The 53,975-nt window shown below is 72.7% G+C and carries 57 protein-coding genes (2 of these 57 running past the window's edge); 29 read left to right on the forward strand and 28 right to left on the reverse strand.

Annotated elements, in window-relative coordinates; translation table 11 throughout:
* Positions 1 to 257 carry the 3' portion of a HutD/Ves family protein gene (locus FHS87_RS13290; RefSeq protein ID WP_184519031.1) on the forward strand. The gene continues 283 nt to the left of window position 1, outside the view, so the window shows 257 of its 540 coding nt (coding positions 284–540); the start codon falls outside the window, past its left edge; it ends in the stop codon at positions 255 to 257.
* Positions 258 to 266: 9 nt separating this feature from the next.
* Here the strand turns inward: FHS87_RS13290 and FHS87_RS13295 are convergent, their stop codons facing one another.
* Positions 267 to 929: a tyrosine-protein phosphatase gene (locus FHS87_RS13295; RefSeq protein WP_184519034.1), complete on the reverse strand. Its 663-nt coding sequence runs from the start codon at positions 927 to 929 to the stop codon at positions 267 to 269.
* Between the two features lie 93 nt (positions 930 to 1,022).
* Here FHS87_RS13295 and FHS87_RS13300 point away from each other — a divergent pair, with 93 nt between their 5' ends.
* Positions 1,023 to 1,223 carry a hypothetical protein gene (locus FHS87_RS13300; RefSeq protein WP_184519036.1) on the forward strand — a complete coding sequence of 67 codons (201 nt, stop codon included), beginning with the start codon at positions 1,023 to 1,025 and terminating at the stop codon, positions 1,221 to 1,223.
* Between the two features lie 3 nt (positions 1,224 to 1,226).
* On the forward strand, positions 1,227 to 1,442 hold the full coding sequence (locus FHS87_RS13305; protein ID WP_184519040.1) for a hypothetical protein: 216 nt from the start codon (positions 1,227 to 1,229) through the stop codon (positions 1,440 to 1,442).
* A gap of 56 nt (positions 1,443 to 1,498) precedes the next feature.
* Here FHS87_RS13305 and FHS87_RS13310 read toward each other — a convergent pair whose 3' ends face one another.
* The 3 genes from FHS87_RS13310 to hemF all read right to left on the reverse strand — a co-directional run bounded on the left by FHS87_RS13310 (position 1,499) and on the right by hemF (position 4,396).
* Entirely contained in the window at positions 1,499 to 2,512 is a 1,014-nt protein-coding gene (locus FHS87_RS13310; protein WP_184519043.1) for a Bug family tripartite tricarboxylate transporter substrate binding protein, read from the reverse strand.
* 32 nt (positions 2,513 to 2,544) lie between these two features.
* On the reverse strand, positions 2,545 to 3,294 hold the full coding sequence (locus tag FHS87_RS13315) for a hypothetical protein (protein ID WP_184519046.1): 750 nt from the start codon (positions 3,292 to 3,294) through the stop codon (positions 2,545 to 2,547).
* Between the two features lie 187 nt (positions 3,295 to 3,481).
* Positions 3,482 to 4,396 carry an oxygen-dependent coproporphyrinogen oxidase gene (hemF, locus tag FHS87_RS13320; RefSeq protein WP_184519048.1) on the reverse strand — a complete coding sequence of 305 codons (915 nt, stop codon included), beginning with the start codon at positions 4,394 to 4,396 and terminating at the stop codon, positions 3,482 to 3,484.
* A 221-nt stretch (positions 4,397 to 4,617) separates the two neighbouring features.
* On the opposite strand from hemF, the gene petA reads away from it, so the two are divergent.
* From petA to FHS87_RS13335, 3 genes are read left to right on the forward strand one after another with little or no spacing between them, the layout of a single operon-like run.
* The gene (gene petA / locus FHS87_RS13325) at positions 4,618 to 5,226 is read left to right on the forward strand and encodes a ubiquinol-cytochrome c reductase iron-sulfur subunit (protein ID WP_184519051.1); all 609 of its coding nucleotides are present in this window, start codon (positions 4,618 to 4,620) and stop codon (positions 5,224 to 5,226) included.
* A 13-nt stretch (positions 5,227 to 5,239) separates the two neighbouring features.
* Complete coding sequence (locus tag FHS87_RS13330; protein WP_184519054.1) at positions 5,240 to 6,517, forward strand: cytochrome b; 1,278 nt, start codon at positions 5,240 to 5,242, stop codon at positions 6,515 to 6,517.
* Positions 6,517 to 7,311, forward strand: a complete 795-nt coding sequence (locus FHS87_RS13335) for a cytochrome c1 (protein ID WP_184519057.1) — start codon at positions 6,517 to 6,519, stop codon at positions 7,309 to 7,311. Before FHS87_RS13330 ends, FHS87_RS13335 begins: the two co-directional genes overlap by 1 nt.
* A gap of 82 nt (positions 7,312 to 7,393) precedes the next feature.
* On the opposite strand, the gene FHS87_RS13340 is transcribed toward FHS87_RS13335, so the two are convergent.
* Positions 7,394 to 9,208 (reverse strand): putative bifunctional diguanylate cyclase/phosphodiesterase, encoded by a 1,815-nt coding sequence (locus tag FHS87_RS13340; protein WP_184519059.1) that lies wholly within the window; start codon positions 9,206 to 9,208, stop codon positions 7,394 to 7,396.
* A 151-nt stretch (positions 9,209 to 9,359) separates the two neighbouring features.
* Here FHS87_RS13340 and FHS87_RS13345 point away from each other — a divergent pair, with 151 nt between their 5' ends.
* Positions 9,360 to 10,247, forward strand: a complete 888-nt coding sequence (locus tag FHS87_RS13345) for an S-methyl-5'-thioadenosine phosphorylase (protein WP_184519061.1) — start codon at positions 9,360 to 9,362, stop codon at positions 10,245 to 10,247.
* A gap of 32 nt (positions 10,248 to 10,279) precedes the next feature.
* On the opposite strand, the gene FHS87_RS13350 is transcribed toward FHS87_RS13345, so the two are convergent.
* Positions 10,280 to 10,468, reverse strand: a complete 189-nt coding sequence (locus tag FHS87_RS13350) for a hypothetical protein (RefSeq protein WP_184519064.1) — start codon at positions 10,466 to 10,468, stop codon at positions 10,280 to 10,282.
* Between the two features lie 33 nt (positions 10,469 to 10,501).
* Positions 10,502 to 11,164 (reverse strand): dienelactone hydrolase family protein, encoded by a 663-nt coding sequence (locus FHS87_RS13355; RefSeq protein ID WP_184519066.1) that lies wholly within the window; start codon positions 11,162 to 11,164, stop codon positions 10,502 to 10,504.
* A gap of 38 nt (positions 11,165 to 11,202) precedes the next feature.
* Here FHS87_RS13355 and FHS87_RS13360 point away from each other — a divergent pair, with 38 nt between their 5' ends.
* Together FHS87_RS13360 and FHS87_RS13365 are read left to right on the forward strand one after the other, a co-directional pair.
* Positions 11,203 to 11,409, forward strand: a complete 207-nt coding sequence (locus FHS87_RS13360) for a DUF4169 family protein (protein WP_184519068.1) — start codon at positions 11,203 to 11,205, stop codon at positions 11,407 to 11,409.
* 91 nt (positions 11,410 to 11,500) lie between these two features.
* Positions 11,501 to 13,171, forward strand: coding sequence for a methyl-accepting chemotaxis protein (locus FHS87_RS13365; protein ID WP_184519070.1), 1,671 nt, complete (start codon positions 11,501 to 11,503; stop codon positions 13,169 to 13,171).
* A 46-nt stretch (positions 13,172 to 13,217) separates the two neighbouring features.
* On the opposite strand, the gene FHS87_RS13370 is transcribed toward FHS87_RS13365, so the two are convergent.
* The 6 genes from FHS87_RS13370 to FHS87_RS13395 form a co-directional block, all read right to left on the reverse strand.
* Positions 13,218 to 13,649, reverse strand: coding sequence for a phasin family protein (locus tag FHS87_RS13370; RefSeq protein ID WP_184519073.1), 432 nt, complete (start codon positions 13,647 to 13,649; stop codon positions 13,218 to 13,220).
* 83 nt (positions 13,650 to 13,732) lie between these two features.
* Positions 13,733 to 14,539 carry a TetR family transcriptional regulator gene (locus FHS87_RS13375; protein ID WP_184519075.1) on the reverse strand — a complete coding sequence of 269 codons (807 nt, stop codon included), beginning with the start codon at positions 14,537 to 14,539 and terminating at the stop codon, positions 13,733 to 13,735.
* 65 nt (positions 14,540 to 14,604) lie between these two features.
* Positions 14,605 to 15,423, reverse strand: a complete 819-nt coding sequence (gene proC / locus FHS87_RS13380) for a pyrroline-5-carboxylate reductase (RefSeq protein ID WP_184519078.1) — start codon at positions 15,421 to 15,423, stop codon at positions 14,605 to 14,607.
* 55 nt (positions 15,424 to 15,478) lie between these two features.
* The gene (locus tag FHS87_RS13385; RefSeq protein WP_184519081.1) at positions 15,479 to 15,982 is read right to left on the reverse strand and encodes a type III secretion system chaperone family protein; all 504 of its coding nucleotides are present in this window, start codon (positions 15,980 to 15,982) and stop codon (positions 15,479 to 15,481) included.
* 159 nt (positions 15,983 to 16,141) lie between these two features.
* Positions 16,142 to 16,573: an accessory factor UbiK family protein gene (locus tag FHS87_RS23780; protein WP_246418386.1), complete on the reverse strand. Its 432-nt coding sequence runs from the start codon at positions 16,571 to 16,573 to the stop codon at positions 16,142 to 16,144.
* Positions 16,574 to 16,707: 134 nt separating this feature from the next.
* On the reverse strand, positions 16,708 to 17,709 hold the full coding sequence (locus tag FHS87_RS13395; protein ID WP_184519084.1) for a TerC family protein: 1,002 nt from the start codon (positions 17,707 to 17,709) through the stop codon (positions 16,708 to 16,710).
* A 271-nt stretch (positions 17,710 to 17,980) separates the two neighbouring features.
* Between FHS87_RS13395 and rfaD the strand changes: the two genes are divergently transcribed.
* The 6 genes from rfaD (at position 17,981) to FHS87_RS13425 (ending at position 23,860) form a co-directional block, all read left to right on the forward strand.
* A complete protein-coding gene (rfaD, locus tag FHS87_RS13400; protein WP_184519087.1) occupies positions 17,981 to 18,958 on the forward strand; it encodes an ADP-glyceromanno-heptose 6-epimerase in 978 nt (325 codons plus the stop codon).
* Positions 18,955 to 19,764, forward strand: a complete 810-nt coding sequence (gene lgt, locus FHS87_RS13405; RefSeq protein WP_184519090.1) for a prolipoprotein diacylglyceryl transferase — start codon at positions 18,955 to 18,957, stop codon at positions 19,762 to 19,764. The genes rfaD and lgt overlap by 4 nt, the downstream gene beginning before the upstream one ends.
* A 75-nt stretch (positions 19,765 to 19,839) precedes the next feature.
* Positions 19,840 to 20,835: a class I SAM-dependent methyltransferase gene (locus FHS87_RS13410; protein WP_312861993.1), complete on the forward strand. Its 996-nt coding sequence runs from the start codon at positions 19,840 to 19,842 to the stop codon at positions 20,833 to 20,835.
* Positions 20,832 to 21,599: a peptidoglycan editing factor PgeF gene (pgeF, locus tag FHS87_RS13415; protein WP_184519093.1), complete on the forward strand. Its 768-nt coding sequence runs from the start codon at positions 20,832 to 20,834 to the stop codon at positions 21,597 to 21,599. Before FHS87_RS13410 ends, pgeF begins: the two co-directional genes overlap by 4 nt.
* A 184-nt stretch (positions 21,600 to 21,783) precedes the next feature.
* Positions 21,784 to 22,743, forward strand: a complete 960-nt coding sequence (locus FHS87_RS13420) for a hypothetical protein (RefSeq protein ID WP_184519096.1) — start codon at positions 21,784 to 21,786, stop codon at positions 22,741 to 22,743.
* 184 nt (positions 22,744 to 22,927) lie between these two features.
* Positions 22,928 to 23,860 (forward strand): ribose-phosphate pyrophosphokinase, encoded by a 933-nt coding sequence (locus FHS87_RS13425; RefSeq protein WP_184519099.1) that lies wholly within the window; start codon positions 22,928 to 22,930, stop codon positions 23,858 to 23,860.
* Between the two features lie 73 nt (positions 23,861 to 23,933).
* Here the strand turns inward: FHS87_RS13425 and FHS87_RS13430 are convergent, their stop codons facing one another.
* The 4 genes from FHS87_RS13430 to ispH all read right to left on the reverse strand — a co-directional run bounded on the left by FHS87_RS13430 (position 23,934) and on the right by ispH (position 26,879).
* A complete protein-coding gene (locus FHS87_RS13430; protein WP_184519102.1) occupies positions 23,934 to 24,122 on the reverse strand; it encodes a hypothetical protein in 189 nt (62 codons plus the stop codon).
* Between the two features lie 174 nt (positions 24,123 to 24,296).
* Positions 24,297 to 24,752 carry a ribonuclease HI gene (gene rnhA / locus FHS87_RS13435; RefSeq protein WP_184519105.1) on the reverse strand — a complete coding sequence of 152 codons (456 nt, stop codon included), beginning with the start codon at positions 24,750 to 24,752 and terminating at the stop codon, positions 24,297 to 24,299.
* Complete coding sequence (locus tag FHS87_RS13440; protein ID WP_184519108.1) at positions 24,742 to 25,716, reverse strand: homoserine kinase; 975 nt, start codon at positions 25,714 to 25,716, stop codon at positions 24,742 to 24,744. Before FHS87_RS13440 ends, rnhA begins: the two co-directional genes overlap by 11 nt.
* Before the next feature lie 143 nt (positions 25,717 to 25,859).
* Positions 25,860 to 26,879, reverse strand: a complete 1,020-nt coding sequence (gene ispH, locus FHS87_RS13445; RefSeq protein ID WP_184519110.1) for a 4-hydroxy-3-methylbut-2-enyl diphosphate reductase — start codon at positions 26,877 to 26,879, stop codon at positions 25,860 to 25,862.
* 164 nt (positions 26,880 to 27,043) lie between these two features.
* Between ispH and FHS87_RS13450 the strand changes: the two genes are divergently transcribed.
* Positions 27,044 to 27,598: a hypothetical protein gene (locus tag FHS87_RS13450; RefSeq protein WP_184519113.1), complete on the forward strand. Its 555-nt coding sequence runs from the start codon at positions 27,044 to 27,046 to the stop codon at positions 27,596 to 27,598.
* A 68-nt stretch (positions 27,599 to 27,666) separates the two neighbouring features.
* Here FHS87_RS13450 and FHS87_RS13455 read toward each other — a convergent pair whose 3' ends face one another.
* The 4 genes from FHS87_RS13455 to FHS87_RS13470 form a co-directional block, all read right to left on the reverse strand.
* Positions 27,667 to 29,988 carry a type IA DNA topoisomerase gene (locus tag FHS87_RS13455; protein ID WP_184519116.1) on the reverse strand — a complete coding sequence of 774 codons (2,322 nt, stop codon included), beginning with the start codon at positions 29,986 to 29,988 and terminating at the stop codon, positions 27,667 to 27,669.
* 69 nt (positions 29,989 to 30,057) lie between these two features.
* Positions 30,058 to 31,668: a hypothetical protein gene (locus tag FHS87_RS13460; protein WP_184519118.1), complete on the reverse strand. Its 1,611-nt coding sequence runs from the start codon at positions 31,666 to 31,668 to the stop codon at positions 30,058 to 30,060.
* 62 nt (positions 31,669 to 31,730) lie between these two features.
* Complete coding sequence (locus FHS87_RS13465; RefSeq protein ID WP_184519121.1) at positions 31,731 to 32,042, reverse strand: hypothetical protein; 312 nt, start codon at positions 32,040 to 32,042, stop codon at positions 31,731 to 31,733.
* 173 nt (positions 32,043 to 32,215) lie between these two features.
* Entirely contained in the window at positions 32,216 to 32,749 is a 534-nt protein-coding gene (locus FHS87_RS13470) for a hypothetical protein (protein ID WP_184519123.1), read from the reverse strand.
* 209 nt (positions 32,750 to 32,958) lie between these two features.
* On the opposite strand from FHS87_RS13470, the gene htpG reads away from it, so the two are divergent.
* On the forward strand, positions 32,959 to 34,794 hold the full coding sequence (htpG, locus tag FHS87_RS13475) for a molecular chaperone HtpG (RefSeq protein WP_184519126.1): 1,836 nt from the start codon (positions 32,959 to 32,961) through the stop codon (positions 34,792 to 34,794).
* 39 nt (positions 34,795 to 34,833) lie between these two features.
* Here htpG and FHS87_RS13480 read toward each other — a convergent pair whose 3' ends face one another.
* From FHS87_RS13480 to FHS87_RS13495, 4 genes are read right to left on the reverse strand one after another with little or no spacing between them, the layout of a single operon-like run.
* The gene (locus FHS87_RS13480) at positions 34,834 to 35,502 is read right to left on the reverse strand and encodes an SDR family NAD(P)-dependent oxidoreductase (RefSeq protein ID WP_184519128.1); all 669 of its coding nucleotides are present in this window, start codon (positions 35,500 to 35,502) and stop codon (positions 34,834 to 34,836) included.
* Positions 35,503 to 35,521: 19 nt separating this feature from the next.
* The gene (locus tag FHS87_RS13485) at positions 35,522 to 36,499 is read right to left on the reverse strand and encodes a D-2-hydroxyacid dehydrogenase family protein (protein ID WP_184519131.1); all 978 of its coding nucleotides are present in this window, start codon (positions 36,497 to 36,499) and stop codon (positions 35,522 to 35,524) included.
* Positions 36,500 to 36,532: 33 nt separating this feature from the next.
* Positions 36,533 to 37,210, reverse strand: coding sequence for an RraA family protein (locus tag FHS87_RS13490; protein WP_184519133.1), 678 nt, complete (start codon positions 37,208 to 37,210; stop codon positions 36,533 to 36,535).
* Between the two features lie 4 nt (positions 37,211 to 37,214).
* Entirely contained in the window at positions 37,215 to 38,225 is a 1,011-nt protein-coding gene (locus FHS87_RS13495) for a tripartite tricarboxylate transporter substrate-binding protein (protein WP_184519135.1), read from the reverse strand.
* A gap of 188 nt (positions 38,226 to 38,413) precedes the next feature.
* On the opposite strand from FHS87_RS13495, the gene FHS87_RS13500 reads away from it, so the two are divergent.
* The 11 genes from FHS87_RS13500 to FHS87_RS13550 all read left to right on the forward strand — a co-directional run bounded on the left by FHS87_RS13500 (position 38,414) and on the right by FHS87_RS13550 (position 49,212).
* Positions 38,414 to 39,433, forward strand: a complete 1,020-nt coding sequence (locus FHS87_RS13500) for a catechol 2,3-dioxygenase (protein ID WP_184519137.1) — start codon at positions 38,414 to 38,416, stop codon at positions 39,431 to 39,433.
* Positions 39,430 to 40,917 (forward strand): tannase/feruloyl esterase family alpha/beta hydrolase, encoded by a 1,488-nt coding sequence (locus FHS87_RS13505; protein ID WP_184519139.1) that lies wholly within the window; start codon positions 39,430 to 39,432, stop codon positions 40,915 to 40,917. The genes FHS87_RS13500 and FHS87_RS13505 overlap by 4 nt, the downstream gene beginning before the upstream one ends.
* A 63-nt stretch (positions 40,918 to 40,980) precedes the next feature.
* Positions 40,981 to 41,949, forward strand: a complete 969-nt coding sequence (locus FHS87_RS13510; RefSeq protein ID WP_184519141.1) for a Bug family tripartite tricarboxylate transporter substrate binding protein — start codon at positions 40,981 to 40,983, stop codon at positions 41,947 to 41,949.
* Positions 41,949 to 42,917: a Bug family tripartite tricarboxylate transporter substrate binding protein gene (locus tag FHS87_RS13515; protein ID WP_184519143.1), complete on the forward strand. Its 969-nt coding sequence runs from the start codon at positions 41,949 to 41,951 to the stop codon at positions 42,915 to 42,917. Before FHS87_RS13510 ends, FHS87_RS13515 begins: the two co-directional genes overlap by 1 nt.
* Before the next feature lie 120 nt (positions 42,918 to 43,037).
* Positions 43,038 to 44,045, forward strand: a complete 1,008-nt coding sequence (locus FHS87_RS13520; protein WP_184519145.1) for a LysR family transcriptional regulator — start codon at positions 43,038 to 43,040, stop codon at positions 44,043 to 44,045.
* A 55-nt stretch (positions 44,046 to 44,100) separates the two neighbouring features.
* Positions 44,101 to 45,003, forward strand: coding sequence for an ABC transporter substrate-binding protein (locus FHS87_RS13525; RefSeq protein ID WP_184519148.1), 903 nt, complete (start codon positions 44,101 to 44,103; stop codon positions 45,001 to 45,003).
* Positions 45,004 to 45,015: 12 nt separating this feature from the next.
* Positions 45,016 to 45,897: an NAD(P)-dependent oxidoreductase gene (locus tag FHS87_RS24485; protein WP_184519151.1), complete on the forward strand. Its 882-nt coding sequence runs from the start codon at positions 45,016 to 45,018 to the stop codon at positions 45,895 to 45,897.
* A gap of 22 nt (positions 45,898 to 45,919) precedes the next feature.
* Positions 45,920 to 46,903 (forward strand): Bug family tripartite tricarboxylate transporter substrate binding protein, encoded by a 984-nt coding sequence (locus tag FHS87_RS13535; RefSeq protein ID WP_246418387.1) that lies wholly within the window; start codon positions 45,920 to 45,922, stop codon positions 46,901 to 46,903.
* A gap of 2 nt (positions 46,904 to 46,905) precedes the next feature.
* Entirely contained in the window at positions 46,906 to 47,772 is an 867-nt protein-coding gene (locus FHS87_RS13540; RefSeq protein ID WP_184519154.1) for an amidohydrolase family protein, read from the forward strand.
* A gap of 10 nt (positions 47,773 to 47,782) precedes the next feature.
* Positions 47,783 to 48,511, forward strand: coding sequence for a PIG-L deacetylase family protein (locus FHS87_RS13545; RefSeq protein ID WP_184519157.1), 729 nt, complete (start codon positions 47,783 to 47,785; stop codon positions 48,509 to 48,511).
* The gene (locus tag FHS87_RS13550) at positions 48,508 to 49,212 is read left to right on the forward strand and encodes a 4-carboxy-4-hydroxy-2-oxoadipate aldolase/oxaloacetate decarboxylase (RefSeq protein WP_184519160.1); all 705 of its coding nucleotides are present in this window, start codon (positions 48,508 to 48,510) and stop codon (positions 49,210 to 49,212) included. The genes FHS87_RS13545 and FHS87_RS13550 overlap by 4 nt, the downstream gene beginning before the upstream one ends.
* 18 nt (positions 49,213 to 49,230) lie before the next feature.
* Here FHS87_RS13550 and FHS87_RS13555 read toward each other — a convergent pair whose 3' ends face one another.
* The 3 genes from FHS87_RS13555 to FHS87_RS13565 are packed head-to-tail and all read right to left on the reverse strand — an operon-like array spanning position 49,231 to position 53,350.
* The gene (locus FHS87_RS13555) at positions 49,231 to 51,576 is read right to left on the reverse strand and encodes a putative bifunctional diguanylate cyclase/phosphodiesterase (RefSeq protein WP_184519163.1); all 2,346 of its coding nucleotides are present in this window, start codon (positions 51,574 to 51,576) and stop codon (positions 49,231 to 49,233) included.
* A gap of 47 nt (positions 51,577 to 51,623) precedes the next feature.
* A complete protein-coding gene (locus FHS87_RS13560) occupies positions 51,624 to 52,751 on the reverse strand; it encodes an ABC transporter substrate-binding protein (RefSeq protein WP_184519166.1) in 1,128 nt (375 codons plus the stop codon).
* Between the two features lie 53 nt (positions 52,752 to 52,804).
* The gene (locus FHS87_RS13565) at positions 52,805 to 53,350 is read right to left on the reverse strand and encodes a tannase/feruloyl esterase family alpha/beta hydrolase (RefSeq protein ID WP_184519169.1); all 546 of its coding nucleotides are present in this window, start codon (positions 53,348 to 53,350) and stop codon (positions 52,805 to 52,807) included.
* Here FHS87_RS13565 and FHS87_RS13570 point away from each other — a divergent pair.
* Positions 53,349 to 53,975, forward strand: partial view of a GntR family transcriptional regulator gene (locus FHS87_RS13570; RefSeq protein ID WP_184519173.1) — the 5' portion only. 33 nt of this gene lie beyond the right edge of the window; 627 of the gene's 660 nt are visible here — the first part of the coding sequence; its start codon is at positions 53,349 to 53,351; the stop codon falls past the right edge of the window. The genes FHS87_RS13565 and FHS87_RS13570 overlap by 2 nt on opposite strands.

Consider the following 53,975-nt stretch of genomic DNA (forward strand, 5'->3'; position numbering starts at 1 on the left):
GCCCGGGGCGCGCCTTCAATCTATTTATCCGCCGCGGCGCCGGAGAGGGGCGGGTGCAGGCCTGCCGGATCGCCGCCTCCCATGGCGCGCGCCTGCCCGGCACCGTCCTGGCCCTGTTCTGCGCGGAGGGCGTGCTGGACGTGGGCGGCGGGCGGCTGGAGGCGGGGGACACGCTGCTGCATCCCGGCGCCACGGCGCTCCGGGCGCCGGGCGGCCCCGCCGCGGCGATCATCGTGGAGTGGCTGCCGGTCGGCTGAGAGGCGGGCCTATTCCCGCCGCAGCACCCCGTCCACCAGCCGGTCCGCCCAGGGGCGGCTGCGGAAATCCTCGCGCAGCGCCCCCTCGTCGTACTCGTCCCGCACCCAGTCGAGGAAGGGCAGCCGCCCCTCGGCCCGGCGGGCATAGAGGCGGAAGAAGGCGTCCAGGATCCCTGTGCGGGAGGCGCTGACATGGCCGTGGCGCCAGTGGAGCTGGCCCAGCGCCTCGGCGCTCGTGCCGCCTTCCAGCAGCAGGAAGATGCCCGCGGCCAGCCCCGTGCGATCCGCGCCGGACTTGCAGTGGAGGAGGGCGGGCTCCTCCATCTCCGCGAAGATCCCGGCCAGGCGCAGGATGCGGTCCTGGTGCGGGGCGCCGCGGCTCTCGAAGGGCGCGTCGATGTGAACCAGGCCGAGCCGCCGCGCCTCTGCGCGGGACAGGGCGTCCGAGCCGCACTCCACCCTCTCCCCCCGAAGGTTGATGACGGTGCGCAGCCCGAGGCGCCGGGCGGCGTCCCGGAGCTGCCAGGGCGAGGGGTGGTTGGAGCGGTAGAGCCGCCCGGGCGCCACCACGCCCCAGTTGCGCCAGCCCTGGCGGAGGATGGCGTGGTCCACGAACAGGCTGTTCACCAGGGCGGCCCGGCGTCCGGCCGATGTGGTCAGGTCTTGCGGCATGGAAGGGAGATAGGGCGGGGAGGGGAAAGGGGGCAACGGCGACGGCGCGGGGGCGTTAACCACCCTCCACGGAAGAGTTCAGGAGGCCCGCCAATGTCCAAGGCCCATATGCCGCCCGTCCCGCCCGCCAATCAGGCGCCGCACGGCGGCAACAACCCCGGCGAGGGCGACGTCAACCCGAAGGACGCGCGCAACACCGCCGAGAATCGCGGCAAGTTCGATCCGGGCCAGCAGGGACAGCAGGACAACACCGGCATCAACACCCACCACCAGGGTTATCAGCAGGACCGTTGAACCATGCCCGACAAGGATCCTGACACCAATCGCGCCACTGGCGGCCCTGGCAGCAGCCACCAGGGCGGCAGCCATGGCGAGGCTCACCGGGAGAAGGGCAAGACGGTGCCCGGCCCCGCGACCAACAGCAGCAAGAGCCAGGTCTCCGGCGGCGGGGGTGAGCGCGACAGCCACCACACCCACGACCCCGAACTGAAGGGCGACCGCACGGGCTACTGAGCCCTGGCGATGCAGACCTGGAATTGCCGGGGCGGCAGGCCCGCCCCGGCCGTTTCTCAATCCGCCCGCGCGCCCGTCAGGCGCACCGCTTCCTGCCACATCGGCCTCTCCGCCTTCCCGCGCTCCGCGGCCCCTTCCGGCGTGGACCAGAGCAGCTTCGTCCCGGCCCCCAGTGACCGGCGCTGAACCGCCGCATCCTCCGCGACCGATTTCAGGGCGGCGTTCATGCGGTCCACCACCGCCCGCGGCGTGCCCGCCGGCGCGACGAGGGCGGCCCAGGAGGTGACGACGAAGTCCGGCATTCCCGCCTCGGCCATGGTGGGAAGCTCCGGCAGGTTCGGCCAGCGCTCGGCGGAGGTGACGGCGAAGGCTCGCATCCGCCCCTCCTGGATGATGGGGATGTAAGAGGCGAGGTTGTCGATCGCGCAGGTCAGGTCGCCCGAGAGCATGGCCGGGGTGATCTGCGCCGCGCCGCGGAAGGGCACGTGCTCGGCGTTAAGCTTCAGCCGCTGGGTGAACAGGGCGCCCGAGAGATGCGCGGTGGTCCCCACGCCGGGGCTGCCGTAGGAGATCCCCTGCGGCCGCTCCCGCGCCCAGGCGATGAACTCTGCCAGCGTGCGCGCCGGGCAGTGCTGGCTGCTGACGATCACCACGTTCGGCAGCTCGTAGGTCAGGGCCACCGGCACGAAGTCCCGGTCGATGTCCCAGGGCATGCGGGAATAGAGGAACTGGTTGATCGAGAACTGGCCGATCGTGGCCATGCCGAAGGTGTAGCCGTCGGGTGGCGCCTTCGCGACGGCGTCCATCCCGATATTGCCCCCGGCGCCCGGCCGGTTCTCCACCACGAAGTTCCCGCCCAGCCGCTGCTGGAGCGCCTCCCCGTAGATGCGCGTCATCACGTCGGTGGAGCCGGCGGGCGGGAAGGGGACGATCAGCCGCACCGGCCGGTTCGGCCAGTCGCCTGATTGGGCCCCGGACTGGGCCCCAGACTGGGCCCCAGACTGGGCCATGGAGGGGCGGATGACGAACGGGGCCAGCCCTGCCCCGAGGAGGGGACGGCGCGCGATCATGACGATTCCTCGGTACCTGTTTTGCCGCCAGCCTATGGCCTGTCGGCCCTCACGCCAATCGGGGACGGTCCCAGCCCCTTCGTTCCGTAGGGCCGCTCCGGTGCCCTGAAGTGCAGGAACGCCGCGCAGGACATCGCGCAGGCCAGGGAGAGAACGACGAGCTCGCCTCCGTCCTCGATGAAGCCGAAGACCCGGTCCACCTTCAGGTTGATCCGGCCGGCGATGGAGTGCAGCAGGTCGATCGCGATCCCGAAGCCGCCGAGCACGATCAGGACGGCCACGAAGCTGGCCCCGATGATCCGGTGCCGCTGCGTCGACTTCGCGAAGCCCAGGCCGAGCCCGCCTGCCACGAGGAGCCCCAACACGAGCAGGAACGCCATCTCCGAGAGCGCTTCGGGGGCGGATTCGAACAGCTGCCTGAGGCTCTGCAGGGAGGGAGCAGCGAGCTCACCCACCTGTTCATGAAGCCGGAGCGCGTTGTCCAGCAGGGCGAGGGCGAAGGTTGCGGCAAGGGCGAGATAGACGGGCTGCCCGGTCCGGCGGTGGCAGCCGAGGAGGAAGAGCGAGCAGGCGATCGTCTTGGCGTACTCGTACTGCTCCGCGAACCCGCCATCCTGCTCGATGCTGAAGCGCCGGTCGCTGAATGCGCCGGACTGGCCAAGATACTCCTGCAGCACGTTCATCCCGTGCAGCAGCATGAACATGCCGTCGAGGGCGAGCAGGGAGCCGAGCAGGAGGGCGATGCCCGGGATTCCGAAGAACTGCCGCGGGACGGTGGTCAAACTGCCCCTCGGGAATGGTGCCCCCGCTGTCCCGTCTCTCGGTCGCATGAGCAACGTTCCCTGCCGATTTCCGGAAACATAGATCGGCAGGCCGTCGGATCGTCATCAGAGCTTCATGATTTCGTAACTTTGATGAGGATCTCCCTCCTTGCCTGGGCGGAAAGGGGCGCTGGGGTGACGGCCCACCCTATGGCCAGCGCACCTCGGGCGGCATGGACATGAGGATCGCCTCCACATTGCCCCCGGTCCGCAGGCCGAAGAGCGTGCCGCGGTCGTGCAGGAGGTTGAACTCGACGTAGCGGCCGCGGCGGATGAGCTGCGCCTCCCGCTCCGCCTCCGTCCAGGGCTCGTGCATGCGGCGGCGGACGATGGCGGGATAGGACTCCAGGAAGGCCTCGCCCACGTCGCGGGTGAAGGCGAAGTGGTCCGCCAGCCGCGCCCCGTCCGGCTCGTCCCGGCCGAGCCAGTCGTAGAAGATGCCGCCCAGCCCCCGCGGCTCCCCCCGGTGGGGGAGGAAGAAGTACTCGTCGCACCATTTCTTGAAGCGGGGGTAGTAGCCGGGGTCGTGCCGGTCGCAGGCCGCGCGGAAGGCAGCGTGGAAGCCGGCCGCGTCCTCCTGCGCCTCCGGGCTGTCCGGGAACATGGGCGTCAGGTCGCCGCCCCCGCCGAACCAGCTCCGCCGCGTGGTGATGAAGCGGGTGTTCATATGGGCCGCCGGCACAAGGGGCGAGCGCATATGGGCGACGAGCGAGACGCCGGTGGCGAGGAATCGGGGGTCCTCCTCCGCCCCGGGGATCTGGCGGCGGAACTCCGGGCTGAACTCGCCCCAGACGGTGGAGACGTTGACCCCCACCTTCTCGAAGACCCGCCCCTTCATCACCGACATCACGCCGCCCCCGCCCTCCGGGCGCTCCCAGGGCGTGCGGAGGAAGCGGCCGGGCGGGAGGGCGGCGTGCGGGCCGGCCGTGCCCTCGTCCTCGATCGCCTCGAAGGCGGCGCAGAGCCGGTCCCGCAGCCCCTCGAACCAGGCGCGGGCGGGGACGGCCCAGGGGCTGTCGGAGGGGGCGGCCGGAGGGTGGTCCGGGGTCGGGCTCTGTGTCATTCGCGCCTATCGAGGGGTTGCGGCCGGGGGCGCCGTTGCCACCCCGCGTTCCGCACCTTTATATGGCCCCATCACCGGTCTGGCACCGCGCGTTCCCGCGCGTCCGGCCCGCGCCCCGCCCACCCGGCCGCAAGCCGGTCCCGCGGGGGAGGATGCAACGGCCCCTTCGGGCGCCCCGCACGGCGCATGGGATGGGGACGGAGAACAGGACGAGCGATCGAATGGCCGATGTGCTGGCTAACCCGCCGAAGACGAGCCCCGCGGAATCCGGGCCCCGCCACGCCGACCCTGTCGGCACGGAGCACGGGGAAGGCCCGGTCCGGCGCGACTTCCTGAAACTTGCCGCCGGCTCCTTCGCGGCGGTCGGAGTCGGCGTGGTCGCCTGGCCCTTCATCAACTCGATGAACCCGAGCCAGGACGTGCTGGCGCTCGCCAGCACCGATGTGGAGCTGGGCCCGATCGCCGAGGGGCAGGCCGTGACGGTGATGTGGCGCGGCAAGCCCGTCTTCGTCCGCCGCCGCACCGCGCAGGAGATCCAGGAGGCCCGCGCCGTCCCGGTCGGAGAGCTGCGCGACCCCGCGACCGACCAGTCCCGCGTGAAGCAGGGCAAGGACCAGTGGCTCGTGGTGCTCGGCGTCTGCACCCATCTCGGCTGCGTGCCGCTCGGCCAGAAGCCGACGGACGACCGCGGCGCCTATGGCGGCTGGTTCTGCCCCTGCCACGGCAGCCACTACGACACGGCCGGCCGCGTCCGCCGCGGCCCGGCGCCGACCAATCTCGCCATCCCCGATTACACCTTCACCTCTGACACCCGCATCCGGGTCGGCTGAGGAGCCGAAAGCAATGGCCGAAGGCCTCCACAACTCAGACGTCAAGAACCCCGTCCTGCGCTGGGTCGACCAGCGCCTGCCCATCATCTCGATGGTCCAACGGGAATACGGCACCTTCCCGACGCCCCGGAACTTCAACTACTTCTGGAACTTCGGCGCGCTCGCGATGATCACCCTGGCGATCATGATCGCCACGGGCATCACCCTTTCCATGCAGTACGCGGCCAATACCGGCCTCGCCTTCGACTCCGTCGAGCGCATCATGCGCGACGTGAACTACGGCTGGCTGCTGCGCTACGCCCACGCCAACGGGGCGTCGATGTTCTTCATCGTCGTCTACATCCACATCTGGCGGAACCTGTTCTACGGTTCCTACAAGACGCCGCGCGAGCTGCTCTTCATGATCGGCGTGGTGATCTTCATCCTCATGATGGCGACCGCCTTCATGGGCTACGTGCTTCCCTGGGGGCAGATGTCCTTCTGGGGCGCGACGGTGATCACCAACCTGTTCTCCGCCTTCCCCGTGGTCGGCCAGCACATCGTGACCTGGCTCTGGGGCGGCTTCTCCGTGGACAACCCCACGCTGAACCGCTTCTTCTCCCTCCACTACCTCCTGCCCTTCGTCATCGCCGGCGTGGTGTTCCTCCATATCGCGGCGCTGCACATCGTGGGCTCCAACAACCCGCTGGGCATCGAGCCGAAGGGCCCGAAGGACACCGTTCCCTTTCATCCCTACTACACGCTGAAGGACAGCGTCGGGATCGTCGTCTACTTCCTCGTTTTCGCGCTGCTGGTCTTCTTTGCGCCGAACATGCTCGGCCACCCCGACAACTACATCCCGGCCAACCCGCTGGTGACGCCGGCCCATATCGTGCCGGAGTGGTACTTCCTGCCCTTCTACGCGGTGCTCCGCGCGGTGCCGAACAAGCTCGGCGGCGTGGTGCTGATGGGCGGCGCGCTGGTGATCCTCTTCGCCCTGCCCTGGCTGGACAGCTCGCCGGTGCGCTCCATGCGCTTCCGCCCGATCGCGAAGTGGGTCTTCCTGCTCTGGACGGTGAACTTCTTCATCCTGGGCTGGGTGGGCGGCAAGCCGGCCGAGCAGCCCTACATCCTGATCGCCCAGATCTGCACCGCCTACTACTTCGCCTACTTCCTCGTGCTTCTGCCGCTGCTGGCGAAGTTCGAGCGCCCGTTGCCCCTGCCCGAAAGCATCGCCCAGGCGGTGCTTGGGCGCCGGGGCGGCGGTCCCCTGCCTGCCGGCGCTACCGCCAAGCCGATGGAGAAGGCGTGATGCGCCTCGGACTGACCTCGTTCCTGAAGGGGGCGGCCATCGCGGCCGCCCTCGCCCTCGCCCCGGCCGCCGTGGATGGCGGTGCGCGGGCGCAGGGTCACGACGTGATCCACTTGCCCGACACGAAGTTCACCTTCGACGGCGTTTTTGGCACCTTCGACCGCGCCTCCGCCCAGCGGGGCTTCCAGGTCTACAAGGAGGTCTGCTCGGCCTGCCATTCCATGCGCCAGCTCTCCTACCGGCACCTGACCGGAATCGGGCTGAACGCGACGCAGGTCCAGGCGCTGGCCTCCCAGTTCCAGGTGCAGGACGGGCCGAACGACAACGGCGAGATGTTCGAGCGGCCCGCGCGCCCCTCGGACCGCTTCCGCCGGCCCTTCGCCAACGATGCCGCTGCCCGCGCCGCGAACAACGGCGCGCTGCCTCCCGATCTTTCCGTGATGGTCAAGGCGCGTGAGGGCGGGGCGGACTACCTCCACGCCCTCCTCGTCGGCTACGAGGAGCCGCCGCCCGGCGTCACGGTCGCCAACGGGATGCACTACAACAAGTACTTCCCGGGCCATCAGATCGCCATGGCCGCGCCGCTGAACACCGATGGCCAGGTCACCTATGCCGACGGCACCAAGTCCACGGTGGACCAGATGGCGACGGACGTGACCACCTTCCTCGCCTGGGCGGCCGAGCCGGAGCTGGAGCAGCGCCGCGCCCTGGGCGTCCGCATGGTCATCTTCCTGACCATCCTCGGCGGCCTTGCCTATGCGGTGAAGCGGAAGGTCTGGGCCAACCTGCACTGAGAGTACGGCGCCGGGCCCCGTGCCCGGCGCAGCGAAGACGCGGGAAGGCCCCGCCCCGGTGACGGGGCGGGGTCTTTTCCATTCAGGGGAGGACGGAGCTGGCCTGCTCCGCCAGCATCGCGCGCAGTCTGGCCGGCATCGCGGTGGCTGCGGCCTCCAACTCCTCCCAGGGGAGGGGACGCGAGAGCAGGAAGCCCTGGGCCCGCTCCACCCCGAGCCGCGAGAGGACGGCGAGCTGCGCCGCGTCCTCCACCCCCTCCGCCACGGCCGGGATGGAGAAGGCCTGCGCCATGTCGGCGACCGCCTCCATCAGGGCGAGCCCCTGGGCCCCGTCCGCGCAGCCCGTGACGAGCGATCGGTCGATCTTGATGGCGTGGAAGGGGTAATCGCGCAGCCGCGCCAGCGTGCCGTGCCCGCCGCCGAAGTCATCGAGCACCACGCGCACGCCGAGCCTAGCCAGGCCGTGCATGTTGGCGAGCGCGGCTTCTGCATCCCCCACCAGCGAGCTCTCCGTCATCTCGATGACGAGGCACTCCCCGGTCAGGCCGTGCTCCCGCAGGGCGGCGGCGACCTCGGCATCGAAGCCCGGCACGCCGAAGGTGCTGGCCGAGGCGTTCACCGCGACGGGGCAGGGGGCGTCGCCGCGCGCGAGCAGGCGGCAGGTCTCGCCCAGCACCCAGCGGTCGAGCGCGCCGGAATAGCCGAGGCCCTCGATCACCGGCAGCAGCTCGGAGGGGCGGAGGCAGAAGCCGTTCTCGGTGCGCCAGCGCAGCAGCGCCTCCGCCGAGGTCACCTCGCCCGTGGAAAGGCTCGCGATCGGCTGGAAGGCGAGGTGGAAGGGCGCGATGCCGCCGGGGGCGAAGGCCTCGCGCAGGCGCGCCTCCAGCGCCGCGCGCCCGAGCGCCTCGCCTTCGGCCGCGGTGCCGGCGGCGTGGGTGATGCCCCGCCCCGCCCGCTTCGCCGCATAGAGCGCGGCATCCGCCCGCTCCATCAGCGCGGGCAGGTCGGCCGCGTGCCAGGGCATGGCCGCGAAGCCGATGGAGGCGCGGAGCGTGAGGCTGGAGCCGTTCAGCACGAAGCTCTCGGCAAGGGCGGCGTGGATGCGCGCGGCGAGCCCGATCCCCGCCGCGGGCCGCTCGATGCCGCGCGTCACCACCAGGAACTCGTCCCCGCCGAGCCGCACGACGGCATCCCCGGGGCGCACCGTCCGCCGGAGCCGGGAGGCGACCTCCACCAGCACCCGGTCGCCGCCGGCATGGCCGTAGGTGTCGTTGATCGGCTTGAAGCCGTCGAGGTCGATCATCAGCAGGCCGAGGTTGCGCGGGTCGTCCGCAGCCAGCATCTCCTCCAGCGCCATGCGGTTGAGGGCGCCGGTCAGGGAATCGGTCCGCGCCGCGCGATGCACCTCGCGCGTCGCGTGGCGGAGCGACAGGGCGGCCGAGATCCCGCGCGCGAGGTCCTGCAGCCGCGCCGCCTGCGCGGGCGCGAGGCTGCGCGGCACCCTGTCCAGCACGCCGAGCGTCCCGATGACGCCGCCCCGCGGGCCGCGCAGCGGAGCGCCGGCATAGAAGCGCAGGCCGGGATCGCCGGCGACGAGCGGGTTGGACCGGAAGCGCGGGTCGGCGGCGAGGTCGGGCACCACCATCACCTCATCGGGCCGCTGGATGGCGTAGGTGCAGGGCGCCAGCCCGCGCGGCACCGGGCTCGCCTTCAGCCCCTGCGCCGCCCGGAAGAACTGCTCGCGCTCGCCGACGAGCGACACGCCGGAGACGGGAACGCCGAGCAGGTCGCTCGCGACGCGCAGGAGGGCGCCGAGCAGCTCGTCCGCGGCCCCGTCGGGAAGGCTCGCTTCCGTCACGTCGGCCAGCCGCTCCGCCTCCTCGGCGGGATTTGACACGGTGTTCAGGCGTCATCTCCCTGCCCGGGACGGTTTGACAAGATTACAACCAAGGGTTGCTCCGCGGCAATCTCGTGCCGGGCGGTGCCCTGGTGCGGCCCCGCGTTCCCAGCTAGAGCGAATGCCTCCTCGCCACATATGGGAGCGCGCGATGTCCGACCAGATCACCCCCGTCATCGGCCTGATCGGCGGCTCGGGACTCTATGACATCGAGGGGCTGGAGGACCGGCGCTGGGAGCGCGTGGAGAGCCCCTGGGGCGAGGCGTCGGACGAGTTGCTCTTCGGCACGCTGGCCGGCGTGCGCTGCGTCTTCCTGCCGCGCCACGGCCGCGGCCACCGCGTGCCGCCGAGCGAACTGAACTACCGCGCGAACATTGACGTGATGAAGCGCGCGGGCTGCACGGAGATCCTCTCCCTCTCCGCCGTCGGCAGCCTGAACGGCGACCTGCCGCCCGGCACCTTCGTCATCGTCGACCAGTTCATCGACCGCACCTTCGCGCGCAAGAAGAGCTTCTTCGAGACGGGCTGCGTCGCGCATGTCTCCATGGCGCACCCGCTCTGCACGCGCCTTGGCGACGCGCTGGAGGAGGCGGCGCGCGGGATCGGGCTGAAGCACAGGCGCGGCGGCACCTATCTCGTGATGGAGGGGCCGCAGTTCAGCACGAAGGCGGAGAGCGAGCTCTACCGCGCCTGGGGCTGCGACGTGATCGGCATGACGAACATGCCCGAGGCGAAGCTCGCCCGGGAGGCGGAGCTCTGCTACGCGACCGTCGCCATGGTCACGGACTACGACTGCTGGCACCCCGACCACGACCACGTCACGGTGGACGCCGTGGTGAAGGTGCTGCTGGAGAATGCGGGTCACGCGAAGGACCTCGTGCGCGCGGTGGTGCCCGCCCTCGGCCGCCCGCGCGGCCCCTGCCCGCAGGGCTGCGACCGCGCGCTGGACGCGGCCATCGTCACCCCGCCGGAGAAGCGCGACCCCGCGCTGATGGCGAAGCTGGACGCGGTCGCCGGCCGGGTGCTCCGCGCCGGCTGAGGCGGCTCCCTGATGCGGCGGGCGCCGCGGCGTCAGCCGCGCGGGTTGCCGTCCCACCCGCGGGCGCGCCGGCGGCGGCCGATGATGAGGGCGACGACCGCCGCGAGCGCGAGCAGCACCACCATCACCACCGGCGGCTCGGAGGAGCTGTCCGGCCAGATGTAGGGGATCGCCAGGAGCAGGACGAGGAAGACAAGGATGCTGCCGACGGTCTGGACCATGACGCCCTCCTCCTGCCGCGCCGCTCCCCCCGCCTAGCCGAGGCGGGCCGAGAGGAAGGCGAGCGCGCGTTCCTCGGCCAGCGCCGTCGCGGCGGGATCGTGGCTCGACCGATCCTCGCAGGCGAAGCCGTGCCCGGCGCCGGGATAGACATGGATCTCCACCCCCGGCTGCGCCACCCGGATCAGCTCCACATCCGGCAGGGGAATGCCCTTGTCCTCCGCGCCGAAATGGAGCTGGACGGGGCAGTTCGGCACCTCCTCCCGCGTCGCGGCGATGCCGCCGCCGTAATAGCCTACCGCCGCGCCGAAGCTGGTCGAGCGGGTGGCGCCCCACCAGGCAATCGTGCCGCCCCAGCAGTAGCCGATGATCCCGCGCGCCGCGCCCGGCGGCAGCGCCGCCGAGGCCGCCTCGACGTCGCGCATCACGGCATCGTCGGGGACCTTCTTGCGGAGCGCGAGGCCGCGGTCGCGGTCGGTGGCCTCATAGCCCAGCTCCACGTCGCGCTCCGCGCGGTCGAACAGCGCGGGCGTGATCACGGCCCAGCCGAGGCTGCCGAGATGGTCGGAGAGGCGGCGCATATGCGCGTTCACGCCGAAGATCTCCTGCACCACGACGAGCGCGCGGCGCGCATCCGCCGGCCCCGCCCGCCAGGCCGAGAGCCGGTGGCCGTCCGCCGCCGTCAGTTCGATCCTCATCGCTGTTCCCCCACCCATCCAGGCTGTATCGTGCGGTCATGGCCGAGATCGTCAACCTGAACCGTGTGCGGAAGGCACGCGAGCGCGCGGAGGCCGAGGCGCGCGCCGCGGCGAACCGCGCCGCCCACGGTCGCAGCAAGGCGGAGCGGGAGCGGGACGCCAGGGCGAAGGCCCAGCGCGACGCCCTGCTGGACGGCGCGCGGCTCGCCCCGCCCGGAAACGGGAAGGGTTCCGAGAAGCGCTGACGCTGCCTGGACCGGCGCATTAGAGAACAATTCACGCCCTTGTGACCATGATCGCCGCCGAGTAGCGATCGAGGGATCAGGGGTTAAAAGGATGTTGCTGCGGACCAGGATCATCGCCGGCGTCATGGCCTCCGCGCTGACGACGGCGGCCATCGGCGGCTTCGCCATGATGCGCACCTCGGCCATCGATGCCGAGACGAAGATGATCGCGACGAACTGGCTGCCCAGCGTCGACATGATCGCGACGGCCTCCGAGGAGGTGCAGGTCTTCCGTCAGTCGGTCATGCGCCACGCGCTGGTTCGTACGGAAGCGGACAAGCGGGAGGTCGAGAGGCTGGCGGAGAACGTCGCCGGCCGCCTGAACGACTTCATGGCGCGCTATCCCGAGATGCTCACCGGCCAGGAGGAGAAGGCGATCTTCGACACGGTCCGGCCGGCCTGGGAGGCCTATGCGCGGGAGGCGAAGGTGACGTTCGACCTCTCGCGTGCCGGCCGGGACGAGGAGGTGCTCGCGCGCATCCTCGGCGTCAACGCGGCGCGCGCGCGCGACCTGACCGCGGCGTTCCAGCGGCTGAAGGAATACAACAGGAAGGGAAGCGAGGGCAGCGCGACCGAGGCGAGCCAGATGGTCGTCAGCAGCCTCATCTTCATCAGCGTCGCGACCCTTCTCGCGCTCCTCGGTGCCGTGGTGGCCGTGGTCTGGCTCGTGCGCGGCGTCTCCCGCCCCGTGCTCGAGGTGGCCGGGACGATGCGCCGGATGGCGGGCGGCGAGCTGAACCTGGCCATTGCCGGCCAGGACCGGAAGGACGAAATCGGCGAGATGGCCCGCGCGCTGGAGGTGTTCCGCGTCAAGGTGGCCGATGGCGAGCGGCTCTCGGCCGAGCAGAAGAAGGGCGCGGAGGCGCAGCGCCAGCGGGGCGAGCGGCTGGACGGGCTGCTCAAGGACTTCGGGAGCCACATCCGGGAAACGCTGGACGGCACGCGCAGCGCCGCCGAGCGCCTGGGCCTGACGGCCGTGGATATGAGCCGCGCCGCGGAGCAGGGCACGCAGCTCACCGGCGCCCTCTCCGGCGCCTCGGACGGCGCTTCGGCAAACGCGCAGACCGCCGCGGCGGCGACGGAGGAGCTGACGGCCTCCATCGGCGAGATCACCCGCCAGGTCGCCCGCTCGGCCGAGGTGGCGCGCCGCGCCGTGCAGGAGACGGAGCGGACGGACCGCACCGTGCGCGACCTGGCCGAGACGGCGAGCCGCATCGGCGAGGTGGTGCGGCTGATCAATAACATCGCCGGCCAGACGAATCTTCTCGCCCTCAACGCCACGATCGAGGCGGCCCGCGCCGGCGAGGCCGGCCGCGGCTTCGCCGTGGTGGCGAGCGAGGTGAAGAGCCTCGCTGCCCAGACCGCCAAGGCGACCGAGGAGATCGGGCAGCAGGTAGCCGGCATCCAGGGCGCGACCGGGCAGGCCGTGGAGGCAATCCAGGCGATCGGCGAGGTGGTCAGCGAGATCAACGAGACCACGAGCGCCATCGCCGCGGCGGTGGAGGAGCAGGGCGCGGCCACGCAGGAGATCGCCCGCAACGTGTCCGGCACGGCCGAGGCGGCGCAGGCCGTCAGCCGCGAGACGGGGGTGGTGCGCGACGCGGCCGCGACCACCGGGGTCGCGGCCGGGCAGGTGCGGGATGCCTCAGCCGAGGTGTCGCGGCTCTCCGACGCACTGCGCGATCAGGTGAACCGCTTCATGGCGGATGTACGGGCCGCGTGACGCGCCCGCGATGCGCGGCCGGGTGGCCGCGCATCCCTTGGGGGCGTCAGCCCTCCTTCTTCGCCACCATGCCGCGCACCTCGTCCATCGCCTCCGAGAAGCGCTTGTTCAGCACCGTCAGCGCCTCGGAGTTCGACTTCTGGATGAGGTCCGCCAGCTCCTTCATGTTGGCCACGGCCCTCTCATAGGTGGCCTTGACCATATCGGCTTGGCGGGCGGCGCGGTCCTGGGGGTTGGCGCCGGTGGCGGTGCCGCGCACGGCATCCGTCATCTCCGTCATGGATTGCTGAAGGATCTCCATGTGGCGCCGGGCCACGGCCTGCGCGCCCTCGAGCGCCACGCGATTGGCGGCGGAGAGCGCCTCGAGGTTGCGGCGCTGCGCGGCGGCCAGGGCCTCCACGTCCAGCATGGGCATCCTCATCTCGGAGAGGAGGCGCATCGGGTCCATCTCCGGCGGCAGGGTGGGGCGGTCGGACATCGGCATCCTCCTTTTTGGGTCGGGGCCTCATCCTGGCCCCTCACGCCCCGGCGCCGCAAGCGCGACCGGGTTTCAGCGATGCGTCAGGACGGCAGCATGTCCCCGGGGCCGCCGGGCTTGCGCGGCTCGGAAGGGGTGGGCGGTCCATCCGTCAGGCCGGAGGCGGAGGGCGGCAGGTCCGCGGGCGGGGCAGCCGGATCGGATGCGGCCGGATCGAGCGAGGCTACCATGATCCCCGTATCGGCCAGGGGCGGATCGACGGTGCCTCCCGGCGCCCCGCCGCCCATCTCATCGAGCGGGAGCGTCTCCGCCTCGGTCAGGCGCAGGGTGCGGGCCACGCGCTCGGCCCGGTCCAGCGCGCGGTCCAGCGCGGCCATGGTGGGGCCGAGATCGACGCTCTCATCCCCCTCCCAGGCACGGGCGGCCGAGAGCCACACGCCGGCCAGCCCCTGCACGCGCAGGGCGCCGCGGATGCCGGCCGTGGACACGCCCGCCCCTTCCAGCGTCCAGGCCATGGAGGCCATGAGGATGGGGGAGAGCAGCAGGGCTGAGAGCGGGTCCCGCATGAGGTCGCGCTGCATGCGCAGGATCCCGTCCCGGTGCGGGGCCAGCGCGTCGAAGCGGCGCATCAGCAGGTCGAAGACCCGGTCCCGCGCCGTGCCGAAGCCCATCTGGCCGGGCACCGTGCCCTCCAGCACCGCCTGGTCCACCACACGGGCATGGGCGCGCAGCAGGTCCACCGGCGTCGCGTAGCGGCCGCGCAGATCGGCGAGGCTCTCGCCACTCTCCTCCGCGATGCGCGCGAAGGTGGTGCCGTGCCAGCCATGGCGGGCGACGACGCGCCAGAAGGCGTCCAGGAGGGCCGGGGAGGGAGGGTCGCGGGTGTCCATCGTGCTGCAACATGGCCCATCCCGCCCCCGTATCAACCGTTGGGGATCAACCGTCGCCTCACTTCCTATCCCGCCAGCTCGCGGGAGCGCCGGGTGGCGGCGTCGATCGCGCGGGGGATCAGATCCGGCCAGGCGTGCTCGGCCATCAGCACGGCCAGGGCTTGCTCCGTCGTGCCCTTGGGGGAGGTGACGTTCCGGCGGAGCACCGCCGCGTCCTCCGCGCTGCGGGCGAGCAGCGCGCCGGACCCGGCGACCGTGGCCCGGGCCATGCGCCGGGCGAGGTCGGGCGGCACGCCCTGCTCGGCCGCCGCCTTCTCCAGCAGCTCGGCCAGGAGGAAGACATAGGCCGGGCCGCCGCCCGAGACGGCGGTGACGGGGTCGATCAGGCTCTCCGCCTCCACCCAGGCCACCTCGCCCGTGGCGGTCAGCAGCGCATCGGCGAGCGCCTTCTGGGCGGAGGAGACGCGGCGCCCGGCGCAGGCGGCGGTGAAGCCCTGGCCGATGGCCGCCGGGGTGTTGGGCATGGCGCGCACCACCGCCGCGCCGTCGAGCAGCCCGTCGAGGACCGAGATCGTCTTGCCCGCCATGATGGAGAGGAAGAGCGCCCCGCCGCGCGCGAAGGGCCGATAGGCCGGGAGGGCGGCCTCGGCCGCCTGCGGCTTGATCGCGAGCACCACGGCCTCCGCGACGAAGCCCGAGGGGATGGACTCCGCGTCCGGCACCACCTCCACCTCCGGACGGTGGGCGAAGGCCTCGGTGGAGAGCTTGTGGGGCTCGACGACCACGGCGCGGGAGAGGCCGCGCTCCAGCCATCCCTGGAGCAGCGCGCCCCCCATCTTGCCGCAGCCGACCAGCAGGACGGGCGGCAGAACCTCAGCGGACATCAGGCAATCCCTCGAAACCTCGGCGCCCCCGCGCAGGGTGGCGGGAGCCAGGGTTTCAGGCTTCGCCCACGCAGTCCAGCATGGCCGCGGCCAGCGCCTCGGCGGGCGGCTTGCCACCCCAGAGGACGAACTGAAAGGCGGGGAAGAAGCGCTCGCACTCGGTGATCGCGATGTCCACCATGTCCTCCAGGCTCTCGACGCTCGCGGCGCGGGCGCCGCGGAGGAGGACGGCGTGGCGGAAGACGGGAATGCCCTCCTCACCCTCCAGCCCGAAATGGCCGATCCAGAGCTTCTCGTTCGCCAGCGCCAGCAGCTCGTGCAGCTTGGCGCGGGCGCCGGCGGGCACCTTCATGTCGAAGGCGCAGGTGAAGTGCATCGCGCTGATTTCAGTGGACCAGGCGAAATGCAGGCCGTAGTCGCACCACTTGCCGGGAGCCTCGGCGGCCATCTCTCCATCGGAGCGACGGTCGAAGGCCCATTCGTTGGCCGCCACGATCTGCTCGACCACGTCGAGTGGATTGGCGGCCTTGTCCCGGTCGGCAGCGAGGGTGGCTGACATAGAGTCACCTCCTATCCCGAGACGGGCAGACCCCCCGAGTCTGGTATCGAATCGGTGGGATCAGCCCCAACAGCTTGATACTGCGATGCCGAACGCGGCAGCAAGGGCGTTGGCTTCACGTCCCAAGGCGTGAGCAACACCTGTGTTGCGCGGGCGCCGCTACTCGCCGTCCCCGCCCGCATCGCCGCCGCCGGCCCCGCCGCCCTCGCCCGCGCCGCTCTCGCTGCTCCCGGGCTCCGGGTTGCCGCCGCCGGCGCCCGTCTCGGAGGGGGCCGCGGCCGGCATGGCGTCCAGCCGCATTTCCAGCGCCGCCATGCGGACGGCCAGGGCCTCGGCCTCCTCCCGCGCCCGGCGGGCCACCTCCAGCGCCGCGTCCAGCTCCTCGCGCTTCACGAGGTTCAGCCGCGCGACGAAGGCCTCCGTCTGGGCCTGCACCATGCTGTCGATCTCGGCCCTGAGCCCGGCCAGCACGGAGAAGGCGCCGCCCGCGACGCCCGCGAGGTCATCGAAGAACTTGCCGCGCCCGCCGCCCATGCCGCCGCCGAAGCCGCGCCCGAAGGGGCCCGAACCGCCCTGACCACCGTCCTGCATGACCTGCCTCCAGTCGAATCCCGGGGCTTACATGGCCCCGCCGGGCCGCCGGGCGTAGACCCCCGGGGCGCGGGGCACAAGAAAGGGGCGGGACGGCACCGCCGCCCCGCCCCGATCGACGCCGCGCCCGGTGGCTAGCGCCCGGCCTCCTCGGCCAGACGGGCCCTGCCCGGCCGCGTCTTCCACAGGCTGTAGGCGACGCCCGCGACGAGAATGCCGAAGGTGACGCCGAGCGAGATGGCGGGCGGGATCTTCGCGAGGCCCAGCATGTCCGCCAGGAAGATCTTCGAGCCGATGAAGATCAGCACCGCCGCCAGGGCGACCTTCAGGTACTCGAAGCGGTGGATCATCGCGGCGAGCGCGAAGTACAGCGCGCGCAGGCCGAGGATGGCGAAGATGTTCGAGGTGTAGACGATGAAGGGGTCCGTCGTGATCGCGAAGATCGCGGGCACGGAGTCCACGGCGAAGATGACGTCCGCCACCTCCACCATCACCAGCGCCAGGAAGAGCGGCGTGACGAAGAGGGCGGGCCGGCCGGTGACGGGGTGGGGGAGGCGCACGAAGAAGCGCTCCCCGTGATGCGTCTCCGTCACGTTCAGGCGGCGCTTCATCAACCGCAGCAGCGGGTTCTGGTCGAGCGGCTTCTCCGCGCCGTCCGAGAGTAGCATCTTCACCCCCGTCGCGACGAGGAAGGCGGCGAAGAGGTAGAGCACCCAGGAGAAGCTCGTCACCAGCGCCGCGCCGAAGCCGATCATGATCGCGCGCAGCACGATGACGCCGAGGATGCCCCAGAACAGCACGCGGTGCTGGTAGATCCGCGGCACGGCGAAGAAGGAGAAGATCATCGCGATGACGAAGACGTTGTCCATCGCCAGCGTCTTCTCCACGACGAAGCCGGTGAGGTAGTTCATCCCGGACTCCGCGCCGAGATGCCACCAGACCAGCCCGCCGAAGCCGAGGCCGAGCGCGATGTAGAGGGCCGAGAGGCGCAGGCTCTCGCTCACCCCGATCTCGTGGTTCTCTCGGTGCAGGACGCCGAGGTCGAAGGCGAGAAGCGCGACGACGAGGCCGAGAAAGCCGAGCCACATCCAGGCGGGCGTTCCCAGCCACTCGGCAAGCAAGAAGGCGGACTCCATGCGGGTCACTCCATGCCGGCCGTGATGCCGAAGAGTGATCCGACATCGCGGCGCGGCCGGCAGCGCTCGCCAGAGGGGCCCGGATCAGGGGTTCCGGGGGAGGAGCTAGGGGGCTCGCGAAGCGGCTTCAAGAAGTGCTGCCCGCCCGCGATTCCGTTCGGTTCCAGTTCCGTTTCGTTGGATCGAACGATGCCCTCACCGGCGCGGCATTTCCCGGCCGGGGTGTTCGGGCCTATACCCCGCGGCCCCGGAACCACGGCAAGGGCCGCCCATGTTTCTCGTCACCGGCGGCGCCGGCTTCATCGGCTCCAACCTCGTCGCCGCCCTCTCCGCGCGCGGGGAGGAGGTGATGGTTTGCGACCGGCTGCGGGACGGGCCGAAGTGGCGCAACATCGCGGAGGCCGTCATCGCCGGGGTCCTGCCGCCGGAGGATCTGCCGCGCTGGCTGGAAGGGGCGCCGAAGCTCCGGGCGGTGTTCCATCTCGGCGCCGTCTCGGCCACCACCGTCACCGACGGGGACCTCGTGGCGGCCAGCAACCTGAACCTCACCTTGCATCTCTGGGACTGGTGCGCGCGGCACCGCGTGCCGCTGATCTACGCCTCCTCCGCTGCCACCTATGGCGACGGCGCGCAGGGCTTCGACGACGACGCCGATCCCCGCGCCCTCGCGCGCCTCAGGCCCCTCAACCTCTACGGCTGGTCGAAGCACGCGACGGACCGGCGGATCGTGCAGATGCTCGGCGCCGGGGGTGCCGCGCCGCCGCAATGGGCGGGGCTGAAGTTCTTCAACGTCTACGGCCCGGGGGAGGCGCATAAGGGCCGCATGGCGAGCGTGGTGCTGCACAAGTGGCGCCAGGTGGCCGCCGGCGAGCCCGCCACCCTCTTCGCCTCCGACCGGCCGGACATCGAGGATGGCGGCCAGCTCCGCGACTTCGTGCATGTGGAGGACTGCGTGGCCGCGATGCTCTGGCTGGCGGAGAACCCGCGGGTGAGCGGGCTGTTCAACATCGGCACGGGGCGGGCGCGCAGCTTCGCCGACCTCGCCCGCGCGATCTACGCCGCCCGCCAGCAGCCGCCCGACATCCGCTACATCCCCATGCCCGAGGACCTCCGCGGCAAGTACCAATACTTCACCGAGGCCCGCATGGACCGCCTGCTTGGGGCCGGCTTCGACCGCCCACCCCTATCGCTGGAGGAGGGCGTCGCGCGCTATGTCCGCCAGCTCGACGCCGGAGAGGTGCCCGCTTGATCCCCGCCATCCTCTTCCCCGCCTTCGACCCCGTGGCGCTGGCCATCGGGCCGGTCGTCATCCGCTGGTACGCGCTGGCCTATATCGCCGGCATCGTCATCGCCTGGCGCATCGTACGGCACCTCGTGACGAAGCACCCCGTCGCGGGCACGCCGGAGCAGGCGGACGACTTCGTCACCTGGGCGACGCTCGGCGTCATCCTGGGCGGGCGCATCGGCTACGTGCTGTTCTACCGGCCCGACATCATCCTGAGCGCGCCCTGGGAGATCGCCTATCTCTGGCATGGCGGCATGTCCTTCCACGGCGGCGCGGCGGGGGTGATCGTCGCGCTCGCCCTGTTCTGCCGGCACAACCGCATCCCTTTCCTCCTCTTTTCCGACCGGGTGACGAGCGCGGTGCCCATCGGCCTCGGCCTCGGGCGGCTGGCGAACTTCGTGAACGGGGAGCTGTGGGGCCGCACCACCGACGTGCCCTGGGGCGTGATCTTCCCCCATGCCGGGCCGGAGCCGCGCCACCCCTCCCAGCTCTACCAGGCGGCGATGGAGGGGGTGATCCTGCTGGTCATCCTGCAGTGGATCATCCGCACGCCCTCCCTCCGCGCCCGCCCGGGCTTCACGGCCGGCGCCTTCCTCGCGGGCTACGGCGTTGCGCGCATTATCGGCGAGTTCTTCCGCCAGCCCGACCCGCAGCTCGGCTTCCTCTTCGCCGGCGCAACCATGGGGCAGCTCCTCTCCGTGCCGATGGTGCTGGTGGGCGCGTGGCTGATGGCGCGCAGCCGCCGCGCGGTGGAGGTCCCCGCCGCGTGAGCGGCTCATCGAGCAAGGCCCGCGTGAGCGGCCTGGCGAAGAGCGTCGCGTGAGCGGCCCGGCGGGAGGCCCCGCGTGAGCGCGCCGGAGCGGCTGGATGCCTTCATGGCCCGCGCCAACGCGGCCTATTACGCCGGGCGCGACCCCTTCGGCGCGGGCGGCGACTTCACGACCTCTCCCGAGATCACCCAAGCCTTCGGCGAGTGCCTTGGCCTCTGGGCCGCCGTGACCTGGGTGACGATGGGTCGCCCGGATCCCGTGATCCTCGCCGAGGCCGGGCCGGGGCGCGGCACGCTGATGGCCGACGCCTTGCGCGCGGTGGAGGGCGCGATGCCGGATTTCGCCCGCGCCGCCCGGCTGCACCTGATCGAGACCTCCCCCCTGCTGCGGGAGGCCCAGCGCGCCCGCCTGCCCGCCGCCACCTGGCACGAGACGGCGGAGAGCCTCCCCCCCGGCCCCCTGATCCTGCTGGCCAACGAGTTCCTGGACGCCCTGCCCATCCGCCAGTTCGTCCGCCGCGGCGGTGCCTGGGCCGAGCGCTGGGTGGAGGACGGCGCCTTCGCCGAGCGCCCCGCCCCCGACACGCCGCTTCCCGATGCGGGGGAGGAGGGTGAGATCCGCGAGGTGAACGAGCCCGCCCGCGCCCTGGCCGCCGCCCTCGGCGCGCGGCTGGCGGAGCAGGGGGGCGCCGCCCTGTTCATCGACTACGGTCCGGCGCGGAGCGGGCCGGGGGACAGCCTCCAGGCCATCCGGGACCGGCAGGCGGCCGACCCGCTGCGGGACCCCGGCACGGCCGACCTCACCGCCCATGTCGATTTCGAGGCCCTGGCCGAGGCCGCTCGCGCGGCCGGCGCCGCGGCGCACGGGCCGGTGCCGCAGGGGGTGTTCCTCGCCCGCCTCGGCCTGCACAGCCGCGCGGCCGCGCTCGCCTCGGCCGATGCCGGGCGCGGGGCCCGCCACATCGAGGCCGCCACCCGCCTGACCGCGCCCGAGGCGATGGGGCGGCTGTTCAAGGCGCTGGTCCTGTGCCACCCGGACCTCTCCACCCCGCCCGGCTTCGAACCCGCATGACCGCCGAATTCCTCTCCGCCCCCGCCCTCTCGGGGATGCCGCACGGCTTCTTCACCCGGCGCGGCGGCGTCTCCACCGGGCGCTTCGCCAGCCTCAACTGCTCCCTCTCCGGCCAGGACGACCCGGAGGCAGTGCAGGAGAACCGGGTGCTGGCCATGCAGGCGATGGAGGTGGAGCCCACCTCCCTCTCCGGCCTCTTCCAGGTCCACGGGGCCGAGGTGGTGGTGGCCGGGGCGCCCATCCCGCACGACCACCGCCCCAGAGCCGACGGCATCGTCACCGCCCGACCCGGCGTAACGCTGGGGATCATCACCGCCGATTGCGGCCCCGTTCTCTTCGCCGATGCCCGCGCGGGGGTGGTGGGGGCCTGCCATGCCGGCTGGCGCGGGGCGCTGGGCGGGGTGCTAGAGGCCACGATCGCGGCGATGGAGGGGCAGGGCGCCCGGCGCGCCGACATCACCGCCGTCCTCGGCCCCTGCATCCGCCAGCCGAGCTACGAGGTGGGCGCCGACCTGCGGGAGGAGCTGCTGGCGAGCGACCCGGAGGGCGGCCGCTTCCTCGCCCCCAGCCGGCGGGAGGGCCACTGGCAGTTCGACATGGCCGGCCTCATCCTCGCCCGCCTCCACGCCGCCGGGGTGGCCGCCGAGGCCCTGCCGAACGACACGCTGGCCGAGGAGGGCCTGTTCTTCTCCCACCGCCGCCGCACGCTGGAGGGCGGCGGGCCGATCGGCCACCAGCTCTCGGCCATCGCGCTCCCCGCGTGAACGGCCGCCGCTTGGTGGGCTCCCTGGACAGACCCGCCGAGACAGCCCCGCCGTGAACAACCCTGGCGCCGCGGCCCCCGCCCGTGGATAAGGGCGGCGTCCATGCCCTATCTCCCCCTTTTCCTGGCGCTGATGTCCCTCACCCTGCTCGTCTCCTGCTTCCTCGGTTGAGGTCATGCGCCCCATGCTGAAGCCCCTCCGCCCGCTGGCCGGGATGCTCGCCTGCGCCCTTCTGGCTGTCCTGTCGGGATGCGGGCCGCTGCCCCAGCCCTTCCGCGGCAATCCGGGCGCCGAGGCGCGGCGGCTCGCCGTGCCGCCGGCCTATCGCATCGCCGTGCCCCGGCCGAACGCCGCCCTCCTCTCCGACGTGGCGTCCTCCGACTTCGCGGTGGCGGTGGCCGAGGCGCTGGAGGCGGCCGAGGTGCCCGCCGTCGCCGGGCCGCCCGCGCCGCTCGACTGGCGCCTCGACATCTCCGCCGAGCAGGACGGCCGGGCCGTGACCCCCGCCTATGCCCTGGTGGATGCCGACGGGGCGGTGCTGGGCCAGGCGCGCGGCGGCACCGTGCCGGTGGCCGAGTGGAGCCGGTCCGAGAGCGCCATGCTGCGCCGCGTGGCCTCCCGCGATGCCGGGACCGTGGCGGGGCTCCTGGCGCGGGGCGAGGCGGCCCGGCGGGCGGCCGAACCCGTGGCCTTCAACGGCGCGGGCGGCCCGCCGCGGGTGCGCTTCACCGGGGTGAAGGGCGCGCCGGGGGACGGCAACGCGGCCCTCGCGGCCCGCATGCGCGACTTCCTCGCGACCAAGGGCTTCGTGGTGCAGGAGGGCTCGGAGGGCGCGGCCTTCGCCCTGACGGGGGAGGTGACCCTCGCCCCCGCGGCGGCCCGGCAGCAGCGGGTGGAGATCCAGTGGCGCGTCTCCCGGCGGGACGGGCACGATCTCGGCCTCGCCGCCCAGATCAACGAGGTGCCTGCGGGCTCGCTCAACGGGCTCTGGGGCGATGTCGCCTATGTCGTTGCCGAGGAGGCGGCGACGGCGGTGCGCGACATCATCGCCAATGCGGGCGGGCTGGGCGAGGCTGCCGCGCGGCGGCCGGAACCCTCTCCGACGCCCGCCCCTGCACCGCCAGCTGGATCAAACCTTCGCTAGAACAACGGGGTGCGCGGGGAATCCCGCCCTCGTGGCACGGGGCCTGCCTGCCCCGTGATGCGGGGCCTGTGAGCATGGCTCCTGCCCGCCGCCCGGCATGGACTTGGGCGCGCGCGGTTGCTATCCCCCCGCCGCCTCACGCCGCGTCCGACTCGCCCGCGGCGCGCCCGGAGATCCCACGCGGATGAAGATCCTCGCCTGCAACAGCAACCGCCCCCTCGCCGAGGCGGTGGCCGCGGCACTCAACCTGCCGCTCACCCAGGCCTCCGTCCGGCGCTTCGCGGACCTCGAGATCTTCGTCGAGATCCAGGAGAACATCCGCGGCGAGGACGTGTTCGTGATCCAGTCCACGAGCTATCCCGCCAACGACAACCTGATGGAAGTGCTGATCACGCTGGACGCGCTGCGTCGCGCCTCGGCCCGCCGCGTGACCGCAGTGATCCCCTATTTCGGCTATGCCCGGCAGGACCGTAAGTCCGGCCCGCGCACGCCGATCTCGGCCAAGCTCGTGGCGAACCTCATCACCCAGGCCGGCGCGGACCGCGTGCTGACGCTCGATCTCCATGCCGGGCAGATCCAGGGCTTCTTCGACATCCCCGTGGACAACCTCTTCGCCGCCCCGCTTTTCGCGCGCGACATCGCGGAGCGCTTCAAGGGCCGCGACGTGATGGTCGTCTCCCCCGATGTCGGTGGCGTCGTGCGCGCGCGCGCCATCGCCACGCGGATCCACACCGACCTCGCCATCATCGACAAGCGCCGGCCGCGCGCGGGCGTGTCGGAGGTGATGAACGTCATCGGCGAGGTGGAAGGCCGCGACTGCATCCTGGTGGACGACATCGTCGATTCCGGCGGCACGCTGTGCAACGCGGCCGAGGCGCTGCTGAAGAACGGGGCGCGTTCCGTCAGCGTCTATGTCACCCACGGCGTGCTCTCGGGCGGGGCGGTCGCGCGCATCGGCGCGGCGCCGATCGAGCAGATGATCATCACCGACAGCATCCAGGCCACCGAGGCCGTCCGCATCTCCCGCAATATCAAGCAGCTCACCATTGCGCCGCTGCTGGCCGAGGCGATGCGCCGCATCTCCGAGGAATCCTCGGTCTCGACGCTGTTCAACTGACGGGAAAGGGGCGGGGGAGATCGTCTCCCCCGCCCCCTCGTCATCCCCCGCGGAAGCCGCCTGCCGTTGATCGTCAGGCCTCGTGGGGCGTGCTGCGCGCCCAGTCGTGGCTGTGCACGAGGCCGTCGTCGTAGAAGTCCTCGGCGGGCTGCGCCTGAGCCTGGGCCTGCTGCACCTGCTGGCGCTTCATGGGCGCGCGGGGAGGCTCGCGGGCCCAGTCATGGGAGTGGACCAGGCCGTCGTCGTAATTGTCGTGGCTCATGCTGCTCTTCCTCGTTCCCTGGGGTGGCCTGACTGGCACGGGATGCAGTCAAGGATTGCCCTGTTAACGCGGGGAAGCGAGCGGACTTTGCAGCGCCCCGTTGCAACGCGGTGGCGCCTCTTACAGGCCGGAGCGTAAACTCGAAAAGCTTGTAAACCGCCGCGCGGCGAGGGCTTACTTGCCCAGTCCCATCCGCGCCGCCGTGGCCAGCTTGTCCGCGCGCTCGTTCATCACGTCGCCCGCATGGCCGCGCACCCATTTCCACTCGACCTCGTGCGGCTTGGCGGCGGCGAGCAGCCGTTGCCACAGCTCGTAATTCGCCACGGGGTCCTTCGCCGCGTTGCGCCAGTTGTTCCGCACCCAGCCATGGACCCAGCGCGTCACGCCGTTCCGCACGTACTCGCTGTCCGTGTGCAGCACGACGCGGCAGGGTTTCTTCAGCGCCTCCAGCGCGCTCGCCGCCGCGGTCAGCTCCATGCGGTTGTTGGTGGTGGCGGGCTCGGCGCCCGTCAGCTCCTTCTCATGCGCGCCGAAGCGCAGGATGGCCGCCCAGCCGCCGGGGCCGGGATTCGGCTTGCAGCCGCCATCCGTCCAGATCTCGACCGTTGCCCCTCCCTCCTCAGACGCCATAGGCGGAGACCCCCGTGGCACCGGCGTGGAAGCGCAGCCTGCGCAGGTATTCGAGCGGGTCCTTGCGGGTCACGAGGGCTCCGGGAGGGGTGTTGGTCCAGTCGTAGAGGCGCGTCAGCAGGAAGCGCATGGCGGCGCCGCGGCAGAGCACGGGCAGCGCCTCCATCTCCGCCGGCGAGAGCGGGCGCGCGGCGTTGTAGCCGGCCAGCAGGGCGCGCGCCTTCGTCACGTTGAAGGAGAGGTCCTGCTCGAAGCACCAGGCGTTGAGGCAGATGGCGATGTCGAGGGCGAGGATGTCGGTGCAGGCGAAGTAGAAGTCGATGAGGCCGGAGACGCGCGGCTTCCTGTCCACGCCCTCCAGGAAGAAGACGTTGTCGGGGAAGAGGTCCGCATGGATCTGCCCGCGCGGCAGGTCCCGCGGCCAGTCGCGCAGGATGGCGCCGAGATGCCCCTCCAGCTCGGCGATCAGCCCGGGCTGCACCGTGTCCCCGTTCGGGCGGCAGCGCTCCAGCAGCGGCGCCCAGCCCGCGGGGCCGAGGGCGTTGGGCCGCTCGGCCGCGAAGCCCTCCCCCGCCGCGTGCAGGGCGGCCAGCGCGGCGCCGAGCGGCCCGCAATGGGCGACCGAGGGGCGGCGCGGCCAGACGCCGGGCAGGAAGGTGCAGATGGCGGCCGGGCGCCCGGCCAGCTCGCGCAGCGCCTCTCCGTCGCGCCCCGCCACCGGCTCGGGGCAGGCGAGGCCACGCGCGGCGAGGTGGCGCATGAGGCCGAGGAACCAGGGCAGCTCCGCCGGGTCCACGCGCCGCTCGTAGAGGGTGAGGATGAAGTCCCCGCCCGTGGTCTTCAGCGCGTAGTTGCTGTTCTCCACCCCCTCGGCGATGCCGCGAAAGGCGGTCAGCTCCCCCAGGTCATAGCCGGACAGGAAGGCGCGCAGCGCCTCATCGGACACCTCGGTGTAAACGGCCATGGAACCCCCTGGGCCCGGGTCCATGCCCCAGCCTCGCCGGGACGGCAAGCCACCCGCCGGCCGGCGGGGCCGCTGCCCCGCAAGGGAATGGGGCCGCTGCCCCGCAGGGGGACGTGGCCGCCGACCCGCAGCGGGCGGGGAGGCTAGCCCGCGACGGGGGCGGGGGGCGCGCCGGCCGGGGTGCGGAGGGCGCGGGGCAGGTTGAAGACGATCCGCTCCTCCGCCACCGTCACGTCCTCGGTCACGACATCGAAGCGCTCGCGCAGGCGGGCGATCACCTCCTCCACCAGCACCTCGGGCGCGCTGGCGCCGGCGGTGATGCCGATGGTGGAGAGGCCGTCGGCCAGCGAGGGGTCGAAGTCCCGGCCGCGGGGGACGAGCACGGCGCGCGGGCAGCCGGCCTTTTCCGCCACCTCGCGCAGGCGCACGGAGTTGGAGGAGTTGGCGGCGCCCACCACCACGATCAGCTCGCAGCGCTCCGCGATCGCCTTCACCGCCGCCTGGCGGTTGGTGGTGGCGTAGCAGATGTCCTCCTTCACCGGGGCGGAGAGGCCGGGGAAGCGGGCGCGCAGCACGTCCAGCACCTCGGCCGTGTCGTCCACGGAAAGGGTGGTCTGGGTGGCGTAGGCGAGCGGGCCCTCGGGCGGCTGGACGGTGGCGGCCTGCGCGGCATCCTCCACCAGCGTCACCGCCCCCGGGGGAAGCTGGCCCATGGTGCCCACCACCTCCGGGTGCCCGGCATGGCCGATCAGCAGGATGTGGCTGCCATTGGCGTGGTGCCGCTCGGCCTCGCGATGGACCTTGCTGACCAGGGGGCAGGTAGCGTCGAGATAGAGCATCTGCCGGGCATCGGCCGCGGCGGGCACGGCTTTCGGCACGCCATGGGCGGAGAAGATCACGGGCTGGCCGTCATCGGGGATCTCGTCCAGCTCCTCGACGAAGACGGCGCCCTTGGCCTGCAGCCCCTCCACCACGAAGCGGTTGTGGACGATCTCGTGCCGGACGTAGACGGGCGCGCCGAAGCGGTCGATCGCCTGCTCGACGATCTTGATGGCGCGGTCCACCCCCGCGCAGAAGCCGCGCGGGCCGGCCAGCAGCACCTTGAGCGCGGGCTTCGCCGTGGTGAGCAGGGATCCGAGGGGCGCGTTTGCGATCTGGTCCATGGCGTGCGACTTGGTCCTTCGGCGCCGGCGGGAACAGCCCCCGGCCGGACCCTGGGCGCGCTTTCTACCCGTCCCCGGCCCCGGCGCCCAGGGCCGTCTTGGCCCATCCCCGCGCGGCGCCCCTTCGGGCGCCCGCCGAGTCGTCCCCGAGGAGTGCCCGCCGCGTGATCCGTCCCCCCGTCCTCGCCGCCCTCCTGGCCCTCTCGGCCCTGCCCGTGCTGGCCGGATGCGGCGGGCGGGGCAGCGCGCTGAGCGGGCGTCCCCAGGCGCCCTGCCCCCGGGTGGCCCTGCTGGCCGAGGCCGTGGACCTCACGCGCTATCGCCCCGGCGCCGCGCCGGATGTCGGCACGATGGAGGTGGACGCCCGCCTCACCGGCTTCCAGGCCCGCTGCGACTACGCCCCCCGCGATGCCGGGCTGGACGTGACACTGGCGGTGGAGGTCGCCGCCGAGCGCGGCCCCGCCGCGACCGGCCGGGTGGTGGAGCTGCCCTACCTCATCGCCGTGACGGAGGGGGGAGAGGACCGGGTGCTCAACCGCGGCACCGACACGCTGCGCGTGACCTTCGCGGGCAATGAGCGCCGGACGGCGGTGCAGGGGGAGGAGATGATGGTCCGCATCCCCGGGGACCCTCGCCGCGCGGCGGAGAAGGCCGTGCTGATCGGCTTCCAGCTCACCCCGGAGCAGCTGGCGCAGAACCGGCGGCGCGGCGTTCGCTAGGCCAAGGCCTCTCCAGGGCGGGGATGCCGCGTCCGGGGTACCCGGAGCAGCCTCCGCCCCCGCGCCGGTCAGAGCCAGCCACGCTCGCGGAACCGTCCGAGCTCGACGCCGGGCGGCGCGTACCAGCCGCCCTCGCGGTAGCGGGCGCCCAGTTGAAGCGCGGCCTCCTTGTTGCCGAAGGGGATCCTTAGCGGCGTGTCGCCTCCGGGCAGGTCCGGCGGCGGGCCCGGCGGGGCGGTTTCCTTCGCCTGCCCGGCGCGGGCCGCCTTGCCGGGGGGACGGCTGCCCCGGGCCGCGCCCTTCCGCCGTGAGGGGGCACGCGCCCGGGCAGGCAGCGCGCCGGCCCGTGCCGGCTCGGCTTCCCCCGGGGTCTCCGCCCCATCGGCGCCGGCGGCCCCTTTCTTGGCAGCGTGCTGGTCGAGAAAGGCCCGGCAGGCGGCGCCGGAGGTGGTGTAGCCGCGCGGCGGCTTGAGGCCCTTCTGCCGGGCGAGACCCTCCACGTAGCGCTTCATCGCGGGGGTGGGCGGCCGGTCGGCGCCGGACCTCCCGGCCGCCTCGCCGAGCAGGACGGGGCCGGCGGAGGCCGCCCCCTCCTGCAGCCGCCCGATGATCCGGCTCGCCTGGGCGCAGACGGCGTCGATCGCGCCCATCATCTCCTGCTGCCCGACCAGCACCTCGTCCAGCAGGCGCTCCATCTGCGCCGTCACGCCGGGATCGACCAGGGCGGGGTCCGCTTTCTCTAGCACCGCGTGGAGGGAGAGGCCCCGCTCGGTCGGCACGATGTTCTTGCCCTCGATGGCCAGGAACTCCTGCGCCTTCAACCCGCGGATGATCTCGGCCCGGGTGGCGGGCGTGCCGATGCCCTTGGCCTCCTTCAGCCGCTCCCGCAGCGCCTCGTCCTCCACGAAGCGCCAGGCGTTCTGCATCGCCTCGATCAGCGTGCCCTCGTTGTAGCGCGGCGGGGGGCGGGTCTCCTTGGCTTCCACCGCCGCGTCGTGCAGCCGGGCCGGCTCGCCGTCCCGCAGCGCGGGGAGGAGCTGGGCATCCTCGCCCTTCTCGTCCGCCGGCTGCCAGTTCGGGAAGGCCGCGCGCCAGCCAAGCTCGATCGGCTGCCGGCCGGTGGCGCGGAAGAGGTGGCTGTGCACGTCCATCGTGACCGTCGTCTGCCGGTAACGGAAATCCGGCATCATGGCCGCGAGGTAGGAGCGGGCAATGACATCGAAGAGCTTGCGCTCGTCCGCCGAGAGGCGCGGCCAGACCTCGCGCAGCGTCTCCACCGTGTTCACGTTGGGAATGACGGCGTGGTGGCTGGCCCCGGCCAGGCCCTTGTCGTGGAAGGGGCCGCCGGCGCCGCGCCGGATCACGGGTGGGTCGGGCACCGGCACCTCGGCGAAGGCGCGGCCGACGCGCAGCCCCGCCACGATCCGGGGCACGTCGGGGATCAGGTTCTCCGGGAGGTAGCGGGTCTCGGCGCGGGGATAGGTGATGACCTTCTTGCCCTCGCCGTCATACAGCTGCTGCGCCACCTCCAGCGTGCGCGCCGCGGACCAGCCGAAGCGGGAGCCGCAGAGCTTCTGGAGGGAGGGAAGGTCGTGCAGGCGGGGCGGGGACTGGCGCTTGTCCTCGACCTTCACGGAGAGGGGGCCCTCGAAGCCCTCGGCCAGGGCCGCGACCGCCTCGGCGTCCTCGCGCTTGAGGATGCGCTCCTTCGGCGCGTGGCGCATCCGCAGCGGGCCGGCCCCTGCCTCTGCGGTGGCCACCACCTCGAAATAGGCCTGGGGGACGAAGTCGCGGATCTCCAGCTCGCGCCGGCAGACAATGGCCAGCGTCGGCGTCTTCACCCGCCCCACGCCGATCACCGTCCGCGCCCCGCGCGCGAGGGTGACGGTGGCGGTGCGGGTGAGAGAGAGGTTGTAGATCTGGTCCGCCTGCCGCCGGGCCACGGCGGCGGCGTAGAGGCGGGCGTAGTCGGCATTGGGCCGCGCGCGGGCGAAGGCCTCGCGGATGGTCTGGGGGTCCTGGGCGGTGAAGATCACCCGCATGACCCGGCCGCGATACTTCAGGTGCTCCAGGATCTCCTGGCCGATGAGCTGCCCCTCGCGGTCGCAGTCGGTGGCGAGCCAGACGCAGCCCGCCCCCCGCAGCGCGGCCTTGATGGCCTGGAGCTTGGACGCCTTGTTGCCGCCCGAGGCGGGCTTGGTGCCGTAGAGCCCCTCCGGCCTGAGCAGGACCGGCGCCCAGCGCTTCCAGGCCGGGTCCGCCTCCTCCGGTTCCACGAGGTCGTAGAGGTGCCCCTCGGCCGGGAGGATCGCGCCGTAGCGGCCGCCCACGGCCGCGCGCACGTCCTTCGCCTGGCTGGTCTTCTCGGTGATGACGATCTGGTCGGCCATGGGAACCCTTGGTCGTTCTCTAAAGGTTCCCGGGGTGGGTTGCCAGTCCCGCCTCCCGCGCGCGGCCGCTCATCGGATGATGGGCTGCGCGCCGCCCCCGGCGCCCTCGCGGACGAGGCACCAGCGGCGCGCCCCTTCCTCCTCCGGGGAGCATCCCTGGAAGAAGCTCTCGCGGCAGGAGCGGTTGGCCCCGGTCTGCCAGCGCCCCGACGCCAGACAGCGCCGCCAGTTCGCCTCGCCCGCGGCGATCCCGTCGAAATACAGGGTTTCGAGCCAGAGGGAGCCGAGCGCGTCGAAGGCCGGCGCCACCTCATCGACCCATTCCCATTTCACCGGCCGCACGGGGTGCGCCAGGGCGATGGCGCCGCGCGCCACGGCGCGGCGGTAGCCCTGGAGGAAGTGGGATTCCAGCCGCACGCCGAAGGCCCCGCCCTGCAGGCCGAACACCGCCTCCGCGACCGTGGTCTCGCAGGTGTCGGGCAGGATCAGCGCTGTGGGGAAGGCCATGGCGGTCCCCGGGAAGGTGCCGGCCCTGGCGAAGAGGTCGATGTCGAAGAAGTAGCCCACGATGCGCATCCGCGCGGCGGTGGCCCGCAGCAGGGCCAGCTCCTCCCCGGGCGGGGCGCGGTCCCACTGCCGGCCGAGCACGGCCCAGACCTCCGCCGCCTCGGCATAGCCGGGATCGGTGGCGGCCCAGTGCGCCTCCAGCTCTGCCCCGAAGCCGCGGCCCTTCCCGGCCCTGCGCCGCTCCAGCAGGCGCTGCATCACCTCCTCCGCCCCCGCCGCCCCCCAGGAGACGACATGGACCAGCCGGTGCGGCGCCGGCTCCGCGTCGAGGAAGGTCTGCAACAGGTAGCCCAGGCCCTGGGCGGTCAGCCCGCCCTGGCTCTGGCCGGTGAGGACCACCTCGCCCCCCCGGGGGTCCCGCGCATAGGCGGCGGCGTCGCGGATCATGCGGAGCGCGGCGGTCGAGGCGAACTGCGCCCGCCCGCGCGTCAGGCCGGAGGCCCAGCTGCGGAAGTCGAGATGCGCGAAGACATGCGTGCCGGCCACGGCGTAGATCCGGTGCGCCCCGTGCGGCGGCGCCTGCCGCGATTCGAGCACGAGTGCGGCGAAGCCGGTGAAGGCGTCGGTATAGGCGCCCACGATCTCGTAGCCCGGCAGGGCCTCCGCCGTTTCCGAATGCACCAGCCGGGCGGGGAGGGAGGCCTCGGCCTCCGCCGCGTCGTGCCGGATGTCGTAGGCGCGGTCGGCCGCCGCCACCGTGGCCTCGTCCAGCATCCAGAGCGGGGCGATGCCGGAGCGCGGGTCCTGCCGCACGTTGCGGGCCTCGTGAGGCGGCAGGGGAATCGTGGCGGGATGCTCCCCCGGCAGGTCGACGTCGCGCAGCGATTCCAGCTGCAGCTCGATCCGCAATCCCCCGCCGCGCGAATCGATGGAGGCGCGGACCCCGTGCCGGGCCAGCACCTCGCGCGCGAAGGAGGGGAGGCCGGAGAAGAGCAGCCTGAGCCCTTGCCCCTCCTCCCGCCCGGCATCGGCGCATTGCGCCAGCTGCTCGGCCGCGGCGCGACCGCCCGGCTCCCGCTGCGGCCCGGCCGCGGCCGGGAAGGGGCAGGACAGGAGGAGGCCGAGTGCCAGGGCGAGTGCCCGGCGGCGCGGAGAGGCGGTCGACGCGTTCATCGGGACACGCTTCTACGCGCGCGCGGCCCCGCCGGAAGGGGAGGGGTCAGGCCCGGTCCGCGTCAGATGAACTGGCCGCGCAGGAAGCCGAGCGCCGGAAGCGGCTTCCACCGGTGGGGAAGGTCGGCGCGGCGGACGGGCGAGACGCTGTAATTGGGCACCGGCATGCTCGAGCTGCGCAGGAAGCCCGCATAGGCGCGGACCTGCTGCTCCCGCCAGTTGCGGTCGGCATCCGCGGCCGCGCGGCTGGGATAGATCTCGGCGATCCGCGTCTTGCGGCCGATGGAGGCCACGACGGCCCAGAGCTTGTCGTCGCGCGCCTGGCTCAGGCGGAGCACCTGGCCCTGCGGCTGCTCCTGGATCGGATGACTCATGCGGCTGGCCCCGTCCCCCCGATGCGCCCGTCGCGGCTCTCGGCTCTCGCAATCATCCCCAGCATTTGTGCTTCGCGGGGCGGGGCCACAAGGGCGGGGAAGCGGCGAGGCGGCGCGTTCCGGCCAGAGGGGCGCCGGGGCGTTTCCGCGCCGCCGCATCCTGGGCCGGGTTCCTAATCCTCCGGCCGGTCGCTGAGGGCGGGCGCGGCAACCGTTCCGGCCAACCGGGTGCCCTCGCCCAGCCGGATCGTCCCGTCGGGCTGGGGAACCGCGAGCGGGGCGACGAGGACTTCCGCGCTGTTCCCGCTCACCCCGAGGGCGCGCGCCACGGGCGGGGTGATGTCGAGCAGCCGCCCCGCGCTGGCCGCGCCGCCCCCGCGGATCCGGACCACGGTGGATCGCCCGTTCCGCAGGTTCTGCACCCGCGCCGTCGTCCCGTCCGGCAGGATCCCGCTGACCCCGAGGGCCGGGACGGAGGCGAGGGCCGGATCGTCCAGCACGGCGGCCGTGGCCTGGCGCGCCTTGCCCGAGCGGTCCGCGGGCGCGCGTGGGCCAGGGCGGGGCGATGCCTCGCGGGGTGATGCCTCGCGGGGCGCGATCTCGATCACGGCGCCTCCGCCGCCCCGCTCGCGGGAAGTGGCGGGAAGCGGGGCGGCGAGGAGGCATGCCGCCGCCAGTGCCGGCCCCAGAATGTCGCGGCGTGTCATGTTCCTGGCCTCCAGGGCGTGCGGGCCGGCGGGAAAGGGGCGCCTCCGCTCCTCGGGCGGGGGGCAGGGAAGGGCTTGCCGGGGGTCGAATCTGGTCCATGCGAGGGCCGAGGCAAGGCGGCGGCGCCCGGCCTCATCCGCTCTTGAAGGCCGATCGGCACGGTTTCATATCGCGCCCCTGATATTCCCCCGAATCTTGGAGGACGAGAGTGAGCGAGGCGGTGGAGCGTCACGAATTCGGCGCGGAGGTCGGGCGGCTGCTGGACCTGGTGGTCCATGCCCTCTACTCCGACCGCGAGATCTTCCTGCGCGAGCTGGTGGCGAACGCCGCCGACGCGGTGGACCGCCGCCGCTTCGAGGCCCTGACCGGCGGCGCTCCGGCGGTGCCCGAGGGCGCGGCCGTGCGGATCATCCCGGACAAGGCCGCGCGGACGATCACCCTCTCCGATCCCGGCATCGGCATGAGCAAGGCGGAGATGGCCGAGAACCTCGGCACCATCGCCCGCTCCGGCACGCGCGCCTTCAGCCAGTCCCTCGCCGAGGCGGGGCCCGCAGACCGGCCGAGCCTCATCGGCCAGTTCGGCGTCGGCTTCTACTCCGCCTTCATGGTGGCCGAGCGCGTCGAGGTCACCTCGCGCCGCGCGGGGGGCGAGGAGGCCTGGCGCTGGGCCTCCGAGGGCCGCGGCGACTACACCCTCGCCCCCGCCGCGCGCGAGGAAGCCGGGACGGACATCGTCCTGCACGTCCGGCCCGATGCGGAGGAGTTCCTGGAGCCGATCCGGCTGCGGACGATCATCCGCAAGTGGGCGGACCACATCACCGTTCCCGTCCTCATCGTGCAGGACGGGAAGGAGGAGGCGGCGAACGAGGGAACGGCCCTCTGGCGCAAGCCGAAGTCCGAGGTGAGCGAGGAGTCCTACGCCGAGTTCTACCAGCATCTCGGCCACTTCTTCGACAAGCCCTGGGCCACGCTGCACTGGCGCGCGGAGGGGACGGTCGATTTCCACGCGCTGCTCTTCATCCCCGGCATGAAGCCCTTCCAGCCCGTCGAGGGCGAGCGGGAGAGCCGGGTGCGGCTGCACGTGCGCCGGATGTTCATCACCGACGAGGCCGGGCTGCTGCCGTCCTGGCTGCGCTTCGTCCACGGCGTGGTGGACACCGAGGACCTGCCGCTGAACGTCTCGCGCGAGATGCTGCAGTCCACCCCCGTGCTCGCCCGCATCCGCCGCGCGGTCACCAACCGCGTGCTGTCGGAGCTGAGGACGCGGGCGAAGGACGCGGCGGACTACGCGGCCTTCTGGGAGAATTTCGGCCCCGTGCTGAAGGAGGGCGTGTGGGAGGATGCGGAGCACCGCAAGGACCTCGCCGCCCTCCTGCGCTTCCGCTCCTCCGCCGTGGAGGGATGGACCTCGCTCGCCGACTACGTCTCCCGCATGAAGGAGGGGCAGGAGGCGATCTACCTGCTCTCCGGCGAGACGCCGGAGGCGCTGGCGAAGTCGCCCCAGCTCGAGGGCTTCCGCGCCCGCGGCGTGGAGGTGCTGCTGCTCTCCGACGGGATCGACGCCTTCTGGCCGGAGCGGCTCGGCAGCTTCGAGGACAAGCCGATCCGCAGCATCACCCAGGGCTCCGTCGATCTCTCGGGGATCGCGGGCGGCGAGGGCGCGCAGGGTGAGGCCGCTGACGTCTCGAGGCTCCTCCCGCTGCTGCGGGATGCGCTGAAGGAGGAGGTGTCCGAGGTGCGCGCGACCGACCGGCTGGTGGACAGCGCGGTGGTGCTCGCCGCCCCCGAGCACGGCCCGGACCTGCACATGCAGCGCCTGCTCCAGCGCGCCGGGCGCGGCTTCGGCGCCGGCCTGCCGGTGCTGGAGATCAACCCGCGCCACGCGCTGATCGGCAAGCTCGCCGCCCGCGCGGAAACCGGGGGCGTGGAGGAGGCGGCCGGCTTCCTGCTCGACCTCGCCCGCGTGCAGGACGGCGACAGCCCGCGCGACCCCGCCGCCTTCGCCCGCCGCGTGGCAGAGGCCTTCGCCGCCGGCCTGGGCTGAAGGGTCAGCCTGGGCTGAGGATCAGCCCGGGCTAAGGGATCAGAAAGGGATCTCCTCGCCCCGGTGGTCGAGGAGAAGCCCCGTTTGCGCCGGCCTCAGCGCGTCGATGACGGAGAGTAGGCGGCCGGCGGCCTCCGCCGGCGCCTGCACATTGAGCCCGCTCCGGGCGAAGGGGCCCGACAGCCCCGTATCCACCGTGCCGGGATGCAGCGCGACGCAGACGGCGTTCCGGTGCGTGCGGGCCAGCTCGATGGCCGCCGTGCGCGTGATCTGGTTCAGCGCCGCCTTGGCCGCGCGGTAGCTGTACCAGCCGCCGAGCCGGTTGTCGGCGATGCTGCCCACCCGGGCCGAGAGGGTGGCGAAGACCGCCCTTTCCTCCCGCGCGAGCAGGGGCAGGAAGTGCTTCATCAGCAGCGCAGGGCCGGTGGCGTTGACGGCGAAGCTGTGCGCCATGTGGGCGGGGTCGAGCTGCCGTAGCGCCTTCTCCGGCCGGTAGCGCTCGTCGTGCAGGAAGCCGGTGGCGTCGATCACCAGGGTCAGTCCCGGCCCGGCACGGGCGGCCGCGGCGGCGATGCTCGCCTCGTCCAGCAGGTCGAGCCGGGGCTCCGTGCTTCGTCCCAGCCGCAGCACGGGGCGGCCGCGCCGCTCCAGCGCGTCCGACAGCGCGGCCCCGATGCCGCCCGTCGCGCCGATCACCACCGCCGTCATGCGTGCCGGCCCGGCGCCGTCAGCCCGGGGGCCGGGCCGCCTCAGGGTTCACGACATTGGTGGGCGCACCGGCTGCGAAGGCGAGGAGCTGGTCCACCGCCACCTCGTACAGCGCTTCGAAGACGCTCTGCTCCGCATAGCCGAGATGCGGCGTGCAGAGCGCGTTCGGCAGCCCGATCAGCGGGTGCGCGGCGCCCAGCACCGGCTCCTCCTCGAACACGTCCACCGCGGCCAGGCCGGGTCGCCCCTGCCGCAGCGCCGCCTCCAGCGCGCCGGCCTCGATGATCTGCGCGCGGGAGGTGTTCACGAGAAGCGCGGTCGGCTTCATCAGCGCGAGGTCCGCGGCCCGAACGATGCCGCGCGTGGCCTCGTTCAGGAGGATGTGGAGGCTGAGCACGTCCGTCCCGGCGAAGAAGGCCTCGCGGCTCTCCGCCACCTCGTAGCCGTCGGCGCGCGCCCGCTGCTGGCTGCCCTCCCGGCCCCAGCACACCACCCGCATCCCGAAGGCGCGGCCGAAGCGCGCCACGATGGAGCCGATCCGCCCGTAGGCGTAGATGCCGAGCACCTTGCCCTTGAGCCCGATGCCCACCGAGCCCTGCCATTGGCCCTCCCGCAGCCGCTCCACCTCCTGCGGGATGCGGCGCAGCGCGGCCAGGACGAGGCCCCAGGCCAGCTCCGCCGTGGCGTCCGGCCCGCCGGCGCCGCCGGCCGAGACGGTCACGCCCTGCCGCGTCAGGGCGTCCAGCGCGAGATGGGCGAGGTTGCGCCCGGTCTGGCTGACGAAGCGCAGCCCCGGCAGCCGCTCGACCACCGCGGCGGGCAGGCGGCTGCGCTGCTGCGTGAGGACGATCGCGTCCATGTCGCGCAGGCGGGAGACGAGGGCGTTCGGGTCCTTCTCGGTGTCACGGAACACGGTGACCTCGTGCCCGGCCAGCCGCCCGAAGGCGGGGCTCGCCCGGAAGGCGTCGGCGTAGTCGTCGAGAACGGCGATGCGCAAGCGCGTCACTCCTGGCAAGTCGGGGGGGCAGGTCTATCGGGGGCGAGTCTGGAGGCTGTGATAGCCGTGCCGGCGGCGGGCCTCGGCGAGGTCCACCCCGGCGCGGATGTCGGCGAGGATGGCCTCCTCCTTCTCCTCGATCCCGCGCGCGACGGCCAGCACCGCCTCCGCCTCCTGCAGCGGCACGGAGACGACGCAGCTGTCATCGGCGCAGAGGAGGTCGCCCGGATCGACGCGGACGGTGCCGAGGACGACCGGCACCATCACCGCCTCCAGCGCCACGCGGTCCTTGCCGGTGCGCGCATGGGCCGCGCGGGACCAGATGGGATAGCCGAAGGCGCGACTCTCGCCGACATCGCGGTTCACGCCGTCGATCACCGTCGCGGCCAGCCCCTGGGCCTTCGCCGCCTCGGTGAGGATGTTGCCCCAGACCGTGCAGTCCAGCCGCCCGCGATTGTCGATGGCGATGACGTCGCCGGGGCCGGCGAGGTGGAGGAAGTCGCCGACCGTGCCCCCGCCCGTGCCCACGGGCAGGTAGCGCAGCGTGACGGCCTGCCCCGCCACCCGCGCGCCCGGCGACATGGGGCGCAGCCCGTCCACCGCGCCGGGCAGGCCCAGCCGGTCGAGCGCGTCCGAGATGGAGGAGGTGGGGAGCGCCGCGAAGGCGGCGATGGCGGAGGCGGGCAGGCGCCGGAAGGGGGTGTCGGTCATGCGCTCAGTCGGCCTTGATGTCGTTCTCGCGGACGACCCGCCCCCATGTCTCGACCTGCGCGTCGAGGAAGCGCCCGAGCTCCGCCGGCCCGGCGAGGACGAGCCTCGCCTGCTGGCCCTCCGTGACCTGGCGCGCCACGCGTTCCTCGCGGAAGGCGGCGCTCAGGGCCTCGTGGAAGCGGCTGACGATGGGCGCCGGAACCCCGGCCGGCGCGAAGACGCCCCACCACGCCTCGGCCTGCAGCCCGGGAAAGCCGCCCTCCTCGGCCGTGGGGGTGCCCGCCAGGGCCGGCAGGCGCTGGGGGCCGAACTGCACGAGCGGGCGCAGCGTGCCGCCCGCGATCTGCGGCGCGAGGAGCGCCGCGCTGCCGACAACCATGTCCACATGGCCGGCCACCGCGTCGTTCACCGCCGGTCCGCCGCCGCGATAGGGCAGGTGCTGGAAGGTCACGCCCGCGCGGCTGCCGAGCAGCGTCATCACCAAGTGGCCGATGGTGCCGTTGCCCGGCGTGGCGAAGGTCACTGCCCCGGGCCGAGCCCGCGCCGCCGCGAGGAGGCCCGCGAGATCGCGGAAGGGCTTGTCAGGCCGGCAGGCGGCGACGTAGGGCGCCCCCCCGATCAGCGTCACGGGCTCGAGGTCGCGGCGGAGATCGAAGGGCAGGCGGGGCACCAGGGCGGGCATGACCGCGTGGCTGTCGAAGGTCAGCAGCCAGGTCTGCCCGTCCGGCCGCGCCTTGGCCACGACATCCGTGCCGAGGCTTCCCGCGGCGCCGCCCCGGTTCTCCACCACGATGCCCACGCCCAGGGCACTCTGCAGCCCGGGCGCGGCGAGCCGCGCCACCGCGTCGGTGGAGCCGCCGGGGGCGAAGGGGACGACGATGCGGATGGGCCCCGAGGGCCAGTCGCCGGAGGCCCCGCCTTGGACTCCACCCTGGGGCCCACCCTGGGCGAGAAGGGGGAGGGGCGCCGCGCCGGCCATGGCGGCCAGGAGGCCGCGGCGGGACCAGGAACTCATCGGGGCGCTTCCTCGTCTTTCTTGCGCCGGAGTAGATCGCAGCCCCCGGGACCGTGCAAGCCGCCCCCGCCCGGGACCGCTATGCCGGCGGGTTATAGAGGCGCCGGAATTTGGGATAGGACCGCGCCCCTCCCTGCCCCTAGCGTCCCCCCCCGCGGCCCGCCCCTGAGCGGGCGGGAGGACGACGCATGAACGGTCAGGACGAGCCGATCCTGGACATCGCCCATCTCGGCCATGTCGAGCTGCTGACGCCGAAGCCGGAGGAATCCCTTCGCTTCTTCGTGGACGTCATGGGCATGACGGAGAGCGGGCGGCAGGGTGACAGCGTGCTCCTCCGCGGCTGGGACGACTACGAGCGCGGCTCGCTCCTGCTCACCGCCTCGAGCACCTCCGGCCTGGGCCACGCCGCCTTCCGCACGCGCAGCGCCGCCGCGCTGGAGCGGCGCGTCGCGGCGCTGCGCGCGGCCGGCCACGAGGTGACGCGGCATGAAGGCAATCTCGGCCACGGGATGAGCTACCGCTTCCGCGACCCCGACAACCACCTCTTCGAGATCTACTGGGACACGGAGTGGTACGAGGCGCCGCCGGAGCTGCGCCCCTCCCTCAAGAACCAGGCGCAGCGCTTCCCCGCCCGCGGCGTGAACGTGCGCCGGCTGGACCACTTCAACTGCCTGGCGGTGGATGTCCGCGCCTGCCGCGAGTTCTTCCAGTCCACCCTCGGCTTCCGCTGCACCGAGCGGATCGAGCTGAACGACGGCAGCGAGGCCGGGATGTGGCTGACGGCCACGAACAAGTCCTACGACTTCGCCTTCACGCGGGAGGCGCACGGCATCCCCGGCCGCTTCCACCACGTCACCTTCGCCCTCGACAGCCGCGAGGCGATCCTGCAGGCCGCGGACGTGTTCCTCGAGAACGGCGTCTTCATCGAGACCGGGCCGCACAAGCACGCGGTCCAGCAGACCTTCTTCCTCTATGTCTATGAGCCCGGCGGCAACCGGGTGGAGGTGGCCAATGCCGGCGCGCGCCTCGTGCTCGCCCCGGACTGGAAGACGATCACCTGGACGGAGGAGGAGCGGAAGAAGGGCCAGGCCTGGGGCCTCCGGACGATCGAGAGCTTCCACACCCACAGCACCCCGCCGCTGCCGGATGGGAAGGGCGACGAAACCGTACCGGGGGACGACCTCTCGGCCGAGGGCATCGCCTCGTGATCGCGCGGGCGGCGGCGCTCGCCCTCCTGCTCGCTGCCACGGCGATGCCTGCCCTCTCCCAGACCCCGATCCCGCCCCGCCTTGCGTGCGATGCCCTGGCGGGGGCGGATCTCTCGGCCGATCTTGGCGTGCCGGCCCGCGTGGACGCGGCCTCCATCGAGGCGGAGGGCCGCCCGGCGCCCGTCTGCCACCTGCGCGGCACGATCCGGGGCACGATCGGCTTCCAGGCCTGGCTGCCGATGGAGCGCTGGACCGGTCGCTACCTCCAGATGGGCTGCGGCGGCCTCTGCGGCCGCGTCTCCACGAATGCCCCCCAGGCGCATGGCTGCGTCCCCTATGAGCGCGGCGAGTTCGCCACCGCCGCGACCGACATGGGCCACACGGACCCCAGCGCCTCCTCCTGGGGCGCCGATCCCGAGCGGCGCGAGGATTTCGCGCACCGCGCCCAGCACCTCACGGCGCGGGCGGCGAAGCTGCTGATCGCGCGCTTCTACGGAGAGGGGCCGCGCCGCTCCTACTTCTCCGGCTGCTCCGACGGCGGGCGCGAGGGACTGATGGAGGCGCTGCTCCACCCCGAGGACTTCGACGGCATCGCCGCCGGCGCCCCCGCCCTCGACTTCACGGCGCAGAACACCTTCCACCATGCCTGGACGGTGCAGCGGAACCGCCGCGCCGACGGCTCGGCCGCCCTGACCGCCGATCGCCTGCCCGTGCTGCACCGCCTAGTGCTCACGGCCTGCGGCGGGGCGGACGGCGTTGTGGCCGATCCCCTGAGCTGCCGCTTCGATCCGATGTCGGCCGTCTGTGCGCCCGGCGCCGACCCCGCCGGCTGCCTGACGGAGGAGGAGGCGCGCGCCGCCGCCGCCATCTACGATGGCCCGCGCACCGCTGCGGGCGAGCGGCTGACGGCGGGCGGGCTATTGCCCGGCTCCGAGGCGAACTGGCGCGGCACCGTCGCCCCCGAGGATGCCTCACGGCCGCCGCGGGCGCTCCTCTTCGCGACGGGCGTGCTGCGTCACCTCGCCTTCCCGCCGGGCGCGCCCACGCCCGCGCCGGGAGAACTCGCCTTCGATGCCGGGACCCTCGCGCAACTCGCCGGTGCCCGGTCCACCTTCGACGCGACGGCGACCGATCTCGGCCCCTTCTTCGCGCGCGGCGGGCGGCTGCTCCTCTGGCACGGGCTGGCGGACCAGGACATCACTCCCCGCACGACCGTCGCCTGGTGGGGCGCGCTGCGGCGCGACCTCGGGGCGTGGATGGTGGACGAGGCAGCCCGGCTCTACCTCATTCCCGGCCTCGCGCATTGCCGGGGCGGGGTGGGGCTGACCGAGAACGACACGCTCACGCCGCTGATCCGCTGGGTGGAGGAGGGGGTCGCGCCGGGCGATCTCGCGGAGCGCGTCGCCCCCACGGGTGACGTCGCCCCGCCGGACTTCCTCGGCGCCGGGCGCTTCGGGCCACGGAGCCGCCCCGCGCGGCCCTGAGCGGCCCCGGGAAACAGAACCGCGTCCGGGAACGGGCGGATACAGGACAGGAGGATCGTCACCATGCTCACCCGCCGCAGTCTCGCCGCCGCGCTCGCGCTGGGCGCCCCGGCCATCGCCCGCGCGCAGGAGGGCGACTGGCCCAACCGCCCCGTGAACATCATCGTGCCCTGGCCGCCGGGCGGGCCGACCGACACCTTCGCCCGCCTTCTCGCCTCCCGCCTCTCGCAGGACACCGGCAAGTCCTTCGTGGTGGACAACCGTGGCGGCGCCAGCGGCACGATCGGCATGACGAGCGCGGCCCGTGCGCGGCCGGATGGCTACACCTTCGTCTTCGCGCCCAACTCCACCTATGCCGTCGCGCCGCATCTCTACCAGACGAGCTACAGCCAGGAGCGCGACTTCGTCGGCGTCGGCCTGCTCGGCTCCATGCCGCTCTTCATGCTCGTGCCGAAGAGTTCGCCGGCGAGGAGCGTGGCCGACTACGTCGCCGTGGCGAAGGCGCCCGGGGCGCGGAAGGTCTATGCCAATGCCGGCGTGGGCGCGACCTCGCATCTCGCGACCGAGATGCTGCTCCAGATGGCGGACCTCCAGGTGACGGAGATCGGCTATCGCGGCGGTGGCCCGGCCATCCAGGCGGTGATGGCGGGGGAGGCGGACATGCTCTTCATGCCAGCCGCCGCCGTGATGTCCTTCATCCAGTCCGGCGACCTGCGCGCGCTCGGCAACACGATGCGCGTCCGCAGCCCGCTAGCGCCCGATGTGCCCACCTTCGAGGAGCTGGGCTATCCCGGTTTCGAGGTGGTGGAGCATGTCGCGCTGATGGCGCCCGCCGGCACGCCCACCCCGATCCTTGAGCGCATGAACGAGGCCTGCGCCAGGGCCCTGTCGGCGCCCGAGCTGAAGCCGCGGCTGGACGCGATCGCCGTCACGCCCGATGTGCGGCCGGTCTCCGAATGGCCGCGCTACCTCGCGGCGGAGAGCGCGAAGTGGCGGGACTTCGTGCGCGCCCGCAACATCCGGGTGCAGTGATGCTCCCCCGCCGGGCCGTCCTCGCCTCCCTGCTCGCGCTGCCGGGCCTGGCGCGGGCGCAGGGCGCCTGGCCGGACCGGCCGGTGCGGATCGTGGTGCCCTTCACCCCCGGGGGCTCCACGGACATCATCGCCCGCGCCCTGGCGGCGGAGCTGCAGGAGGCCCTGAAGCAGCCCTTCGTCGTGGAGAACCGCGGCGGGGCAGGCGGCACCATCGGCACGGAGGTCGTCGCCCAGGCGCCGCCCGACGGCTACACCCTGCTGATGGGGCATATCGGCACGCTCGCCGTGAACCCCTTTCTCTATCGCGGCCTCTCCTTCGATACGGTGGACTCCTTCGCCCCTATCACCCTGGCGGCGGTGGTGCCGAACGTCATGGTGGTGAACCCCCGCAAGGTGCCGGCGGGGGGCATCGCGGAGCTGGTGGCGCTGGCGAGGCGGCGGCCCGGCGCGCTCACCTACGGCTCGGGCGGCAACGGATCGGCCGCGCATATCGCCATGGCGGCCTTCCTCCTGGCGACGGGGATGGCGATGGAGCACGTGCCCTATCGCGGCACGGCGCCGATGATAAACGACCTCATCGGCGGCACGATCGACCTCACCTTCACCGGCGGCCCGCCCGCCCTGCCGCCCGTGCGCGCGGGGATGCTGCGCGCGCTCGGCGTCTCCTCCGCCCACCGGCTGGCCGGCGCGCCGGACATCCCCACCATCGCTGAGCAGGGGGTGCCCGGCTTCGAGGCGAACCAGTGGTACGGGCTGCTGGCCCCCGCCGGCACGCCGCGCCCGGTCGTCGAGCGGCTGAACGCCGAGTGCACCCGCATCCTGCGCGGCGAGAAGCTGCGGCCCCGCTTGGAAGGGGAGGGGGCCGAGGCCGCCCCGGGCACGCCCGAGGCCTTCCGGGACCTCATCCTGGCCGAGCGCGCCCGCTGGGGCGAGGTGGTCCGGCGCACGGGGATGCGCGCGGATTGAGGGGGGCGGGAGGGGGGAGGCCCCGCCCGGGCTTGCGCGGCGCCCCTCCTGCGGCAAGTCTCCGTCGCGTCGCCCGGCCCGGCCGGATGGCCGCGCCAGGAACGAGCCCTCGCCCCCGCCATGCCGACCCGCCGCTACCTCGACCAGCGCCTGAAGCTGCATCACCTCCGCGCGCTGGAGGCGATCGCGGCCCAGAGCAGCCTGCTCAAGGCCTCGGCCGTGCTCGGGATCAGCCAGCCCGCCCTTACCCGGACGGTGCAGGAACTGGAGGAGATCGTCGGGCAGCGCCTGTTCGACCGCCTGCCCCGCGGCGTGCGCCCGACCGAGGCAGGCAACCTCCTCGCCGGCTCCGCGCGCCGCATCCTGGCGGAGCTGCGCCGGCTGGACGAGGCGCTGGACCGGCTGGAGGACCCCGAGGGCGGCACGGTCGCCATCGGCACCCTCCCCGTGGCCGCGACGGGCGTGCTGCCCGGCACCCTCACCCGGCTGACCGCCGGGCATCCCGGCATCCGCGTGCGGCTGGAGCAGGGGCGGACCGAGGATCTGCTGCCGAAGCTGGCCGCGGGGGAGATCGACCTCATCGTCGGCCGCCTCTACGAGCCCGCCGTGCCCGACGGCTTCCCGCGCGAGCCGCTCTGGGAGGAGCCGATCTCCATCCTCGCCCGCCCCGGCCATCCCGTCTTCGCGCTGGAGGCGGTGACGCTGGACGCGCTGCGCCGCTGGGACCTCATCCTGCCCACTGTGAGCCAGCGCGTGGGGCAGGAGATCGAGACCTTCCTCGACATGGTCGCCCTGGAGCCGAGCGGCTCCATGCGCTCCAGCTCCTACGGATTCATCCGGGAGATGCTCCTGGCCACCGACCTGATCGCCGTCATGCCGCGGCTGATGATGGCGGGGGACCTGCTGCGCGGCATGCTGCGGGTGGTGCCGCTCCCCGTGCCCGCCCCCCGGCGCCCGGCGGGGATCATCATGCCGCGGGACCGCCCCCTGCCGCCCGCCGGCCACGCCTTCATCGAGTGCCTGCGCGCCCATGTCGCCGAGATCGGGCAGCGCGGCCTCACCGATATAACCGGGGCGCATAGGGAAGCCGGGGAAAGCGATACGACAGAGGGGCGGGAGCGGGTCTAGGGATCACCCGACGCCTCCTGCCGGCCACCGCCGGCCGCGGGGCGGGAGAGAACCCATGACGGCATCCGGAGCGACGGCCGGTGAGGCGGCCACCCTGCGCGCGGCGATGGGCACCTATCCCCGCACGCGCGCCCTGAAGGAGGGCGGCGTGCCCTCGCCCCTGCTGCGCCTGGACTTCGCCGACATCCCCGTGATCAGCCGCGCCTTCGCGCCGATGGTGCGGGAGCTGCGCTTCGACCTCTCCGAGATCGCCATCGCCACCTTCCTGCAGGCGCGCGCCGCCGGGCGGCCCCTGGTGCTGCTGCCCGTGGTGCTCGCGGCCCGCTTCCAGCAATCCGCCCTGCTCTGCCGTGCGGAGAGCGCCATCCGCGGACCGGCCGACCTCGCGGGCAAGCGGATCGGCGTGCGCGCCTACAGCCAGACCACGGGCATGTGGCTGCGCGGCATCATCATGGAGGAGGGCGGCCCGGCACCGGCCGAGAGCCGCTGGATCACCTTCGAGGACGCCCATGTCGCCGGTATCGCCGACCCGCCCTTCGCGGAGCGCGCGCCCGGTGGCGCCGACATGATGGCCATGCTGCGCGCGGGCGAGCTGGACGCGGTGATCGTCGGCAACGACGTGCCGGACGATCCCGGCCTCCGCACCGTCTTCCCCGATCCGGGCGCGGCGGCGAGGGCCTTCTGGGCGCGGCAGCGCATCGTGCCCGTCAACCACATGCTCTGCATCACGCGGGAACTGGCCGAGGGCCGGCCGGAGCTGGTGCGGGAGCTGCTGCGCATGGTCCGCGAAGCCGCGGCCCCCGTGCCGCCCGGCCCGCACGGCGCCCCGCCGGACAGCCGCGCGTCGCTGCGTCCGGTGATCGAGCTGGCGCTCCGCTACATGGCCGAGCAGGACATGCTGCCGCGCCCGCTCACGCCCGACGAGGTGTGGGACGGGCTGCCGCAGGGGATCGAGTAGGGAGGGAATGCCGTGACGGATTTCGCGATCATCGGCTTCGGCGAGGTGGGCGGCATCTTCGCGCGGGACCTGCGCGCGGGCGGCGCCGGAGCGATCCACGCCTTCGACCTGCAGGAGGCCGCGAACAGCCGCGCGCGGGACTTCGGCGCCACCGTCCACGCCTCGGCGGCCGAGGCGGCCTCGAAGGCCGATGCCGTGTTCGTCGCCGTCACCGCCGGCTCCGCGCTCGATGCCTGCCGGTCCCTCGCCGGCGGCCTCTCCCGCGCACCCTTCGTGGTGGACGTGAACTCCATCTCCCCCGGCGCGAAGATCGAGAATGCCCGCGTGGTGAAGGCCGCCGGCGGTCGCTACGTCGAGGCCGCGGTGATGAGCAGCGTGCCGCCCAAGGGCCTGCGCTCGCCGATCCTGCTCGGCGGCACCGAGGCGGGGGGCTTCATGGACCTCATGGCGCCCTTCGGAATGGATCTCTCCATCTTCTCGGCGGAGATCGGCAAGGCGAGCAGCGTGAAGATGTGCCGCAGCGTGATGGTGAAGGGGCTGGAGGCACTGACGACGGAGTGCATGCTCGCCGCCCGCCACTACGGCGTGGAGAAGGAGGTGCTCGCCTCCCTCTCCGACACCCTGCCGCACGAGGACTGGCGCGGCCTGGCCCGCTACGTCATCAGCCGCGCCCTCATCCACGGCAAGCGCCGCGCCGAGGAGGTGCGGGAGGTCGCGCGCACGGTGCAGGAGGCCGGGGTGGAGCCGCTGCTCAGCCGCTCCATCGCCGAGCGGCAGGACTGGGCGGCCGCGCGCGGGCGGGAGATGGGCAAGGCCCTGCTCGTCACCGACGACCTGGACACGCTGCTCGACGGCATCGCCGCCGCGATGAACCGCAAGGCCGCCGCCGAGTAAGGCCCGGAAGAGGAGGATGCGCATGACCGTCACCCGCCGGGGCGCGCTGCGCCTGGGTGGCCTCGCCGCCATGGCCCCCCTGGTCCCGCGGCCCGTCCGCGCCCAGGGAGTGCTGCCCGACAAGCCCATCCGCCTGCTCGTGCCCAATGCCGCGGGCGGCGTCGCGGACCTGACGGCCCGCACCGTGGGCGCCGGCCTGTCCGAGCGCATTGGCCGCCCCGTGGTGATCGAGAACCGCCCGGGGGCGGGCGGCATCGTCGCGGGCCAGGCGCTGCTCTCCTCCCCGGCTGACGGCTCTACGCTGATGGTGGCGACCAACGCGAACGCCATCAGCAAGTCGCTCTTCCGCAACCTGCCCTTCGACCCCATCAGGGACTTCGCGCCGGTCGGGCTAATGGGCACCTTCGCCATCGCCATCCTCGTCGCGCCGAACTCGCCGATCCGCAGCGCGCAGGAGTTGATCGCGGCGCTGAAGAAGGACGGGCGCGGCACCAATATCGGTACGATCAGCGTGGGCAGCACGCAGAACCTGGCCGCCGAGCTGTTCAAGACCACCGCCGGGTTGGACACGACGACCGTGCCCTTCAACGGCACGCCCGCCCTGCTGACCAGCCTGCTGCGGGGCGACGTGACGGCGGGCTTCGAGATCGTCGCGCCGCTGATGGGGCAGATCAGGGACGGCTCGCTGCGCGCCATCGCCGTCACCTCCTCCAGCCGCGCGGCCAACCTGCCGGATGTGCCGACGCTGCAGGAGGCGGGTCTCGTCGGCTTCGACGTCACCTCCTGGAACGCCATCGTCGCCCCGGCCCGCGCGCCGGCGCCGGTGATCGAGCTGATCAACCGTGAGCTGAACGTGGTGCTGGCGGACCCCGCCATCCGCTCGAAGCTGCTGGAGGCCGGGGTGGAGGCGAAGGGCGACACGCCCGCGCAGCTCGGTGCCCTGCTGTCGAGCGAGGCGGAGAAGGGGCGCGCGGTGATCGAGCGCGCCGGGATCGAAAGGCAGTGAGCATGAAGACCTGCAAGGCGCCGGACCCCAACCCGAAGACCCCGGCCCTCAAGCTGCCGCCGGGGGCCTGCGACGCCCACTGCCATGTCTTCGGCCCCGCGGACAAGTTCCCCTACGCGCCCGACCGCTCCTACACCCCGCCCGACGCGCCGGTGGAGGACCTGCGCCGCGTCCACGCCGCCATCGGGGTGGAGCGCGCGGTAATCGTGCAGGCGAGCTGCCACGGTACGGACAATACGGCGATGATCGATGCCATCATGCGGAGCGAGGGCGCCTATCGCGGCGTCGCTATCGTCGACGGCAGCATCACCGACGAAGGGCTGGAGAGGCTGGACCGCGGCGGCGTGCGCGGCGTTCGCTTCAATTTCGTCAAGCACCTCGGTGGCACGCCCGACCTGGAGGTGTTCGACCGCGTGCTCGACAGGATTCAGCCGCTCGGCTGGCACGTCGTGCTGCATCTCGATGCCGGTGATATCCTGGAGCACGCGGGCCGTATCGCCCGCATCAAGATGCCCTTCGTGATCGACCATATGGGGCGCGTGCAGGCGAAGAACGGGCTGGAGCAGGAGCCCTTCCGCCGGCTTCTCGAACTCATGAGGAACGAACTGGCCTGGGTGAAGATCTGCGGGCCGGAGCGCGTCTCCTCCGCGGGCGCGCCCTTCCACGACGCCGTGCCCTTCGCCCGCCGGCTGGCCGAGGCGGCGCCGGACCGCACGCTCTGGGGCACGGACTTCCCGCACCCCAACATCGCCGGCGACATGCCCAATGACGGCGACCTCGTGGACCTGCTCGCGCTCGCCGTGGAGGACGAGGCGGTGCGCCGCAAGATCCTGATCGACAACCCCAATCGCCTCTACTGGGCGCGCTGAGGAGCCGAACATGTCCGACACGCAGAAATCCGGCCTCGTCGTCACCGCCCATCCCGGCGACTTCGTCTGGCGCGCGGGCGGCGCGATCGCGCTCCACGCGAGGATGGGCTACCGCGTGAAGATCGTCTGCATGTCTTATGGCGAGCGCGGCGAAAGCCAGGGTGCCTGGAAGCAGCCGGGCATGACGCTGGAGAAGTGCAAGGAAGCCCGCCGCGCCGAGGCCGAGGCGGCCGCCTCCATCCTCGGCGCGGAGATCGAGTTCTTCGACGCCGGCGACTACCCCTTGCGCATCACCGACGCGATGATGGACCGCCTCATCGACATCTACCGCGAGGTGAACCCCTCCTTCGTCCTCACCCATGCGGTGAGGGACCCCTACAACGTCGATCATCCCTACGCCTCGAAGGTCGCGCAGGAGGCGCGCATCACCGCCCAGGCCGCCGGGCACAAGCCGGGCCCCGGGGGCGTCACCTACTCCGCGCCGCAGGTCTTCCAGTTCGAGCCGCACCAGCCCGAGCAATGCGACTTCAAGCCGAACCGCATCCTCAACATCACCGAGGTGTGGGATACGAAGTGGAAGGCCTTCGAGCAGCTTCCCGCCCAGCGCCACCTCTGGGACTATTACGAGCGCGTGGCGCTGAACCGCGGCATGCAGGGCGGGCGCAATTCCGGCCGCGCGATGAAGTACGGCGAGGCCTACCAAACGATCTTCCCGGATGCCGTCGAGGTGCTGGCATGACGCCCGTCGTCGTCCGCCACAACCCGCGCGCCGACCTCGCCACCATCGACCGCTTCCTGCCGCTCGGCGTCTCCACCACGCATGAGGCGAGCGGGCGCGCGCCGAACCTGATGAAGACCTACATGCGCCCGGCCTGGGCGGGCGCGGCGGTGGCCGGCAGCGCGGTGACGGTGCTGGCGCAGCCCGGCGACAACTGGATGATCCATGTCGCCGTGGAGCAGTGCCGGGAGGGCGATATCCTCGTCGTCGCCTGCACGACCGACAACACGGACGGCATGTTCGGCGACCTTCTCGCCACCTCGCTCAAGGCGCGCGGCGTGCGCGGGCTGGTGATCGATGCCGGGGTGCGGGACGTGGCCGTGCTGCGGGAGATGGGCTTTCCCGTCTGGTCGCGCGCCATCTCCGCGCGCGGCACGGTGAAGGCGACGCTGGGATCGGTGAACATCCCCGTCGTCTGCGCCGGCGTCTCCGTGCGCCCGGGGGACGTGGTGGTGGCGGATGACGACGGCGTGTTGGTCGTGCCCGCCGCCGACATCGCCTCCACCCTCGCCGCGGCGGAGAAGCGGCAGGCGAATGAGGGCGAGAAGCGCGAGAAGCTCGCCTCCGGGGTCCTTGGCCTCGACCTCTATTCCATGCGGCCCGCGCTGGAGAAGGCGGGGCTGCGCTATCTCGACCGCCTGGAAGACCTCGCCTTCTCCTGACGGCCCGCGCCGACCGGGCTAGCCGGCCCGCGCCTGGCCCAGGGGTGCGGCCGCGTTGAGCCGCGCGATGAGGGCGCCTGTCTCCGCCCCCGGCCGGGGCGGGCTGAAGAGATAGCCCTGCACCTCCGTGCAGCCCTCGCTCGTCACCTGCGCCAGCTGTTCCGGCGTCTCCACCCCTTCCGCCGTGGTCTGAACGCCGAGGCTGATTCCGAGCCCGGCGACGGCGCGCACGATCGCGACCGCCTCCGCCCCGCCCGCGATCCCGTGCACGAAGGACTTGTCGATCTTGATCTTGTCGAAGGGAAACTGCCGGAGGTAGCTGAGGGACGAGTAGCCCGTCCCGAAGTCGTCCATCGCGATCCGCACGCCGTGCTCCCGCAGGCGGTTCAGTACGACCAACGTCATCTCTGTATCGTTGAGGAGGGCGGTCTCCGTGATCTCCAGCTCCAGGCGCCCCGGGGACAGCCCCGATTCGGCCAGGGCCTCCATCACCGTCTCGACGAGGCGCGCTTTTCTGAACTGCGCCGGGGAGAGGTTCACGGCGATCTTGATGTCCTCCGGCCAGGCCCGGGCCTGCAGGCAGGCGGCGCGGAGAACCCACTCGCCGATCTCGGTGATCATCCCGGTCTCCTCGGCGATCGGGATGAACTCGTCCGGCCTCACCAGGCCCCGCTGGGGATGACGCCACCGCACCAGCGCCTCGAAGCCGGTGACGCGCTGCCGCCGCGTGCAGAGGAGCGGCTGGTAGTGAAGCTCGAACTCCTGCGCCGTGATCGCGTGCCGCAGGTCCATCTCCAACTGGCGGCGGGCCTGCAGCCGCGCGTCCATCTCCTTCTCGAAGTAGCGGTGGACCCCCCGGCCATCCGTCTTCGCCCGGTACAGCGCCATGTCGGCATTCCTCAGCAGCGCCTCCGCGGCCGAGCCGTCCTGGGGTGCGAGCGCGATGCCGATGCTCAGCCCGATGCCGACATGATGGCCGTCCAGCTCATAGGGCGCGCTGACCGTATCGATCAGGCGCTGGGCGAGCACCGTCGCCTGGTCCGGGTGATCCAGGCGCGTCTGCAGGATCGCGAACTCGTCCCCGCCGAGCCGCGCCACCGTGTCCGTTTCCCGGGCGCAGGCCGCCAGGCGTTCTGCAACCGTGCGGAGAAGGGCGTCGCCCACGCCGTGGCCGAGCGTGTCGTTCACCTCCTTGAAGCGATCGAGGTCGAGGCAGAGAACGGCGAAGCCCGTGCCGCGGCCCAGGTCGCCCAGGGCGGCCTCGAGGCGCTCGCCGAAGGTTGTCCGGTTCGGCAGGCCGGTGAGGGCGTCGTGCCGGGCGAGGTAGACGATCTGCTCGTTGCTGCGGCGCCTCTCCGTGATGTCCTCGTAGGTCCTGACCCAGCCGCCATCCGGGAGCGGCTCGTGGGAGACGCTGATCACGCGCTGCGAGCGCAGCTCCAGCACGTAGCGCGCGGGCTGGCGCCTGGCGCAGATGTCCATCTGTTCCCGGTAGACCCGGACCGCTTCCTGCTGGCCGTGGATGCCCGCCTTCAACGAGACCGCGATCACCTCCCTCAGCGACATGCCAGGCGCGACCAGCCCCGGCGGAAGGCCCAGGAGGTCGCGGTAGCGCTGGTTGACGAGCAGCAACTCGCCGTCCTTCCCGTAGAGGGCGATGCCCTGCGCCATGTTCGTCAGGGCGACATCCAGGCGGTGGGCGAGCTTCGTCCTCTCCCGGCCATCGGCCTCCAGCCGGTCCTGCATGGCGTTGAAGGCCGAGATGACCTGATCGAATTCGGGGCCGGCGCCGGCATCGGGGATGCGGTGATGCGCCCCGTCGCGCTGCGTCTTCTGGATGCCGGAGACGAGGAGGTTCAGCGGCCGGACGATCAGGGAGCGGTTAACGGAGACCACGCCGACGAGGACGGCGAGGCCAGAGGCGAGGGCCGTCGCGAAGCCGGCCAGCAGCCCGCTCAGCGCGTCGTCCCAGGCCCGCTTCGGCGAGACGCCCAGGGTGACGGAGCCGGCGACCTCCGCGCCGTGGGCCTGGTTGCGGTGGATCGCCTGGCGAAGGCGCGCGGCGCTGGAGGTGGCCGTTTCCGCGCCGAAGGAGGCGATCATCAGGCCACGATCGTCCCGCACCACGATGGAGGTGATGTCCGAATCCGCGGCCAGCCCCTCGATGAGGCCCTGCACCGCCTCGTAGCGAAGGCCCCAGAGGGGTTCGGCCAGGGAGGTCGCGAGGGCGGGCAGCAGACGGGTTTGCTTATCGAGGATCCGGCTCCAGGTCGCTTGGTAGATGATGCCGCCGCAGGCGAGCGAGACCGAGGCCGTCGCGACGGCCAGCGCCGGCAGGACGCGGGCCAGGAACCGGCGCTGCAAGCTGCTCGCCGGTCGGGGAAGGCGGGCCCGCATGGCGGCGCGATGGCTCAGGAGGCGTTCGCGGCGCTCAGCAGCGCGGCGAGCGAGAAGTCGTACCTCTCGCGGCCGCCCAGGCCGCGGCAGAAGCGGTGGTAGTCGATGCGGCTCCAGTCGCCCGATCCGAACGCCTCGAGGTAGCTGCCGGCGGAGTCGCGGGAGATCGGGGAGAGCGGGGCGCGCAGCCTCGCGCTTCCATCCTGCTCGAAGCCCTGGCCGTCGAAATGGTCGCGCAGCATCACCATCGCCCAGGCCCCGGAGAGGAAGTGGCCGCCGAGGGTGACGGCCATCCGCCCCTCCGCGACGGCCTCCACGGCCTCGCGCGACCAGTTCACGCCCCCGAACACGGCCTGGCGCCCGACCTGCCACCCGGCCTCGGCGAAGGCGGAGGCGGCGCCGAGCGCCATGGCGTCGCTGGCCGCCCAGACGGCGGAGGGCGGCAGGGCCGAGCGCCGCGCCCAGTCCAGGTGGCGCATGGTGAGCGTCTTCGCCTCGTCGCCGCTCCAGTTCCCGTAGACGAGGCGGCTGAGCACCGCATCGGGCGCGTCCTTCAGCGCCGCCTTCAGCCCCTCCACGCGGTCGAGGGAGGATGAGGTGATCTGGTCCCCCGCGATGGCGAGGAGCCCGATCCCGGATGCCGGCGCGCCGGCCCCCCGCGCGGCGTCGAGCACGGCCCCGGCGAGCACCCGCCCGGCCGCGACATTGTCCGGCGTGATGCTGCCGAGAAGGGTGGGAAGCCGCGTGCGGGGCGCCCCGATCTCCTCCGCATCCGCGCCCGCCAGGTCGGTGACGACCAGCAGCGTCGGGAGGCCGGCCTTCCCGGCGGCCAGCACCACCTCGCGGGCCGACTGCTCCTCGTTCGCGATCACCAGGGCGTCCGGGCGGGTCGCGCGGGCCGCGACGGAGAGGCCGAGGTCGCGCATCCGGTGCCTGCTCCGGTCGGCCTGGAGGACCTCAAGCTCGATCGACAGCGCGCTGGCGGCGGCGGCCATTGTCTGCTCCGCCATGATCCAGAAGGTCTCGCCCTTGCGCCCGGGGTTGATGAAGGTGACGTGCGGGCGGGACGAGGCGCGGGCGCGGTGCCGCAGGAGGGCGGGGGCTCCGAGGGCGAGGGCGGCAAGGGACCGGCGCGAGATCATCCCCGCACCGTCCCATGCAGCCCTTAAGAAGCCGTGTAGGCGTCCCCCTCCCTCTAGCCCGGCGGGCGGCAGGCGAAGCTGGCGGCCTCGTCCGGGCTTCCCTGGCCGTCATGGGTGGCGAGCGCGGGGTAAGGGCAGAGCGGCCGGGTGCGCGTGACGCGACCGCCCTCCACCCGCGCGGCGGGGATGCTGTCGGGCGCGGTGCCGTTCTCCACCCATTCCACCAGCGCGCTCATGCCGTCGAAGCTGTCCGTGCTGTAGCCGCCGCGGCAGTGGAACATGCCGGGGACCATGTAGAAGCGGAAGAAGCCGGGCGTGTCCGGGCGGTTCGCGGCCAGCGCCCTCTCATAGAGGTCGATGCTCATCAGCGGCGTCAGCGCCGCGTCCGCCCAGCCGTGATACATGGTGATCCTGCCGCCGCGCTGCCGGAAGGCGGAGAGGTCGGGGTCGGTCGCGTTCAGCAGTGCGCGGATCGCCGCCTCGTGCCCGAGGCAGGCATCGGAGGGGAACGGTGGCCGCTTTCCCCCGCGCGGGCAATGCGCGCCGCGCCGCGGTGGATTGGCGGGGGGCGCGAAACGTGCTTCGCCTGTCCGGGCCATGCCCCCCCAGACACCCCGGCCCAGCCGCTCCTCCGGCCAGGAGGCCTATGACCTCCTGCTGCAGGCGATCGACAGCGGCGCGCTGCCCGCAGGCACGCGGCTGCGGGAAGCCGAGCTGGCCGAGCGCTTCCGCATCAGCCGCACCCCCGTCCGGGAGGCGCTGAAACGGCTGGAGGCCCAGGGGCTCGTGCTGCACGAGCCGCATCACGGGGCGGCGGTGGCCAGCCTCGATTATGGCCAGGTGGCCGAGCTCTACCACATGCGCGAGGTGCTGGAGGGCACGGCCGCGGGCCTCGCCGCCACCCATGCCACGGCGACGGAGGTGGAGATCCTGCGCGAGATGGTGGAGCGCGACCGCGGCCTGCTGGGCGATCCCCCGGCCCTGGCCGCGAGCAACCGCGCCTTCCACCGGCAGATCCGCCTCTCCGCCCGGAACCGATTCCTCAACGCCACGCTGGATACGATGCGGATCTCCCTTGCCCTGCTGGCGGGCACCACACTCGCCGTGCCGGGGCGAGGGGTGGAATCGGTGGAGGAGCACGCGGCCATCGTGGCGGCGATCGAGGCGCACGACACCGCCGCGGCCGAGGCGGCGGCGCGGCGGCACATCCGCAACGCCTTCAAG

The sequence above is a fragment of the Muricoccus pecuniae genome (assembly GCF_014199205.1).
Taxonomy (GTDB): domain Bacteria; phylum Pseudomonadota; class Alphaproteobacteria; order Acetobacterales; family Acetobacteraceae; genus Roseomonas; species Roseomonas pecuniae.

Coding starts and splice junctions, on each gene's coding strand:
- FHS87_RS13465 (WP_184519121.1), bottom strand. CDS start 32,042: ATGAGTCATCCGATCCAGGAGCAGCCGCAGGGCCAGGTGCTCCGCCTG.
- FHS87_RS13560 (WP_184519166.1), bottom strand. CDS start 52,751: ATGATCTCGCGCCGGTCCCTTGCCGCCCTCGCCCTCGGAGCCCCCGCC.
- proC (WP_184519078.1), bottom strand. CDS start 15,423: ATGTCCGCTGAGGTTCTGCCGCCCGTCCTGCTGGTCGGCTGCGGCAAG.
- FHS87_RS23780 (WP_246418386.1), bottom strand. CDS start 16,573: ATGCAGGACGGTGGTCAGGGCGGTTCGGGCCCCTTCGGGCGCGGCTTC.
- FHS87_RS13430 (WP_184519102.1), bottom strand. CDS start 24,122: ATGAGCCACGACAATTACGACGACGGCCTGGTCCACTCCCATGACTGG.
- pgeF (WP_184519093.1), top strand. CDS start 20,832: ATGACCGCCGAATTCCTCTCCGCCCCCGCCCTCTCGGGGATGCCGCAC.
- FHS87_RS13535 (WP_246418387.1), top strand. CDS start 45,920: ATGACCGTCACCCGCCGGGGCGCGCTGCGCCTGGGTGGCCTCGCCGCC.
- FHS87_RS13365 (WP_184519070.1), top strand. CDS start 11,501: ATGTTGCTGCGGACCAGGATCATCGCCGGCGTCATGGCCTCCGCGCTG.
- FHS87_RS13420 (WP_184519096.1), top strand. CDS start 21,784: ATGCTGAAGCCCCTCCGCCCGCTGGCCGGGATGCTCGCCTGCGCCCTT.
- FHS87_RS13355 (WP_184519066.1), bottom strand. CDS start 11,164: ATGAGGATCGAACTGACGGCGGCGGACGGCCACCGGCTCTCGGCCTGG.
- FHS87_RS13350 (WP_184519064.1), bottom strand. CDS start 10,468: ATGGTCCAGACCGTCGGCAGCATCCTTGTCTTCCTCGTCCTGCTCCTG.
- FHS87_RS13545 (WP_184519157.1), top strand. CDS start 47,783: ATGTCCGACACGCAGAAATCCGGCCTCGTCGTCACCGCCCATCCCGGC.
- FHS87_RS13550 (WP_184519160.1), top strand. CDS start 48,508: ATGACGCCCGTCGTCGTCCGCCACAACCCGCGCGCCGACCTCGCCACC.
- FHS87_RS13440 (WP_184519108.1), bottom strand. CDS start 25,716: ATGGCCGTTTACACCGAGGTGTCCGATGAGGCGCTGCGCGCCTTCCTG.
- FHS87_RS13500 (WP_184519137.1), top strand. CDS start 38,414: ATGAACGGTCAGGACGAGCCGATCCTGGACATCGCCCATCTCGGCCAT.
- FHS87_RS13385 (WP_184519081.1), bottom strand. CDS start 15,982: ATGTCAGCCACCCTCGCTGCCGACCGGGACAAGGCCGCCAATCCACTC.
- rnhA (WP_184519105.1), bottom strand. CDS start 24,752: ATGGCGTCTGAGGAGGGAGGGGCAACGGTCGAGATCTGGACGGATGGC.
- FHS87_RS13460 (WP_184519118.1), bottom strand. CDS start 31,668: ATGAACGCGTCGACCGCCTCTCCGCGCCGCCGGGCACTCGCCCTGGCA.
- ispH (WP_184519110.1), bottom strand. CDS start 26,879: ATGGACCAGATCGCAAACGCGCCCCTCGGATCCCTGCTCACCACGGCG.
- FHS87_RS13295 (WP_184519034.1), bottom strand. CDS start 929: ATGCCGCAAGACCTGACCACATCGGCCGGACGCCGGGCCGCCCTGGTG.
- FHS87_RS13565 (WP_184519169.1), bottom strand. CDS start 53,350: ATGGCCCGGACAGGCGAAGCACGTTTCGCGCCCCCCGCCAATCCACCG.
- FHS87_RS13330 (WP_184519054.1), top strand. CDS start 5,240: ATGGCCGAAGGCCTCCACAACTCAGACGTCAAGAACCCCGTCCTGCGC.
- FHS87_RS13495 (WP_184519135.1), bottom strand. CDS start 38,225: ATGAGTTCCTGGTCCCGCCGCGGCCTCCTGGCCGCCATGGCCGGCGCG.
- FHS87_RS13490 (WP_184519133.1), bottom strand. CDS start 37,210: ATGACCGACACCCCCTTCCGGCGCCTGCCCGCCTCCGCCATCGCCGCC.
- FHS87_RS13310 (WP_184519043.1), bottom strand. CDS start 2,512: ATGATCGCGCGCCGTCCCCTCCTCGGGGCAGGGCTGGCCCCGTTCGTC.
- FHS87_RS13520 (WP_184519145.1), top strand. CDS start 43,038: ATGCCGACCCGCCGCTACCTCGACCAGCGCCTGAAGCTGCATCACCTC.
- FHS87_RS13470 (WP_184519123.1), bottom strand. CDS start 32,749: ATGACACGCCGCGACATTCTGGGGCCGGCACTGGCGGCGGCATGCCTC.
- FHS87_RS13540 (WP_184519154.1), top strand. CDS start 46,906: ATGAAGACCTGCAAGGCGCCGGACCCCAACCCGAAGACCCCGGCCCTC.
- hemF (WP_184519048.1), bottom strand. CDS start 4,396: ATGACACAGAGCCCGACCCCGGACCACCCTCCGGCCGCCCCCTCCGAC.
- FHS87_RS13335 (WP_184519057.1), top strand. CDS start 6,517: ATGCGCCTCGGACTGACCTCGTTCCTGAAGGGGGCGGCCATCGCGGCC.
- rfaD (WP_184519087.1), top strand. CDS start 17,981: ATGTTTCTCGTCACCGGCGGCGCCGGCTTCATCGGCTCCAACCTCGTC.
- FHS87_RS13375 (WP_184519075.1), bottom strand. CDS start 14,539: ATGGACACCCGCGACCCTCCCTCCCCGGCCCTCCTGGACGCCTTCTGG.
- FHS87_RS13360 (WP_184519068.1), top strand. CDS start 11,203: ATGGCCGAGATCGTCAACCTGAACCGTGTGCGGAAGGCACGCGAGCGC.
- FHS87_RS13510 (WP_184519141.1), top strand. CDS start 40,981: ATGCTCACCCGCCGCAGTCTCGCCGCCGCGCTCGCGCTGGGCGCCCCG.
- FHS87_RS13480 (WP_184519128.1), bottom strand. CDS start 35,502: ATGACGGCGGTGGTGATCGGCGCGACGGGCGGCATCGGGGCCGCGCTG.
- FHS87_RS13370 (WP_184519073.1), bottom strand. CDS start 13,649: ATGTCCGACCGCCCCACCCTGCCGCCGGAGATGGACCCGATGCGCCTC.
- FHS87_RS13525 (WP_184519148.1), top strand. CDS start 44,101: ATGACGGCATCCGGAGCGACGGCCGGTGAGGCGGCCACCCTGCGCGCG.
- FHS87_RS13345 (WP_184519061.1), top strand. CDS start 9,360: ATGTCCGACCAGATCACCCCCGTCATCGGCCTGATCGGCGGCTCGGGA.
- FHS87_RS13425 (WP_184519099.1), top strand. CDS start 22,928: ATGAAGATCCTCGCCTGCAACAGCAACCGCCCCCTCGCCGAGGCGGTG.
- FHS87_RS13515 (WP_184519143.1), top strand. CDS start 41,949: ATGCTCCCCCGCCGGGCCGTCCTCGCCTCCCTGCTCGCGCTGCCGGGC.
- FHS87_RS13305 (WP_184519040.1), top strand. CDS start 1,227: ATGCCCGACAAGGATCCTGACACCAATCGCGCCACTGGCGGCCCTGGC.
- petA (WP_184519051.1), top strand. CDS start 4,618: ATGGCCGATGTGCTGGCTAACCCGCCGAAGACGAGCCCCGCGGAATCC.
- FHS87_RS13395 (WP_184519084.1), bottom strand. CDS start 17,709: ATGGAGTCCGCCTTCTTGCTTGCCGAGTGGCTGGGAACGCCCGCCTGG.
- FHS87_RS13300 (WP_184519036.1), top strand. CDS start 1,023: ATGTCCAAGGCCCATATGCCGCCCGTCCCGCCCGCCAATCAGGCGCCG.
- FHS87_RS13455 (WP_184519116.1), bottom strand. CDS start 29,988: ATGGCCGACCAGATCGTCATCACCGAGAAGACCAGCCAGGCGAAGGAC.